A 57671-nucleotide genomic window follows, 5' to 3' on the forward strand; every position below is an offset into this window, starting at 1 on the left:
CAGGAATGCTCCTTTATAAAGTAAAAATAACCTGCCTGCCCTCGAAAACGAAGGCACCAACAGGTTATGTTTCTATCATCAAAGCTCTGCACTATTAACGAGGTTCTACAATTAATTTAATCGCCGTGCGCTCTTCTCCGTCAATAATGATATCGGTAAACGCAGGAATACAGATGAGATCCATGCCGCTTGGTGCCACGAATCCTCGTGCAATAGCTACTGCCTTAACGGCTTGGTTTAATGCACCTGCACCGATCGCCTGGATTTCCGCCGCTCCGCGCTCACGCAATACCCCGGCAAGTGCACCAGCTACAGAGTTAGGATTCGACTTTGCTGAAACTTTTAATATTTCCATTTCTAGCTCCTCCCTCGTTTCCTCCTAAAATTTATCGAGAAAAATGATTTCATTGTTACTTATATTCACTGTTTTGACAAGTATTCCTGCCTAGACGAAAAAAATTTTAAAAAATTTCTAAAAAGTCTATTATTCAAAATAAGGGTGGTCATCATTGATGATGATTCGCTCAATCTTATTCGCCCGCCCTGTTTTTATGTCCACATCGATGAGCACGGCGTTCAGCTGGCTTCTTCCCTCTTTTATTTGGAAACGGACAGGTAATGATGTCAAAAACTTTCTCAGCACTACTTCGCGATCTACACCTAAAATCCCGTCATATGGACCGGTCATTCCAACGTCGGTAATATAGGCAGTTCCTTTTGGTAAAATACGAGCATCAGCCGTTTGCACATGCGTATGGGTGCCGACAACGGCAGAAACCCGTCCATCCAAATACCAGCCCATCGCCTGCTTTTCGCTCGTTGCCTCCGCGTGAAAATCAACGAAAATAATCGGCGTGCGCTGCGCCGCCTCGGCGATCAGTTCGTCGGCTTTTTTGAACGGACAATCGATGGCCGGCAAAAATATTCTTCCTTGCAGATTAATGACCGCCACTTCCATATGCTCGATTTGTATATAGACAATCCCCTTGCCCGGAACACCTTCTGGAAAATTTGCCGGCCGCACTAATGCTTTGGCATCATCAATAAATTCAAATATATCGCGCTGGTCCCATGCGTGGTTGCCAAGCGTGACGACATGGGCTCCTTGCTCAAGAAAAGAGCGGTATATTTTTTCCGTAATTCCTTTTCCGCCCGCGGCATTTTCCCCATTGATAATAATGATGTTCGGTCTATGCTTCTCCTTTAGCTTTGGCAAATATTGCTCTACCATTTTTCGTCCTGGCGAACCGACCACATCGCCGATAAATAATAACCTCATTCATATATCCCTTTCTAAGCTGAAGTGTAACTAGTTCAAGTGTGGCACAAAATATAAAAAAAATAAAGTGGCAATATTTCGCCACTTTATTTTGCATACTCTACCGCCCTTGTTTCGCGAATCACAGTAACTTTAATATGTCCTGGATAATCGAGCTCTTCTTCAATCCGCTTGCGGATTTCCCGCGCTAACCGATGCGCTTCTAAATCATCGATCACATCTGGCTTCACCATAATGCGCACTTCGCGTCCCGCCTGGATGGCGTATGATTTTTCTACTCCTTCATACGATTCCGCAATTTCTTCTAATTTTTCGAGGCGGCGAATGTAGTTTTCAAGCGTTTCGCTACGCGCTCCCGGTCTTGCCGCAGACAACGCGTCTGCTGCGGCAACAAGCACGGCGATGACAGAAGTCGGTTCGGTATCGCCATGGTGGGAAGCAATGCTGTTAATGACGACTGGATGTTCTTTATATTTCGTCGCCAGTTCGACGCCAATTTCGACATGGCTTCCTTCCACTTCATGGTCAATCGCTTTACCAATATCGTGTAGAAGACCGGCACGTCTTGCCAGCATTTCATCTTCACCGAGCTCCGCCGCCATCAGTCCCGCTAAGAACGCCACCTCGATCGAATGCTTCAATACGTTTTGCCCGTAGCTTGTCCGGAACTTCAACCGTCCTAAAATTTTGATTAGATCCGGATGCAAGCCATGAACACCAACTTCGAATGTCGTTTGTTCACCGACCTCGCGAATGTGTTCGTCGACTTCCCGTCTCGCTTTTTCTACCATTTCTTCAATTCGCGCCGGATGGATCCGTCCATCTTGAACGAGTTTGTCCAAAGCGATGCGCGCCGTTTCGCGGCGGATCGGGTCAAACCCTGATAAAATAACAGCTTCCGGCGTGTCATCAATAATTAAATCTATGCCGGTGAGCGTTTCGAGCGTGCGAATATTGCGCCCTTCGCGTCCGATGATCCGCCCTTTCATTTCATCGTTTGGCAAATTAACGACGGATACGGTTGTTTCCGCGACATGGTCCGCAGCGCAACGCTGAATAGCGAGCGATAAAATCGCTTTTGCCTTCTTATCCGCCTCTTCTTTCGCACGCGTTTCAGCCTCTTTCACCATCACGGCAATTTCATGGGACAATTCTTTTTCAACGCGTTCCAAAATAATTTGCCGCGCTTCTTCGCGGGTCAAGCCGGAAATTCGTTCTAATTCCGTTTGTTGCTGCTGCACGAGTTCTTCCACTTTGCTTTCCATCTGTTCAATATGCTGTTGTCTTTCATTCAGTGCTTCGTCTTTCGCCTCTAAAAGCGCCTCGCGTTTATTGAGGGCTTCGTCTTTGCGGTCGAGATTTTCTTCTTTTTGCAGCAATCGATTTTCTTGTTTTTGCAGCTCACTTCTGCGGTCGCGAATTTCACGTTCCACCTCGGTGCGAAGCTTGTGGATTTCATCTTTTGCTTCAAGAAGCGCTTCTTTTTTCAACGCATCCGCTTCTCGTTTTGCTTCTTCCACAATTTGCTGTGCGGCTGCTTGTGCACCGCCAATTTTCGCCTCTGCGATCGATTTGCGAACAAAAAAGCCAACAACGGCACCGACAACTAAGGCAAGCAAAGCGGAGATGATGATTGAACCCATGGTTTCACCTCCTCTTGCTATCATTCAGATGCGTTTGATGTAACTGTTGGCATGTACATTGTTATCAACGTTTCAACATACAGCACAATTTTTGCAAACATCGGAGTTTCAAGCACCGGCAACCCGTTGATTCATGAAGCGTACATAGAGCGAACGGTTCAATGGATGGGAGCTGTGGATTTACGCGAACGCAGTCTAGCTTTCCGCAAATGCTTACCGCACTCCCTTGCATGATCGTCCATCATTTCAGAGAGTTGGTCCAGTGCAAAACGATTCCTTCACCAGTCTTTGCACGGACCGCCTCCATCAGCCGGAGTCACGGGCTTCTATCGTTTATTTTTTTTGAAAAATATACATGTTAATTTTAAAGGCGGCAAAAATGATTGTCAAGATATAGGAAGTGCACCCCTGCAATAAATGGAAAATAAAAAAAGAGAGGAATCGCTTTCCTCCCTCGTTTAGTCTTCCAAAAGCCCAAACTCGTCTTGCTGCAATTCGCCGACACTGTTAGCACTAGAAGATTCAATGCCGTAATGTTTGCGGATTTCTTGGGCAATTTCTTCGGCAATATGCGGATTTTCTTTTAAAAACTGTTTCGCATTTTCCCGCCCTTGGCCAAGGCGCTCGTCTTTATAGGAGTACCACGAACCGCTTTTTTGCACGATATCAAGCTCCGATGCCATATCGATAATTTCGCCTTCGCGGGAAATGCCTTCTCCGTACATAATATCTACGTCCGCTGTTTTAAATGGCGGAGCCACTTTATTTTTCACAACTTTAATTTTCGTTTTATTTCCCACCATATCGTTACCTTGCTTGATTTGCTCAGCACGGCGCACTTCCAGGCGGACGGAAGCATAAAATTTTAACGCGCGGCCGCCTGGCGTTGTCTCCGGATTGCCAAACATGACTCCGACTTTTTCGCGAATTTGGTTGATGAAAATGGCGATCGCCTTTGACTTATTAATCGCTCCTGATAATTTGCGCAACGCTTGCGACATCAAGCGCGCCTGCAAACCAACATGGGCGTCGCCCATTTCCCCTTCAATTTCCGCTTTTGGCACCAGCGCCGCAACGGAGTCAATGACAATAATGTCAACCGCACCGCTTCTCACTAACGCTTCCGCGATTTCGAGCGCCTGCTCGCCCGTATCTGGCTGAGACAGCAGCAACTCATCGATATTGACGCCTAATTTTTGCGCATAAACCGGATCAAGTGCATGCTCTGCGTCAATAAATGCCGCTTGTCCCCCTTGCTTCTGCACTTCGGCAATCGCATGAAGGGCAACGGTCGTTTTCCCTGAAGATTCAGGTCCATATATTTCAACAATGCGCCCGCGCGGATAGCCGCCCACTCCTAAAGCGATATCAAGCGCCAGCGATCCACTGGAGACAGTGGAAATTTTGCGATCTGTCTGCTCACCAAGCCTCATAATCGAGCCTTTGCCAAACTGCTTTTCAATCTGTTTCAACGCCTGCTCTAAGGCGGCTTGACGGTCTTGATTCACTAACAAACTCCTCCTTTTTTCTCAACTACTTATACTATACCGTTTTTTACGGCTGTTGCCAAGCAAAAAATCGAACGTCCATTCGTTTTCTTGTGGTGAAAATAGAAACAATCTCCATCAGAAGGGGGGAAAAGCAGGGAATAACGTGAGGAAAGACGGCTACGCTTCATCGGTAGCCGTCCAATGCTTTTAATAGGAAGGAGCAGCCATACTTTGCGGTGCGGACGCGAATTGCGTCGCGCTGGCCGGATAAGGTGAGCGGATAAACATCCGTCCTATTATCGGAAGTGGAAATGCCGATATATACGGTGCCAACTGGCTTCCCTTCAAGCGGGGCTGGCCCTGCTACACCGGTAAAGCTGATGCCAATATCCGCCTGGCAGAGCGTGCGGACGTTTTCCGCCAACAGGCACGCGCAACGTTCGCTTACCGCGCCGTCGGCTGTTAAAACGGCATGGGGGACGCCAAGCACTTTTTCTTTTACATCATTCGTATAGCAGACGACGCCGCCGCGAACCACTTGGGAAGCACCAGGAACAGCTGTCAGTTGCTCTAGGAAAAGCCCGCCTGTTAAGCTTTCAGCCGCTGCCACTGTTTTCTTTTGTGCTTTTAGCGTCTGAATCGCCTTTTCAAATAATGTTTCTTCATTATAGCCATAAAGATAGGCGCCGACGCGTTCAACAATTTTCTTTTCCGTCTCATCAAGCATTTTTTTTGCCTCTGCTTCCGAGCGGTGCTTCGCGGTCAAACGCAACGTCACCTCTCCGTCGCCGGCAAGCGGGGCAATCGTCGGATTGGACTGCTGATCAATCAAGTCTTGAATTCTTGTTTCCAACTCTGACTCGCCAATGCCAAAAAAACGCAATACGCGCGATTCAATGCGTTCCTGCTGTCCAAGCTTCTCTAGCAAAAAAGCGCGGCCGTATTTGAGAAACATCGGCTGCATTTCTTTTGGCGGTCCGGGCAAAAGCATATAGGTAATGGAATCGATTGTAATTGCCATCCCCGGCGCCATGCCGTGCTCATTTTTTAATATGACAGAGCCTTGCAACACCAATGCCTGCTTTTTATTATTTTCCGTCATGATCCGGTTTGTGCGGGCAAAATACGCTTCAATGGAACGCAGCGCTTCCTCATCCGTCACCAGCTTCCGCTGCAGCAGACGAGCGATCGTTTCTTTCGTTAAATCGTCTTTCGTCGGACCGAGCCCGCCGGTAAAAATAATCAGGTCGGCCCTTGTTCGCGCCACTTTTATCGCCTGCTCGAGCCTAGCGGCATTATCACCGACAACAGTATGAAAATAAACGTTAATGCCAAGCCCGGCAAGCTGCTGCGACAAAAACTGCGCATTGGTGTTGGCGATTTGTCCGAGCAACAGCTCAGAGCCAACAGCAATAATCTCTGCGTTCAATCAAGGCGCCCCCTTTATTGGTCTGCATGTATATTTCTATTTGGAATGCAAGAAAGCATGTTTATTTTTTGAAAAATAATCCCAGCCGGACCATATCGTAAAAATGACGGCCACCCACAGCGCCAAATCGGCAAACGGAAACGATAGAAGCGAAAACGGAAAGTTATGCAAAAGAAGAGCGGAAATCGCTATAATTTGCGTCCACGTTTTAATTTTGCCGAGCATATTGGCAGCCATTACCTCTCCTTCGCCGGCCAGCACGAGCCGCAGCCCTGTCACGGCAAACTCGCGGCTAATGATGACAATCACCATCCAAGACGGCGCATAATGAAGCTCAACAAGCACAATAAGCGCCGCCGAGACAAGCAATTTATCGGCAAGCGGGTCCAAAAACTTCCCTAAGTTGGTGACAAGTTGATATTTACGGGCATAATAGCCGTCAATCCAATCCGTCGTCGAAGCGATAATGAAAATCAACGCCCCGATCAGATGGGAAACCGGCAGCGTGACCGCGCCGATTTTCACGCTGCCCCACCCAAACGGAACAAGCATAACAATTAAAAATAACGGTATGAGCATAATGCGCGCTACTGTTATTTTATTAGGCAGATTCACTCCAAATACCTCCGCTAGTCAGCATGTGAAAAGACTATCCATCGATGATGCTATGATTTTTTAAAGATAAATTTCATTTTCTGGAATACTTCATCTTTTGGATCGATTGGATAGGTGAAAGGTTTCCCGTTTACTTTCATGTCCACATCAAGCGTGCGGCCGATTTTCACAAACACTTCCGTCTCGGCGGACAAATCAAATGTTTGTGTTTGTCCGTTTGTTAAACTACCTTTAAAGAAAGAATGCCCCTTTGTATTGTATACTTCTACCCACGAATTGCCTTTCGATGTCAACTCAATAACAAATTGATCCGTATTGGTCAGCTCAATCGTCGATAAGTTGCCGCGTGTTTCTACGACGTTAAGCGTTGCTTTTGGTGCAGGCGCTTCTTTTGTTTGTTGGCTGACTTTTTCCCGGTTGTTGTGGCTTGCCTGTTTTCTCGCTTTTTCTTTCGCTTTCTCAAGCGGCGAGTTTTCCGAACTTTCAACCTCTGTTGTCGTCTCTTTTTTCACTTGGCTTTCCGGTTTGTTTCCGGCATTATTTTGCAGAAGCAGCCAAATGATGACGGCAATGCCGACAACGACGACGGCAATAAGCAGCTTCGGAAGCAAATTGAGCCATTTCGTGCTTTCCGGCGAGAGCTGCTGCCGCGTTTTCACCCGCGATAGCGGTTGAGGAATCTCATCTTGGTAAGATTGTGGAATGTCTTGTTTGTACTCTTCAAATATTTGTTCCGGGTCAAGTCCAACTGCCTCCGCATATTGCCTAATAAACGCGCGGACATAGAAATTTCCCGGCATGATGGCGTAATTTCCTTCTTCAATGCCGATTAAATAGCGCTTTTGAATTTTTGTCATATCTTGCAGCTCGTCCAAACTAATGTTTTTCGCCTCTCTCGCTTCCTTTAAACGTTTACCTAATTCTGTCAACGATAAACACCTTCCACTTTTTGATTAAAAATCAAATTCTGAAAAGCCATCGTTTCCAAACAGAGACGGCTGATCAATGACATCGTACGTAATCTCTTCATTTGGATCATGACGCAGCTCAATAATGTAGTCAAAGTCATCTAGCGTATATTCGGTATGGCGGACAAAAATATCCGGGTGCTCCACTACTTTCGTCGCCTCCAAACGCATCAGTTCGCGAATCAGCTGCCAATGCCGCTCATTCGCCCGCCTAGTTGACACAATACCGTCAATAATAAAAATATTGTCTTCGCTATATTCATCCTCGATCAGCTGGCTGCGCACCGTCTGTTTAATGAGGGTCGATGAGACGAAAAGCCAGCGCTTATTGGCACAAACGCTAGCCGCGACGATCGACTCCGTTTTGCCGACGCGCGGCATGCCGCGGATGCCGATCAGCTTATGACCTTTCTCTTTAAAAATTTCCGCCATAAAATCGACAAGCAGTCCGAGCTCGTCACGGACAAAGCGGAACGTTTTTTTGTCATCGGCATCCCGCTGAATGTAACGGCCGTGGCGGACGGCAAGGCGGTCAAGCAGTTTCGGCTGGCGCAGCTTCGTTACGGTAATATTATCCATCGTTTGCAAAATGGTAGAGAGACGTTCAATTTGTTCATTATTATCGCAAAGCAGCAACATGCCGCGGCGCGAATCGCGCACGCCGTTAATCGTCACGATATTGATCGACAGCATCCCTAATAAGGAAGCAACATCTCCTAACAGCCCCGGACGGTTAATATGTATTTCGTACTCTAAATACCACTCTTGCTTTCCCATCCCGTCTCCTCCCTCATTCGCAAATGCCCGCACAAACTACCTATGATAAGTTCATACTACTATAATATCGAATGGAAAAGCAACCGAAAAGGGATAGGAATGAAAAAAAGAGAGGTGGACCCTCTCTTGCACATATTTTTTGTTATGATTCTTGCTGTACTAATTTTACCATCATGTTCGCAATGGCATGCTGCTCTTGTTCATCGGCGACTCTCCAAAGATCAGCAAGCAGCCGCTCTTCCGGGTTTTTTGGATCTACTTGTCTTGCTAGGTAGTCACCGATTTGATAAGCGACATCCGAGATCACTTGTTGGCTCAGTCCTTGCTGCTGCGCTTGTTCAAGACGCTCTGCGAGGAAGTCCTTCCATTGTTCAAAGTTATCTAATACAGACATATGTGTAACCTCCTTATTTTTCGTTTCAAGGATAGTTTGCCTGTTTTTTCATAAAATATACTTAACAGTACCATCCGCCATTGACGGAAATAATTTGCCCGGTTATGTAAGAAGCTGCATCGGAAATCAAAAAGGACACTGTTTTGGCGACCTCATCGGCCGTGCCGAGACGCCCGATCGGAATATCGTCCGCAATCGCCTGCAAATCCTCTTGCGAAAATATGCGCAACATATCCGTATCAATCGCTCCGGGAGCGACGGCGTTGACGCGAATGCCGCTTGGTGCTAATTCTTTCGCAAGTGCCTTCACAAACGCATTTTGTCCGCCTTTGACCATCGAATAGACGACTTCGCATGCAGCGCCGGTTAATCCCCAAATGGAAGAAACGATGACGATGTTTCCTTGCTTTTTGGCAATCATTGAGGGCAGCAGTTTTTTTATTAATAAAATCGGGCTTGTCACATGAAGCTGCACCATGCTTTGTGCCAGTTCGTCGCTCATATCTGTAATAAGGCCGTAATAGCTATTTCCACTGTTGTACACAATGACATCAACCGGGCGATTTATTTGCGAAAGAAGCACATCCACGCCATCTTCCGCTGCAAGATCGGCCTGAATCGGCACCACATGCGTGGCTGCCAACTCCTTTTTCAGCTTTTCGACTGGCTCCCGGCGGCGATTGTAATGCAATAAAAGCCCATAGCCATCAGCAGCGAGCTGGCGGGCGATGCTTGTCCCGATTCCGCCGCTTGCCCCGGTAATCAGTGCGTATTTCATAGCGATCCCCCTAAAAAAGCATCCTTCATGGAAGGATGCTACTTTTTCTCTTTTGGAACTACTTGACAGACAGCGATTTGCGATTCACAGAAACACTGCTTGGCAATTTCCCCAATTTGTTCCGTTGTTAATGATTGCAAGACGGAAACAACATCGAACAAACTGCCCCCATTAAACGCGTAGCGCGTAAACTGGTTGGCGATATATTCCGGAGAATTCAGCGAACGCAAAAACGCGCCGATTTTTTTCTTTTTCACCCGCTCTAGTTCCTCGCCTTTCACTGTATCAATGGAAAAGGAAAACAAAATTTGTTTCACTTCTTCGCTAAGCCGATCGGCATCGCTTGTATCGCCGCCGACCATGGCGAAGCCGAACTCGCGCTCTTCGGTATAATCATACATAAACGTTTCATCAATAAGCCCAAGCCGGTACAATCGCTCGTAATGCGGCGAACTTTTGCCAAACAAATAGTCCAGCAAAACATTGAACGCCAGCTCATGAACCAGTTTTTCTTTGCCGGCTGGAGGAACAGATGGGGCTTTAATTCCGACAAAGCATTTGTTCGTTTGCACATGCATCGGGATGACTTTCTTTTTCTCGGCAACCTCGCTTGGCTCCTTATATATAAACCTTTCGACTTTCTGTGCTTTCGGGAACGATTTTTTCGCTTGATTATCGCGAATTTGCTGCATTATTTTCTGCTCATCGACCGGTCCGACGACAAAAAGCAGCATATTGCTCGGATGGTAAAATGTTTCATAACATTCATATAAAAGATCTTTCGTAATTTGCGCAATAGACTCGACCGTACCAGCAATATCGATTTTTACCGGGTGGTTTTGATACATGCTTTCAATGACGCCAAAGTAAACGCGCCAGTCAGGATTATCATCATACATGCGAATTTCCTGGCCGATGATTCCCTTTTCTTTTTCCACCGTTTTGTCGGAAAAGTAAGGGCTTTGCACAAAGTCAAGAAGCGTTTCTAAATTTTTTTCGACGTTGGCGGTGCTAGAAAATAAATAAGCGGTGCGCGTAAAGGACGTAAATGCATTCGCCGATGCCCCCTGTTTGCTGAACTGTTGGAACACGTCGCCGTCTTCTTTTTCAAACAGCTTATGCTCCAAAAAGTGGGCAATGCCATCGGGAACCCGCTTCATCTCCGTTTTGCCGAGCGGGACGAATTGATTGTCGACCGATCCGTAGTTGGTCGTAAACGTAGCATACGTTTTGTTAAATCCTTTTTTCGGCAAAATATATACATCCAAACCGTTTTCCATTTTTTCATAAAACAGCTGTTCCTGCAGCTGTTCGTATACCATTTTTTTCATATTATTCCGCTCCTTCCATTCCGGTCAGGAAGTAAATCGTATCGAGTTCGACTTTGCCCGCGACGCGCACGATATCTTCGCGGGTAACGCGGTCGGTGCCCGAGAGCCATTCTTCCATCGGCCGCTTCCGCTTGGAAACGACATTATGATAGAGCACTTCCACTAATCCACGCGGAGTGTCGATCGTTTCAAGCAGCTGATTGCGAATGACCGCTTTTGTCTGCGTGATTTCTTCATCGGTGAAATCTCCATTTTTCATCGCTTCCATTTGCTTTTCGATAATTTGCCGCGCTTTTTCGTAATTCGACGGCTCAATGCCCGACATGACCATTAATAACCCTTTATGGCTTTCCAAACGCGAAGCGGCATAATACGCTAAACTCGCTTTCTCGCGCACGTTGATAAACAATTTGGAATGGGAGAAACCGCCGAAAATGCCGTTAAACATTTGCAGCGCGTAATAGTCATCATCATTGTAAGTGACGTTCGTGCGGTAGCCGATATTTAATTTTCCTTGTTTGACATCTTGTTTTTCCACCACTTCGTTCACTTTCTCCGGTGCTTTATGCGCCACTTGTGTTCCGCCTGATGAACGGACGTTGCGGCTTGGCATGGAAAAATGGGATGTCACCGCTTGCAGGACCGCGTCTTCCTGGACGTCGCCAATGACGTACAAATCGATTTCATCCTCGGAAAGCGTTTTTTGATAATATTGAAACAGCTGTTCCGCGGTAATGCCGTCAACATCTTCCAGCTCGCCATTGGCATGTAAAGCGTACGGCTCCCCTTTGCACATTTCTTGAATGAGCCGCAAGCTGGCGTAACGCATTTTATCATCATAAACAGCTTGAATGCGCTGCTTTAGCGCCCGCTTTTCCTGAGCGACAATCTCTTCGACAAATCGCCCGTTTTCCATGGCAGGACGAAGCACAATATCTGCCAGCAATTGAAGCGCTTTCTCTAAAAGCGGCGTTTTCTCCTGCAAAAACACTTCATTGGCTACATCGATGCGAATCGTAATAATATGATTTTCACCCTTCTTCGCTAAATCTACATTTAATGTCGCTCCATACAGTTCATCTAAATACGTCCGCAGCTGCTTGACACTTGGATATTTCGCCGTGCCGCTTTGCAATACATAAGGCAAGAGGGCGCGCAACGTAACCGTTTCCCTGGAAAGAGGCGCTTTCATTTTCCATACAAGTGTATTGGTTTTATATTTATTGGTCGGAACCGTATGGACGTTAATTTGTTGAACCGTCGTTATTTTTTCATTGACCAATCGAACTCCTCCTTTGCAATAAATCTCATGGATATTTTTATTGTTGTGTTCGCCTTATCAACAATATACCTTTCCCAAACCAAAAAATGCAAATAAAAGCAAAAAGAACCCGACGAGTTGGTTCGGGTTCTTTTTCTGTTCGGTTACCGTTTTCCCTTAATGTAAGGAGTGCCTAGAGATTTTGGCGCTTCCGCGCGTCCGATAAAGCCGGCCAGCGCTAAAATGGTCAACACGTATGGGGCAATGAGCAAATAAACGGTTGGGACATTTTTTAAAAATGGAATCGTCTGACCGACAATGCTCAAGCTTTGTGCTAACCCAAAAAACAGCGCCGCTCCCATCGCGCCGATCGGATGCCACTTTCCGAAAATCATCGCCGCAAGGGCCATAAAACCGTGCCCAGAAATGGTGGCATGGCTGAAATCACGTGAAATAATCGTCGCATACACCCCTCCGCCAATACCGCCTAACGCACCGCTAATCATCACAGCGATATAACGCATTTTCGTCACATTGATCCCCATCGTATCCGCTGCCATCGGGTGTTCGCCGACAGCGCGAAGACGAAGGCCAAATGGCGTTTTGTAAATAATATACCAGGCAACAAACGCCAAAATAATCGCCAAATATGACGGAATGTACGCATTTGAGAAAAAGAGCGGCCCGATAACCGGAATGTGGCTTAATACAGGAACGTCAATTTTATCAAATCCGACTTGAATTTGATCGGTTTGTCCTTTTCCATACATTTTTTTGACTAAAAAGAGCGTCAAGCCAAGCGCCAAAAAGTTGATTGCCACGCCGCTGACGACTTGGTCAGCGCGGAAAGAGACCGAGGCAACGGCGTGAAGCAGGGAGAAAACCGCACCGACAATCATCGCAGCCAGCAGGGCGAGCCATGGAGTAAACGCCCCAAACTGATCAGCAAACGTTAAGTTAAAAACAACGCTAACGAACGCGCCGATAATCATTAACCCTTCTAAACCGATGTTTACAACGCCGGAACGCTCGCTAAATACACCGCCAAGCGCTGTAAAAATTAGGGGAGCAGCAAAGAAAATCGCAGATGGAACGATGATTTGCAGAACTTCATAAATGCTCACTTATTCCGCCCCCTTTTGCAAACGAGATAGTAATAAGCGAATAATGTAACTAGATGCGACAAAGAAAATGATAAGTGCAATAATAATATCCACTAATTCGGTTGGCACGCCAGCACTCGACGGCATTTCCAGCGCTCCGACTTTCAGCGCACCGAATAATAATGCCGAGAGCAAAATTCCAAAAGCATTGTTGCCGCCAATCAACGCCACCGCAATTCCGTCAAATCCGATGCCGGTAAATCCTGCTTTCGTAGAAATGTTGCCGAATGTGCCAAGGCCCTCCATGGCGCCAGCAACACCGGCAAAAGCTCCGGAAATGACCATTGCTAAAACAATATTCGTTCTTACATTCATTCCCGCATATTGCGAAGCGTGCTGGTTAAATCCGACCGCCCGCAGCTCAAATCCTTTTGTTGTTTTTTCAAGAAGAAACCACATGATAACGGCACCAATAACGGCGATAATAATGCCGTAATGCATCGTAGAATGGTACGTAATGGCATCGAGAAAATCCGAACGAAGCGATGCGCTTTCGTGGATAGGTTGGGATTTAAAACCTTCATCTGATAAAACAGAACGGATAATGGCATTGGTAACATGAAGAGCAATATAGTTCATCATAATCGTAATGATTACTTCGTGCACTTTTAAATAAGCCTTTAAAATGCCTGGAATTAACGCCCATAGCGCTCCCGCCAGCGCCGCCGCCAAAATGGCGAGCGGCAAGTGAATCACCTTTGGCAAATCGAACGATACGCCGACCCATACCGCTACGAGCCAGCCGACAATAAGCTGCCCTTCGACACCAATGTTAAACAAACCCGTGCGAAAGGCAAAGGCAACGGCAAGTCCCGATAAAATATAAGGCGTCGTCTGACGAATCGTTTCGCCGATGTAATACGGATCGCCGAACGCCCCGTAAATCAACGCGGAATATCCCGCAATCGGATTATACCCGCTGACGATCATGACGATCGAGCCGACGATCATCCCTAACAGCACCGCCAGCACTGGAACGAAGAATTGATTAAGCCGATTTAAATTCATGAGGACACACCTGCTTCCTTCCGTTTACTTCCTGCCATTAGCAATCCGAGCTCCTGTTCCGTCGTTTCTTTCGGATCAACGATGGCGACAATTTTTCCTTCGTAAATCACGGCAATGCGGTCGCTTACATTCATCACTTCATCGAGCTCAAAAGAAACAAGAAGAACTGCTTTGCCTTGATCACGCTGTTCAATAAGCCGTTTGTGGATAAATTCAATGGCTCCAACATCCAACCCGCGCGTTGGCTGCACCGCAATCAGCAAGTCTGGATTCCGATCCACCTCGCGGCCGATAATCGCTTTTTGCTGGTTACCCCCAGAAAGAGCGCGCGCTTTCGTATACTCATCAGGAGTGCGCACGTCAAATTCGGCGATCAGCTGCCGCGCTTTTTCGTAAATCGCTTTAAAGTTCAAAATGCCGCGCTTCGAATATGGACGCTTATAATACGTTTGCAGCGCCATATTTTCACCGATTGGAAAATCGAGAACAAGCCCATGTTTATGACGATCCTGCGGGATATGGCCGACACCGGCTTCAATAATTTTCCGCGGCGGAAGATTGGTAATATCGCGGCCGTTGAGCAAAATCGTTCCCGATTCCGCCTTAATCAGCCCTGTCAGCGCCTCGATCAGTTCTGTCTGTCCGTTGCCGTCCACCCCGGCAATGCCGACGATTTCTCCGGCATGCACCGTTAAATCTAAATGGTTCACGGTCGTCACGCCGCGTGCATCTTTCACGACTAAATCTTTAATTTCCAACACCGGTTTGCCTGGCTGCGCCGGTTTTTTCTCCGTTTTAAACTGCACTTCGCGACCGACCATCAGTGCGGCGAGCTCATTTGGGTTCGTTTCTGAAACGTTTAAAGTAGCGATTCCTTTTCCACGGCGAATGACCGTTACGCGGTCGCACACTTCCATAATTTCTTTTAATTTATGCGTAATTAAAATAATCGATTTTCCTTCCTTGACAAGCTTTTTCATAATTTGTATCAGCTCATGGATTTCTTGTGGCGTCAGTACGGCGGTCGGTTCATCAAAAATCAAAATGTCCGCCCCGCGGTATAATGTTTTTAAAATTTCCACACGCTGCTGCATACCCACGGAAATATCGGCAATTTTCGCCGTCGGATCGACAGCAAGACCATAGCGTTCCGACAGCTCGCGCACTTCCCTTTCCGCCCGCTTTATATCGATCGTACCACCTTTTGTCGGTTCACTGCCTAAAATAATGTTTTCCGTTACCGTAAACGTATCGACAAGCATAAAATGCTGGTGCACCATGCCGATCCCAAGATCGTTGGCTACGTTCGGATCGGTAATGTTGACTTTTTGGCCTTTTACGCGAATCTCACCGCCATCCGGCTGGTAGAGACCAAACAACACGTTCATTAGCGTCGACTTTCCCGCCCCGTTTTCGCCAAGGAGTGCGTGAATCTCCCCCTTTTTTACTTGCAATGTAATGTTGTCATTTGCGACAAAATTGCCAAATACTTTGCGGATGTTCAACATCTCAATCACGTATTCCAAACTATTCACTCCTTACTTCAGCAAGGTAAAATCACAAAATGGAAGGATGCAATCAACTATTGCAGCCTTTCATTTTATGATTTTGGCGGATAAAAAGGCTAGCGGGACACACTAGCCTTTTTTATTCAGTTACTTATTTTAAGGACGCTTCAAACTGTTGAAGTTCTTTTCGGTTTGTTGGAACTTTTACTTCGCCTTTAATAATTTTTTGCTTCCATTGGTCTACTGCCTTTAACACTTCCGGCTTGATGTTATCTTGTGTTGGAGCAATGCCTACCCCATTTTCCGGAAGCCCGTATTCGAGCGTTTTGCCGCCAGGGAAATCACCGTCTTTTGCCCGTTTTGCTACGTCGTAAACAGCAACATCAACCCGTTTTACCATCGATGTCAACGTAACGTTATACGTTTTTCCTTTTACCTTCACCATGCCTTCCGGTGCTTGGTCTTTATCGACACCGATAACCCAAATTTCACGGTTCGGATCTTTCTTTTTCAAGTCTTTCGCTTCCGAGAACAAGCCGTTTCCTGTTGCCCCAGCGGCATGATAGATGACATCGATGCCGGAAGCATACATGCTTGATGCGATCGCTTTTCCTTTATCGGCTTGGTCAAAAGCGCCGGCATATTGCACTTCCACTTTTGCCTTTGGATTGACGGCTTTGACACCGGCACGGAATCCGCTTTCAAACTTCTCAATTAATGGAATTTCCATTCCGCCAATAAAGCCGATTTTGTTCGTTTTTGTCGTTAAACCAGCAACAACACCGACAAGGAACGAACCTTCATTTTCTTTAAAGGTAATGCTTGCCACGTTTGGTTCATTAACAACCGTGTCGACAATCGCAAAATGTTTTTTCGGGTTTTGTTTTGCAACCTCTTTTATTGCATCTCCCATTAAGTAGCCAATTCCATAAATCAAATCAAAATCGCTGCGCACTAGTTTATTTAAGTTCGTCGCATAATCCGCATCACTAGACGATTGCAAATAATCATAGCCGCCGCGGCCTTTTTTCAAGTTATTGTCTTTTCCAAATTTTTGCAGACCTTCCCAAGCGGATTGGTTAAACGATTTGTCGTCAATACCACCGACGTCCGTTACCATCGCAACGCTAAACGTATCTTTGTTGCCGGCATTATTGCCTCCTTGTCCACCACAGCCGCCTAGTAAAGTGCCTGCTGCTAACATAAAAGACAGTGCAATCCCAAACCTTTTCTTCATTGTCCATTACCCCCTAATTCCAAAAAAATTGTCATTCTTCGTTAGTATGGAAACATCCTCGCCCTTCTATTCTATGTATCGGTTTCACCTCCTTAAAAGCTAATGCGTCTGCGCATGACATGGAAGCTAAATTTATCGGAGCGGAAATAGTTAATCGAATAAAAGATCGGTTCATCGTTTTTATCAAAATGCATTTGCTTTAATACAAGAAGCGCTGTTTCCGGCTCACATTGCAAAATCGGCGACACTTTCTCATGATAGCCGAGCGGCTCAATGCGGGCTACCGCATAAGCGATGTCCCGGTTGGTTTGGTGATGTAAATTTTCAAATAGCGACTCTTGTTCATAAGAAATTCCTTTCGGCAAATATTTGCATAAAATTTTATCAATGCAATAGACAACAGGCTCCCCGTCCGCCGTGCGAACCCGTTCAATGTGCAAAATGGCATCGTCTGGCGAACATTGAAATCTTCGCACATCATCTTCGGTTGGCTGCTGAATGGAAGAAGATAAAAAAATCGTTCCCGGCTTGCGTCCCGCTTGGCGAATCATATCGGTCACGCTGCTCAGCTGCTCGATGCCGGAGGTAAACAGCGGTCTTGCGTTGACAAACGTTCCGACGCCGTGGCGGCGGATGATAACATTTTCTTCTTCTAGCACCCGCAACGCCTCGCGCAAGGTGGCGCGGCTGACGCCGAGCTGCTTTGCCAGTTCAAATTCCGAAGGAAGCTTTTGCTTTTCTTTATATACGCCGGTTTCGATATCATGTTTAATGCGATCAATCACCTGCAAATATAGATGGCGATTGTCCGATTTGATCGACATCAGAAAATCCTCCACTTTCTTCATTTTTTAGATATCAGACCTCTGACATTAGACATGTAACCTATTTGACATTACTATAGCATTTTTTTTTTCATAAATAAATAGTTAATAAAAATTTTGTCGAAAAAAAGAAAAAGAATTATTGGTAGCGCTTCCAATGTGACATATTTTTTAGCGGAAAACAGGCGATTGCAGACCTGTTCTCCGCTTTTCTATGACGTTTTTTTTATATCTTCTTTCGAGAGCAGCACGGCACGCGGTTTACTTCCTTCATATGGTCCGACGACTCCGCGCGCTTCCATCGCGTCGATGAGGCGGGCCGCACGGTTATAGCCGATGCGAAAACGCCGCTGCAGCATGGAAACGGAAGCGCTTTGCATCTCTACGACAAGACGTACCGCTTCCTCATATAATTCATCGTCAAATGACGTATCTTCGCTTTCCTCGCTAATCATCATCTCTTCATAGTATTGCGCTTTTTGCTGGGAAATAACAAAGTCGACCACTTCTTCGACTTCTTGATCGGAAACAAACGCTCCTTGGACGCGCACCGGTTTGGAAGCGCCCATCGGCAAAAACAGCATATCGCCGCGGCCTAGCAGCTTTTCCGCGCCGCCCATGTCCAAAATTGTGCGCGAATCCGTTTGCGAGGAAACGCTAAACGCGATCCGCGACGGAATATTGGCTTTAATAACGCCGGTAATGACATCCACCGACGGCCGCTGGGTAGCGATAATTAAATGAATGCCGGCCGCGCGCGCCATTTGCGCGAGCCGTGTAATCGAATCTTCCACATCGGAGGAAGCGACCATCATTAAATCGGCCAGCTCGTCAATAATGACGACAATGTATGGAAGAAGCGGCTGTTTTTCGTTGGCTTCTTGATTATGACGCTGTATATGTTCATTGTACCCTTCGATGTTGCGCGTGCCGGTGTGCGAGAACAATTCATAGCGCCGCTCCATTTCTTGCACTACTTTTTTCAGTGCTTGCGACGCTTTTTTCGGATCGGTCACGACCGGCGTCAGCAAATGTGGAATGCCATTATAGACGCTTAATTCTACCATTTTCGGGTCGATCATCATTAGTTTTACTTCATGCGGTTTTGTCCGCATCAGCAAGCTGATGACAATGCCGTTGATGCATACACTTTTGCCGCTGCCGGTCGCCCCGGCGATTAACAAATGCGGCATTTTGTTCAGCTCTGCGACCACGACTTCGCCGGAAATGTCCCGCCCTAACGGAATTAACAGTTTTGCTTCCTGTTTGTAGTGATCAATCGCTTCTAACACTTCCCGCAGCGAAACGGTGGCAATTTCTTCATTTGGAACTTCAATGCCGATAGCAGACTTTCCAGGAATCGGAGCTTCAATGCGGATGTCCTTCGCTGCTAAGGCAAGCGCAAGGTCATCGCTTAAACTGACGATTTTGCTTACTTTCACGCCGACATCCGGGTATACTTCATATTTCGTCACCGCCGGGCCAAGGTGAACTTGCGTTACTTTCGCTTTAACACCAAAGCTTTGAAATGTTTTTTCCAGCTTGCGCGCATTCGCATAAATATTGGCATGATCCTTCACCTGACCGGTTTGCTTTGGCAAATGCAGCAGCTCAAGCGGCGGCAGCTGGTAATCCGTATTTTCCATCTCCGAGAATGCCAGCGGCGGAGAATCTTCTTCTGCATTTTCCCTGCTCTCTTCAGGCGGTCCGTACTCGGTTTCACTCGAGCGGGCAGCAGTAAAATCAGAAATAATCGGCGGCGAGAAAACTTCCCCTTCCTGTGCGGCCGGCTCCTCGTCGATGCTGTCGCTATGTGGAGAAGACGGCGCTACACTTGGTTTCCGCCGTTTGCGCTCCTTTTTTTGGTGGTTCAACTGTTTCATATCGGCAATGAACGCCAGCCATTGCTGCTTCAGAAATGTAAGAAACAACATCACCGCTTTTCCGATGGTTTCCCGCAGCGATTTTCCCGTCAGAAAGACGATGCCGGCGAGAAAAAGAAAAAAACAGATCCACTTTGTGCCAAGTTCATCAAATAGTTGATAGCTTGCGGCAAACAGAAAAGCTCCGACCATTCCCCCTCCCAAGTCCGCACTCGCGGTTTTGCCGCTTGCTTCATTCCAAAACAATTCCCACGTCGTCCGGATCACGCTAGGATCAAATTGTCCCCGGCGCGACAACAAATCAAACAGCTTTTCATGACTTAAAAGCAAAAGAGCGGAAATGATAATATAGGAACCGAGAAAAATACGGTTGACAAACGAAGGCCAAGCGCGCTTCCAAATGAGATAAAACGACAAGCTAAACATGCCTACCAACAGCAGCATATACCATTCGCCAAAGAAAAAACGCGCCACAAGCACAAGCGCTTTTCCCACCAGCCCAAGGTGGGCCATTGCAATCACGGAAATCGCCAACATAGCAAGCCCGAGCAATTCGAAGCGAAACGCCTCTTTCCATTGCTTTTTGGACTGTTTTGTTTTTTTCTTTCGCTTCCGTTTTGCCACAATGATTCACTCCAATGAACGAATTCGAAGACTGGAAAAAAGCAGCCAACAATGGCTGCTTTTTTCCGTTTGCTTATTTATTATACCATGAATGGACATAGAATTCATTACGATGTTGCGGCAGACATCGGAAATCGCGACCCAGGTGCATATTTTGGATCTAAAAAATGAAACGGATTGGTGCTTAAGTTTTGTACAATTTCATATTCATCGGTATCTGTTTTTTGCACGAGAAACGGAATGCCGTCATAATAGACCATCTTTTGTTTTTCATATGCTGCGGTGTCCGTTGGGAAAATTAAATGCTCCGGCATGATCGTATATAAAATCATTGAATCATCTTCCTTTCACCGGATTTTTTCATTTCAATTAATTCCCGCAATTTGTTCATCGCCTGCGAAACTCCGCCGACTTCATCAATCAGCCCATATTTAACCGCATCGGGACCGACGACGTTCGTGCCGATATCGCGCGTTAAATTTCCTTTCGAAAACATCAGTTCCTTAAACTTTTCTTCACTAATATTTGAATGTTTCGTAACAAAGCGAACGACCCGTTCCTGCATTTTATCTAAATACTCAAATGTTTGCGGAACGCCGATCACGAGCCCCGTCAGGCGAACCGGGTGGATCGTCATCGTCGCTGTTTCGGTAATGAACGAATAGTCGCAGGAAACGGCAATCGGCACGCCGATCGAGTGTCCCCCTCCCAGCACGATCGAAACGGTCGGTTTAGATAAAGATGCCAGCATTTCCGCGATCGCCAATCCTGCTTCCACATCACCGCCTACCGTGTTTAAAATAACAAGCAACCCTTCAATATTTTGATTTTGCTCGATTGCTACAATTTGCGGAATGACATGTTCGTATTTTGTCGCTTTGTTTTGCGGCGGCAGCTGAATATGGCCTTCGATTTGCCCGACGATCGTCAAACAATGGATATTCGTATCCGGCGTCATTTGCGGAATGTTCGTTTGTCCTAATTGCTGAATCGCCTCTGCCGCTTGCTCCGTCTTTGTTTCCGGTTTTTCGTCTGCTTCTTGCTGTATGTAACGCTCTGTTTCCATATACATTCTCCTTTCTCTCCATCATATGTTTAGTATGCTCGAGTTGGAAAAGAAAAATGCTGATAGGGTAAAATCCCTACCAGCATTTTCCCGTGGACTTTGAGCATGATCGCACTATACTTCCATAATAATTGGCAAAATCATCGGCTTGCGTTTTGTTTTTTCAAATAAAAATTGGCCTAACGCTTCGCGAATATTGGATTTTAAAGAAGACCATTCCATCATATATGTCTGCAAACATTGGTTGATGATGGCAGCAACGATTTTGGTTGCTTCCTCTAGCAATGTTTCCGATTCTCTCACATACACAAAGCCGCGTGAAATAATTTCCGGTCCAGCGACAATATTTTTTGCATCTTTGCTTAATGTCACCACGACGATCAAAATACCATCTTGCGATAACAGACGCCGGTCTCTTAACACGATATTCCCGACATCGCCGATGCCAAGACCGTCAATTAAAATGTTTCCGTACGGAACTTTTCCGCCGGGACGCGCCACACCGTTGCGAAATTCAATCACTTCGCCTTTGTCAATCAAAAACGTCCGATCTTCGGAAATGCCGACCGCTTTGGCAAGATTGGCGTGCGCTTTTTGCATGCGGTATTCCCCATGAACAGGAATAAAGTACTTTGGCTTCATCAAATTAAGCATGAGCTTTAGCTCTTCTTGGCATCCGTGTCCTGATACGTGCACTTTTCGCTCGCGGTAAATGACATCCGCTCCGGCTCGGTATAACGCATCAATCGTTTTCGCAAATCCCAGCTCATATCCCGGCATGACGGAAGCTGCAACAATGACGGTATCTCCTTCTTTTATGTTCACCTGCTTATGCGCCTGTTTTGCCATGCGCGCCAATGCGCTCATCGGTTCGCCATGGCCGCCTGTCGTTAAAATAATTAATTCTTTATCATCGTAGCGGTCAATATCATAAATGGAAATCGTCACTTTGTCCGGAAGATGCAAATAGCCGAGGCGCACTGCAATATCCATCACTTTATGCAATGTTTTTCCTACGACCGCCACCTTTCGTCCGTATGTTTTGGCCGCATGCAGCACTTGCTGGATTCTTGTAATATTGGACGCATAGCAGGCAATAAAAACACGGCCCTTCGCATTGTAAATCACGTCGGCGATTTCCTGAGCGACAACCGTATCGGAACCGGTATATCCCGGCCGTTCTGCGTTGGTGCTATCGGACAGTAAACAAAGCACCCCTTGTTCGCCAATTTGTGCCATCTTTCCTAAATCGGCTCGATTTTTGCCGTATGGAGTCTGGTCAAATTTAAAATCGCTCGTGTACACAATCGCTCCTTGCGATGTATGAATGCTAATTCCGACAGAATCGGGGATGCTGTGAATCGTCCGGAAAAACGTTACTTTCGCTTTGTCGAACAACACTTCGGAATTGGAGCGAATTTCATGCAGTTTGGCATTCGTAATTCCCTGCTCCTTTAAAATCGCTTCCGCCAACCCTAACGTTAATTTCGTTCCATACACCGGCACGGAAATTTTTTTGAGCACATACGCAATCGCCCCGATATGCTCTTCATGTCCATGGGTCAGGAAAATCGCTTTAATACGGTCTTGACGTTCCACAAGATAGCTAATGTCAGGGATCACTTTATCAATTCCGAGCATCTCATCTTCAGGAAACATAACCCCGGCGTCAATGACAAAAATGTCGTCATCAAGCTCCACAACATACATGTTTTTGCCGATTTCCCCAACTCCCCCAAGGGCAAAAATCCTTATTTTCTCTACTGGTTTTGTTCTCAATGCTACGTCCTCCTATGATGATACTAACCCGCTCAAAGTCACTTGCTTTTATTATAACTGATGGTCGATTTTAAACACAAGATAGTTTATAAAGCGCTTGATTTCACAAAAAAACCAACCCGCATAAAGAAGCGGATTGGTTTGCATTATAACGTATTTAATAGGCGCATCAGTTCGCTGCGTTCTTGTTCGGTGAGCGGAACAAGCGGGAGGCGCACCGAGCCGACGTCTAATCCTTTTAGCTGCAATGCGGTTTTTACCGGCACAGGGCTTGGCGCGGCAAACAGGCCTTTCATAACCGGCAGCAGTTTTTGATGAAGCTTGGCCGCTTTCTTATTGTCGCCGGCTTCAAAGGCCGCGATCATTTGCTGCATTTCATTGCCGATAATATGCGATGCGACCGAAACGACGCCGGCTCCGCCGATCGCTAATACCGGAAGCGTAATGCTGTCATCGCCGCTATAAAGCTGAAAGTCTTCCCGCGTGCGGGTGATGATTTCCGTCATCGCATCCAAATTGCCGCTCGCGTCTTTTACGGCAACAATATTAGGAATTTCCGATAAGCGGACAACCGTGTCGACCGCAATGTTGACAACCGAACGGCCCGGGATGTTATACAGCATAACCGGAAGCGATGTGCTCTCGGCAATCGCTTTAAAATGCTGGTACAGCCCTTCCTGATTCGGCTTATTATAATACGGCGCAACTAACATCACGGCATCGACGCCGATTTCTTCCGCCTTTTTCGTCAGCTCGATTGAGGCGCGCGTATTATTTGTTCCTGTTCCGGCAATCACTGGAACTCTTCCGTTGACAACGGAAACGACATGGCGGAATAACGCCACTTTTTCTTCGGTCGTCAAGGTCGGCGATTCGCCGGTCGTGCCGGCAATAACGAGCGAATCGGTTCCGTTTTCCAACAAGTAGTTGATAAGACTTGTCGTTTTCGCAAAGTCAATGTTTCCTTTACGGTCAAACGGCGTAACCATCGCTGTTACGATTTTCCCGAATTGAACCAATGTTTTCACTCCTTATTCCAATTTACCTCGTACTCATCCCATGATAGTTCGGAAAGATGAAACGCATCATGCAACGCGTTGACGGCTTTTTTCATGTCTTCTTCTTTGACTAATACCCAAATGGTCGTATGGCTATCAGCCGATTGTAAAATTTGAATTCCTTGTTCGGAAAGGGCGGTGACAATTTTCGCTGTAACTCCAGGAACACCGGCAATTCCAGCGCCAACAACGGACACTTTTGCACATCCTGTCACTACGGCCGGTTCATACCCGATGCGGCGCAATGCAGCAACCGCTTTTTCCGTCATTTCCCCAGCAACCGTATACACCACTCCATGTGGCGAAATATTAATAAAGTCTACGCTGATCCCTTCATTAGCCATCGCTTTAAACACATCGGACTGCAGTTCATAATGCCCTTCTCTCGCCTGCACTTTAATTTGCGTAACATTGGAAACGTACGTAATTCCCGTTACTAACCGCTCTTTAACATCGCTTCCTTTTTTGCCGCGAATGACAGATGTCACGAGCGTTCCTAATGAATCGGAATACGTGGAGCGTACGCGCAGCGGCACTTTTGCCTGCATCGCGATTTCGACTGCGCGCGGATGGATCACTTTTGCCCCTTGGTACGCCATGTTGCAAATTTCGGTATACGTGACGACATCGAGTGGACGGGCGTTTTCGACAATGCGCGGGTCGGCAGTCATAACCCCTTCGACATCGGTAAAAATATCGACCCATTCGGCGTTTAGCGCCGCGCCAAGCGCTGCCGCGGACGTATCGCTTCCGCCGCGTCCAAGTGTCGTTATATCGCCGTTTTCCGCCACTCCTTGGAAGCCCGCGACGACAACGACGTCATATTCATTTAGCGCTGCAAGAACGCGGTCGCAGCGCATTTCTATAATTTTTGCATTCGTATGATCGTCATTGGTGCGGAAACCCGCTTGGGCACCAGTGAACGCCGTCGCTTTAATGCCGTGTTTATTTAAAAGGTTGGCGAACACGACGCTGGAAATAATTTCGCCGCACGCCATCAGCATATCTTGTTCACGTTTGCTGACGTAATTGTTCGCCCCGCCAATCAGGCTAAGAAGCGTATCGGTCGCGTATGGATCCCCTTTCCGCCCCATCGCTGAGACAACGACGACGACTTTATAGCCATCTTCCAGCGCTCTTTCAATATGTTTGCGCGCAAAATCCCGTCCGCGTTCATCGCGGACGGATGTGCCCCCAAATTTTTGCACAATGATTTTCATGTTAACACCTCGATGTGAGACTGTCTCTATTTTTTATTTTATAAGCCCTAATTTCAGCAGGCTTTCGGCAATTTGCACTGAATTTGACGCCGCGCCTTTTAATAAATTGTCCGCTACGATCCATAGATGAAAAGCGCGGTCATCGTCTAAATCTTTGCGAATGCGGCCGACGAACACATCATATTTGCCGACGCAATCGACCGGCATCGGATATACTTGTTCGCTTGGATCATCTTGTAAAACAACGCCTGGCGCCTCTTTTAATACCGCTTTAATGTCGTCTGCGCTGACGCCGTCTTTTTCAATTTCAATATATACCGACTCCGAATGGCCGCAGACAACCGGGATGCGCACACATGTCGCCGCTACTTGCAGCTCTGGCATATGCATAATTTTCTTCGTTTCATTAATCATTTTCATTTCTTCAAATGTAAAGCCGTTCTCTTGGAATTTATCAATCTGCGGAATGGCGTTAAACGCGATTTGGTAATGTTTGCGGTCCGATTTTACCGGCAAAATTTCCGGCGTCACCGGCTCGCCGCTTAACAACGCTTTTGATTGCTCTTTGAGTTCTTCAATCGCCTGCGCACCGGCGCCCGACACGGCCTGATACGTAGAGACAATCACCCGTTTTAGCCCAAACGCCTGGCGGATCGGTTCGAGCGCCACCACCATCTGAATGGTGGAACAGTTTGGATTGGCGATAATGCCGTTATGCCATGTTAAATCCTGTTCATTCACTTCTGGAACGACAAGCGGCACGTTTTCGTCCATACGGAATGCGCTCGTATTATCGATGACAATCGCCCCACGTTTTACCGCTTCCGGCGCCAGCACTTTGGAAACCGCCCCGCCCGCGCTAAAGAGGGCGATATCTACGCCGGCAAAGCTTTCCGGCGCTGCTGCTTGCACTTCAATTTCTTCGCCGCGAAAGCGCATTTTTTTGCCTGCGGAACGCTCCGATGATAATAAAGTCAGTTTTCCGACTGGAAAGTTTCTATTTTCGAGTGTTTGTACCATTTGCTGACCAACTGCACCTGTTGCACCAACCACTGCAACGTGAAAGCGTCTTTCTTCCATGAACCATTCTCCTTCCACATCATCACTCAATCATATTACTAAACTTGTGCACGATGGAAATCGACAGGTTCTGGCGTACAGAAGAGCCTTTTCTACACCTTCGTGTAGACGCTCGCTCTTGTTTCGCCAGAATTTCATGGATAAACACCTCGCTGGTGCTTCGCGTCCTGTCGGCACGGTTCAAAACCGGTTCCCACTTTATTCCAATGATTCCAGCCACGGGCTTTCGTGGTCAATCAATTGTAAATTCATAGTTTTTATTTTATCATATTCTACTTTAAAAGAGGGAAAATTTTTATACATGAGCATGAATTTTCTACCGGTTCGTTTTCGGAGCGGTTAAGATGGGTCGTTGTCGCGGAATTTCTCGATAATAACCGGCTGCAGCTGTTTCCCTTCCAACGCAGCGAGAACGGTATCGCGAAGCAGCGACATTTTTGCGACCATCGAATTTGGCTTCGTGTGCGGAGCGTCTTGGCCAAACGGAATAAAATAAATATTTTTCGCCGCCATTAAGCGCATTAAGTTAACTCCGTTCAAGCCTAATGCATCGTTCGTGGAAATGCCAAGCACGACCGGACGGTGATTGCGCATCGTCGCTTTTGCCGCCATCAATACCGGAGAATCGGTCATTGCGTTGGCCAGTTTGCTCATCGAGTTTCCCGTCAACGGTGCAATAACCATGCAATCGAGCGGAATTTTCGGACCGAGCGGCTCTGCTTTCACAATCGTATCGATCACTTCGTTTCCTGTTATTTCTTCTAGTTTTTTTACCCATTCTTCTCCTTCGCCAAAGCGGGTATTGGTCGTTTTCACCGTATACGTCACAATCGGCAGCACTTCCGCCCCTTCTTTCACCAATTTCTCTATTTCTGGCATGACCGCATCATACGTACAATGAGACCCCGTCAATCCAAACCCAATCCGCTTTCCTTTTAAACTCATTTACGCATTCCCCTTTCTTTTTTGTAAATCCGCATATAATAGTTGCGAAAGAACATTCGCGATAATTTGTCCTGCTGTTTTCGGCGCCACCACTCCCGGCAGCCCCGGTGCGAGAATCGCTTTTACGCCGCGCTTTTCGGCATAGCGGAAATCGGTGCCGCCCGGTTTGGATGCCAAATCGACAATGAGCGTATGCGCCGGCATTTTGGCGATCACACTTGCCGTTACGATTAAATGTGGAATGGTATTAATACAAATATCGATATCTTGCACTTCCTTTTCTAAATCATTGAGATGAAACGGCGTAAGACCCATTTCCGTAATGCGGGCAAGATGCTCGGAACGGCGCGCCCCTACTTTCACCTTTGCGCCAAGAGCAGCAAATGTACGGGCGACTGTCATGCCGATGCGTCCAAACCCAAGGACCGCTACGCGAGACCCATGAATCGTAAAATCAGTATGCTGAATGACAATCATGATTGTTCCCTCTGCTGTTGGGATCGAGTTATAAATCGCTACATCATCGCGTTCAAACAATTGTACATATTTGCGTCCGACCTTTTTCATCAAGTTGTCTAAATAGCTATTGCTAATCCCGGAATAGACGGTGCAATGTTTCGGCGTTTTCACCAGCATTTCTTCCGTAAAAGGAATTTGCTCATGCGAAAATACCGTATTCACTTTTCCTTCTAGCGTCGTCCCATGAACTGGTAAAATGATCGCATCTAAATCGGCAAAATCGACTTCATCGATTTGCAGTTTCGTTGCTCCTGTAAAATGGTGGGCTAATTGATCAAAACCGACTAAAGACAATTTCGCATCCAGCTCTACTAATTTACGAATTACTTCTAATTGCCGGGCATCCCCGCCGATAATGGCAACATGCATACCTGTCAGCATCATCCGTACACTCACCTTCTTTATATGTGAAAACTTAATATGCCTCTGCCTTATTTCCTTTCACATCTTATGTAAAACAAAGAACATAGGTGAATATCCCACCAAAGAAAAATGACCGCCATTGTGGCGGTCACTGCGTTTTTTCTTATTCATCGGGAAAATCAATAATCACCATATCGGCCCCGATTTTTTTAATGTATTTCCACGGAACGCGAATTTCGCTTCCCTCTTTGCGAAATCCAAACCATTTTCCGGTCGGAATCAATAGCGCCTGAATTTGCCCTGTCTGCTCATTGATTTCCAAATCTGTCTGCCCCAGTACACCGAGCCGCTCCGCCCGTCTTACATCGACAATTTCCTTTCCGCTTAATTCGCTCAGCCTCACCGCTTTTCCCCCTTCCTTTTCCTTATTTATTATTGTAAGAGGACAGAAACAAAAAAATGCCTGCATTTCGCAGGCTTTTTGACGTTACGGAAGGATTGGCTCCGGCAATTGACCGCTTGGGCTAATTAAAGCAAGCGCGTAATCTTCATTGAAAATGGTGCGGGCGAGTTCATTGACTTTTTCCACTGTTACGCTATTAATTTCTTCAATCATTTCATCAAGGGAACGATGGCGTCCGAGCAACAATTCGTTTTTGCCGTTGCGGCTCATGCGGCTGTTCGTGCTTTCTAAACCGAGCATTAAGCTTCCTTTCATCTGTTCTTTGCTATTCGTTAGCTCTTTTTCTGTAATTCCGTCTTCTTTTAATCGCTCGATCGTCTCTTGAATCGTTTCAAACAACATATCAAGCTGGTTGCTGCCCGTTCCGGCGTAAATCGCTAGTAGTCCGCTATCTTGGTAAGAGGAGTGATACGAGAAGACCGAGTACGCCAATCCGCGCTGTTCACGGACTTCTTGGAACAGCCGGCTGCTCATGCTGCCGCCTAAAATGTTGTTTAAAATAATTAATGTGTAAATATCTGGGTGGCCGACAGGAAGGCCGTTAAAACCGATGCATAAATGCGCTTGTTCCGTATCTTTTTTCCGCGCCAGCTTTTGCGGTTGAAAGGAAGGGGCTTTCGTCTCGCTTGCTTTCCGTTTCGCCGTAAAGGAGCCAAAATAGTTTTCCACCTGGTGGATAAAGCTTTCATCGACGTTGCCGGCAACGGAAATAACGATGCGATCCGGCGTATAATAATCGGCCATATATCCGCGCAGCGACTCGCCCGTAAACGTGCGCAACGTTTCTTCCGTCCCTAAAATCGGGTAGCCAAGCGGATGATTGGCGTAACAAGCCTTGCTTAGCAAGTCATGGACAATATCATCGGGCGTATCTTCGTACATTTTAATTTCCTCAAGCACGACATTCCGTTCTTTTTGCAATTCCTCCTCGACGAAGGTGGAATGGAAAAACATATCGGCAAGCATTTCGAGAGCAAATGGCGCATGCTCATCTAGCACTTTCGCATAATAGCACGTATATTCTTTTGATGTAAATGCATTCACTTGCCCGCCGATGCTGTCAAATGCTTCGGCGATCTCACGCGCTGTACGCGTTTTTGTGCCTTTAAAAAACATATGCTCTAAAAAATGAGAAATGCCGTTGTTTTGCTCCGTTTCATTACGCGAACCTGTACCGATCCAAACTCCGATCGCAACAGAACGCACAGTTGGGATTTGTTCTAGCACTATCCGTACACCATTTTTGCAAGTATATTTGTTAATCAACTCCACGTTCCTCCTATTTTTTAACAATTCTCTTTTCATCTAACAACGCAGATATGCTGCCGATTTCATATTTCTGCCGCTGAATCGAAACAATCAGCGATTCCAACGCCTCGGCGGTCGATAGCGTCGGATGCATTAAAATCATGGCACCGGGATGGACTTTAGACATTACCCGTTTCACTATAACAGATGGCGACGGTTTTTGCCAATCAATTGTATCGACGCTCCACATAATCGTTTTCATTCCTAAAGCATCGGCAATGTCGACGACATCATCGCGGTAGCTGCCGCTAGGCGGAGCGAACCATTTGCATTTCACCCTGGTTGTCGCTTCAATCACTTCATTCGTTTTCACCAGTTCCTGGCGAATTTTTGTATTGCTTAACAACTTGAAGTCAGGATGGCTATAGGAATGATTGCCTATCTCGTGGCCGGCATCTACAATCATTTTTGCCATCTCAGGATGATTTTTTACCCAGCGCCCTTCCAAAAAAAAAGTTGCTTTCACATGATGTTTTTTTAAAACTTCCAGCATTTTCGGGATATATTCCTCTCCCCATGCCACATTAATAAGAAACGCAACCATCGGCTTATCGGGATGGCCGCGGTAAATCGGCGCCGGGGGCAGGTCATCCAAATGGACGCGCGGAGGGACTTGTTGATATACAAGCTTTTGTTCGTCAAATTTTCCGTCCTTTTTCATGTTTTCATACGAAGCTTGTACATCGACTTTCAGTCCGTTATAACCAGGGATGGCCTTCCACACTCTATCGATTACCGCATCTTGCGGGGGAATGTTATACTGCTTCGCCTTTTCAACGATCGCAGTATACAGCTTATCGTTTCCTTTCATTACCATAATGCTTTGCGCTTGCAAATCAGAGATGTATTGGCTTACCGGCGGCTGATGAATCAAGGCCCAGACAAAGAAAAACATAATGGCAACCGCTAAATAGCGAACATAATCTCTATTCACATCTGTCCCCTCCTTTTTAATACTACAAATATGTGGGGAAGGGACAAGATAGAACATTCACCCCAATAACAAAAGAGCCTTAAGGAATGAAATCCTAAGGCTTCATTTTATGACGCTCTGGCCGTCTTCCCTTTTTCTCCTTTTGCTGCTCCCGCAAAACGGCCTTTCTTGATAAATTCACGCGTCCTTGTTTATCAATTTCCATCACTTTTACCAAAATTTCATCGCCGATCGAAACGACATCCTCCACTTTTCCGACTCGCTCTTCCGCCAATTCGGAAATATGAACAAGACCGTCTTTGCCATTGAACAGCTCGACAAACGCCCCGAATTTCTCGATGCGCTTCACTTTGCCTAAATAAATTTGTCCGACTTCGACTTCGCGAACGATATCTTCAATAATCTGTTTTGCTTTTTGGTTCATCGCCTCGTTGACAGACGAGATGAAAATCGTTCCATCTTGCTCGATATCGATTTTGACGCCGGTTTCGTCAATAATTTTATTAATTTGTTTGCCGCTCGGTCCAATAACTTCGCGAATTTTGTCTGGATTAATTTGCATCGTTAAAATTTTCGGCGCATATTTCGACAGCTCTTTGCGCGGCTCACGAATCGTTTGCATCATGTGGTCTAAGATTTCCATCCGGCCTTTTCTGGCTTGCATCAGCGCTTCTTCTAAAATTTCGCGGGTCAAGCCTTTAATTTTGATATCCATTTGCAAAGCGGTAACGCCTTTTCTCGTGCCGGCTACCTTAAAGTCCATGTCGCCTAGGTGGTCTTCGATGCCTTGGATGTCGGTTAAAATCGTATAATGATCGTCATTTTTCACGAGCCCCATTGCAATTCCCGCTACCGGCGCTTTAATCGGCACACCTGCGTCCATCATCGCCAGCGTGCTTGCGCAAATGCTTGCTTGTGAGGTGGAACCGTTCGATTCAAGCACTTCCGACACGAGGCGGATCGTATAAGGAAACTCTTTCTCCGACGGAACAACCGGCTCTAGCGCCCGTTCGCCAAGAGCGCCGTGTCCGATCTCGCGGCGCCCCGGACCGCGCATCGGCCCCGTTTCGCCAACGGAAAACGGCGGGAAATTGTAATGGTGCATAAACCGTTTCGTTTCTTCAATGCCGAGCCCGTCCAATATTTGCACATCGCCAAGTGCTCCTAACGTACAGACGCTGAGCACTTGTGTTTGCCCGCGCGTAAATAAGCCCGAACCATGCGTGCGCGGCAGGACGCCGACTGCCGAGGAGAGCGGACGGATTTCATCCACCTTGCGGCCATCCGGGCGGATTTTTTCTTCGGTAATAAGCCGTCTTACTTCTTCCTTGACAAGCTTATGTAAAATTTCATGCACTTGTTTTAACGTTTCTTCGTCCGCTTCCTGCTCTTCGTATTTCGCGACGACGCCCGCTTTTACTTCCTCAATCGCCGCATCGCGCGCTAATTTTTCCGGCACTTGCACCGCCCGTTTAATATCCGCTTCGGCAAGCTGACGGATTTCCGCCTCCAGCTGCGGATCGAGCTCATACAAAACAACTTCCATTTTTTCTTTGCCGACTTGGGCGGCAATTTCCTCTTGAAAAGCGATCAGCCGTTTTACTTCTTCGTGGCCGAACATGATCGCTTCTAACATGATTTCTTCCGGCACCTCATCTGCGCCGGCCTCCACCATGTTAATCGCATCTTTCGTGCCAGCGACAACGAGATGCATATCGCTTTTTTCCGCTTGTTCGACTGTCGGGTTAATGACAAACTGCCCATCGACACGGCCGACTGTCACGCCGGCAATCGGCCCTTCAAACGGAATGTCAGAAATCGTTAAAGCAAGAGATGAACCGAGTAATGCCGCCATTTCCGGCGAACAGTCCTGATCGACGCTCATAACCATCGAAACGATTTGCACCTCGTTGCGAAATCCTTCAGCAAAGAGCGGGCGAATCGGACGGTCGATCAAACGGCTCGCCAAAATCGCTTTTTCGCTTGGTCGTCCTTCCCGCTTAATAAATCCGCCTGGAATTTTTCCGACCGCGTAAAGACGTTCCTCATAGTTAACGGTTAAAGGGAAAAAATCGACGTTTTTTGCCTCTTTCGACGCTGTTGCAGTACTTAATACAACGGTGTCACCATATCGGACCAGCACCGCTCCGTTTGCTTGTTTGGCTAACTCGCCGATTTCGACAACGAGCGGACGTCCAGCCCAGTCTATGGAAAAAACGCGCTTTTCTTGCTCCATATAAATAAGTACTCCTCTCTATGTACAAATCGGAAATAAACGAATAGGTTATATTATTAGTATGGACGAATAATCGGCAATGAATCAATTCCCACTATTCATCATAGCGGAAAATCGCTTATATAACTAGCAAAAAAGCGGGAATGCTCCCGCTTTTTTTATCGACGTAATCCAAGTTTGTTAATCAGTTCACGATAGCGTGTAACGTCTTTATTGCGCAGATAAGTCAATAAATTCCGACGTTTTCCAACCATTTTCAGCAATCCGCGACGTGAATGATGGTCTTTTTTATGAACACGCAAATGTTCATTTAAATTGTTAATTTGCTCAGTAAGGATAGCAATTTGCACTTCTGGAGAACCTGTATCATTCTCGTGGATTTTGAATTGCTCGATAATTTCGCGTTTGCGCTCTTGGGATAATGCCATCCTTCATTCACCTCCTCATCATCGAAACCCCAATTACCTAGCAAGCGGCGGTGACTCGACTTGCCAAGCAATGGTTATTTTGCATACATTCATTAGAATACCTTTTTTTCCGGCAAAATGCAAGTATTTTCGTTGAGACTGTTGAAATATCTTTGCGCTTCTTCCTTGTCGCGCTGGATTTGCGCAACTAATTCATCGACGCTGGCAAACTTTTGCTCGCTTCTTAAGCGCCGATGCCATTCGACCGTCACCGTTTCCCCGTAAATATCTTTTTCGAAATGGAAAATATGCACTTCAATACTCGGCATTCCTTCTTGGCTCGAATGAAACGTCGGTTTATAGCCGACGTTGCATACTCCCGGAAATACATCGGAACCGATTTTTGCCCGTACTGCATATACGCCAAGCGCCGGCAATAAATAATCGTCATTTAGCGCGATATTCGCCGTCGGAAACCCGATCGTTCTTCCGCGGCGCTCACCGCCTATAACCGTCCCCTCGATTTCATAAAAACGGCCGAGCAAGCGCGGCAGCTGTTCTACCTCTCCGTTTTGCAGCAATTTCCGCACATATGTCGAGCTTATTTTTTCCCCGCCAATCGTCAGCTTCGGAATCACCGTTTGCGTAAAATGGCCGCGCGAATGAAGCGGCAGCGTTTCCATCGTTCCTTTTCCGAAACGGCCGTAAGTAAAATCAAAGCCGGCAACGACATGTTTCACATGAAACCCGATAAGATATTGGTCGACAAACTGCTCCGGCAACAGCTGGGCGAATGTCGGCGTAAACTCGACCACATATAAATAATCGACGCCAAGCGCGGCGACGAGCTGTTCTTTTTTCTTTAACGGCGTAATTAAGCGAATGTGCTGTTTCTGTTTTCCGAGCACGACGGAAGGATGGGGATGAAACGTCATCACTGCGCTTTTATATCCTCTTTCTGCCGCAATATCGACCGCCGTCCTAATCACTTCCTGGTGGCCTAAATGAATGCCATCAAAATAGCCAAGCGCCATCACCGTAGGGGGAAGCGCTTCTTTTTGCAAATGGTGCGGATGCGAAATAAATAACGTTTCCATTGTCCTTACTCACCTTCTATGTTTCCACTTTTTTGATCAGCGAAGTACCTTCAGCGGCTTCATCAAGTGAGGTTTCGACGGGTGCTTTATATAAAGGGCAAGCGCCTCTCTTTCCTTCGTCACCATTAATACCGGCCCTTCTAAGGAGCGCAAAAAAGCCGGCAGCGGCAATAGCGCCCCGTTTTTTACTTTCTCTGCTACTTTATCATTTATTTCATATTTCGGCAAATGAAAAAGCGCTTTTTCAATCGGCAGCAAAAGCGACTGCAACTCGCCACGCTCCGCGCACTGTTCGATTTGCATAAATGTGACGCAGTCCTGTAGCGAAAACGGCCCCGCCGCTGTGCGGACAAGATGGGACATATGCGCCGGGTAACCAAGCCGCTCGCCGATCATCACTGCCAACGTGCGGATATAGGTGCCTTTGCTGCAAGTGACGCGAAAGCGAAACGAAACCGTGTTTCCGCTAAATTCGTTCCTTTCATCGAGCAACGTCAGTTCATGGATCGTCACGATGCGGGTCGGCCGTTCGATTTCTATGCCGGCGCGCGCATATTCGTATAGTTTTTTTCCTTTCACTTTAATGGCGGAATACATTGGCGGCGTTTGCGCAATTTCTCCCGTCAACTGCTGGAATACCGCTTCAATTTCGCTGCGGGAAATCACCCGGTCTACTTTTTGTGCAGCGATAATTTCTCCGCTGCTGTCTTCGGTTGTCGTGGCAATTCCAAGCGTAACCTCGCCTTCATATGTTTTCGTCGTCCCCGTTAAAAACTCGGCGATGCGCGTCGCTTTGCCAATGCAAATCGGCAATACTCCCGATACGTTTGGATCAAGCGTCCCTGTATGTCCTGCTTTTTTGATTTTGAACAGGCGGCGAATCCGCGCAACACAATCATGTGAAGTCATTCCCACAGGTTTGTCTAATAATAATACTCCGTCCATCAGCGCACCCTTTCTCCTATGTACATAATGGAAATGGATAGACAAATTGTCTATCCATCTATTCCTCTTTGCTTGCTTCTTCTTTTTTCTCGTGTTCTTGCTCCGTAGAAATTTGCCGGATTAATTGTTCAATGCGGTTGCCATATTCGATCGATTCATCGATTTCAAAAAATATTTCCGGCGTTTTCCGCAAGCGAATCCGCTGGCCGATTTCCGAGCGGATAAACCCTTTTGCTTTCTCCAATCCTTTCAGCGTGTTCTGTCGTTGTTCTTCATCGCCTAACACGCTGATATATACTTTTGCTTGCTGCAAGTCGCCTGTGACACGCACATCGGTAACTGTGACAAAGCCAATTCGCGGGTCTTTCAATTTGCGGCCAATGATATCGCTTAATTCTTTTTTCATTTGTTCGCCAACACGAGTAGCCCGTAAATTCATCGCCTATCACCTCGATTAAAACCACTCAAATGTCGTGACCGTCCTTTCCAATTCTGGAAAGGAGTCGATCAAAGCAAGCGCCCGCTGCAGCTCGCGCTCGGTTGTCGCCCGGCTCGACGTAATCGCGACCATTCCGAGCGTCGTCCGCTGCCAGACGTTTTGGTGATCGATTTCGGCCACGGATATATTATATTTTTGTTTTAGCCGTGTTATTATTCGCTGCAGGACGGCCCGCTTTTCTTTTAATGACTGTGCGTTATAAATAACGCATTCACAGGCGACAAAGCCGATCACTGTCTTTTCACTTCCTGCATAATGTAGGCTTCAATAATGTCTCCTTCTTTAATATCGTTAAAGTTTTTAATCGTCAAACCGCATTCATATCCTTGCATGACTTCTTTCACATCGTCTTTAAAGCGTTTCAAGGAATCGATTTCTCCTTCGTAAATGACAATGCCTTGGCGGATCAGGCGGACTTTGCTGTCGCGCGTAATTTTTCCATCGGTTACATAGCATCCGGCAATCGTTCCAACTTTCGATACTTTAAACGTTTGCCGGACTTCAGCTTGGCCGATGACTTTTTCTTCATATTCCGGATCGAGCATTCCTTTCATCGCCGCTTCAATTTCTTCAATGACCTTATAGATGATGCGATGCAGACGAATGTCAACTTTTTCGGATTCAGCGACGCGTTTCGCATTGGAGTCCGGACGGACATTAAAGCCGATGACAATGGCGTTGGAAGTCGTTGCTAAAAGAATATCCGATTCGGTAATCGCGCCAACAGCGGCATGGATGATTTTGACGCGCACTCCTTCGACATCGATCTTTTGCAGCGCGGCAACAAGCGCTTCTACCGACCCTTGCACATCCGCTTTGACAATAATATTTAATTCTTTCATTTCGCCTTGCTTAATTTGTTCAAAGAGGTCATCTAGGCTAACGCGCGCTTTCATGCTGCGTTGTTCCATTAATTGTTTTTGTGCACGCGCTTCTGCGATTTGCCGTGCTTTTTTCTCATCTTCAAACACCATGAAGCGGTCTCCAGCCTGCGGCACTTCATGAAGGCCGGTGATTTCGACAGGGGTGGAAGGACCGGCTTCTTTCACACGACGTCCTGTATCGTTTACCATTGCGCGTACACGACCGTATGTGCAGCCGACGACAATCGGATCGCCGACATGCAACGTTCCTGCTTGAATAAGGAGCGTCGCCACTGGACCACGGCCTTTATCGAGTTTCGCCTCAATGACCGTTCCTGTGGCACGGCGATTTGGATTTGCTTTTAGTTCTTCCATTTCGCTGACAAGCAAAATCATTTCTAATAAATTGTCGATTCCTTCTCCTGTTTTGGCCGAAAGTTTGCAGTAGATCGTGTCGCCGCCCCATTCTTCCGGAACGAGATTATACTCCATTAATTCTTGCATCACGCGATCTGGATTGGCATCCGGCTTGTCGATTTTGTTAATGGCCACAATAATAGGGACATTAGCCGCTTTCGCATGGTTAATCGCTTCTACCGTTTGCGGCATGACGCCGTCATCAGCAGCGACGACAAGCACAACGATGTCCGTTACTTGCGCACCTCTTGCCCGCATCGTCGTAAACGCTTCGTGTCCCGGCGTATCAAGGAACGTAATTTTTTTGCCGTTGACCGTAACTTGATAAGCGCCGATATGCTGCGTAATGCCGCCTGCTTCTTGCTCTGTCACTTTCGAATGGCGAATGGAATCAAGCAACGTCGTTTTTCCATGGTCGACGTGGCCCATAATCGTAACCACCGGCGGCCGCTCCACTAAATCTTCAGGGGCGTCAACAATTTCAATCGACTCAAAGTTCGTTTCATCAATGACTACTTTTTCTTCTACTTCCACTCCGTAATCAGAACAAATGAGTTCGATCGCATCTTTATCCAAATCTTGGTTAATCGTCGCCATCACGCCGAGCATAAACAGCTTTTTAATAATTTCCGATGGCTCGCGGCCAAGCTTTTTCGCCAGCTCGGCAACGGTCAGCGATCCTTCAAACGTAATTTTTTTCGGAAGCTCTTTTTCTTTTTTCGCCGGCTGTTCTTGTTGCACTGGCTGCGGCTGATGGACTTTTGCTTTTACTTTGCCTTTATGTTTCTTCTTATGCTGATGGAAAATTTTCTTTTCTTGCTGCTGCAACTGCAAATCGTGTTTTTTTCCTTCCTTGCTTTTATTTGCTCCTTTTTTCTTCGCAACTTTTGCTTTGACTACTTCCTCTTCATCGTCAAAATCATCCACATAGGTTTTCGTTTTTGCCGGAGCCGGACGTTTTTCCTTCGGAGCAGAAGCTTGCGGCTGTTCGCTTTTTTTATTGTACGTATGGTCCAGCTTCTCCACCACTTCCGGCTCTAATGTTGACATATGATTCGTTACTTCAATATTCATTTCTTTCAATTTATGAATCACATCTTTACTCGGTACATTATTTTTTTTCGCGTACTCATATACACGCATTTTAGACATAGATTCACCCCCATAAAGATCCATCGAGCATTGTCCTTAGTTTGTTTGCAAACCCTTCATCCATAACGGCGACAACGACGCGGGCGTCTTTGCCGATCGCATGCCCGAGCGTATAACGGTCTGAAACTTTCCGGAGCGGAACGCCATAGGAAGAGCATTTATCGGTAATTTTTTTGGCCGTATTTTCCGATGCATCTTCCGCCAAAAGGACGAGTTTCGCCTTGCCGCTACGAATTTCCTTGACCGTTAGCTCCTCGCCTGAAATGACTTTTCCTGCTCGATTCGCTAATCCTAATAACGATGCCCAGCGTTCATTGCCCATTTTCGGCTTTTGTCTCCTTCTCCGCTAGCTGAAGCAGCTCATCATAGAGCGTATCGGCAATGTCCGCTTTTAAATGATGGGCTAAAATATTTTTCTTTTTCGCCAATAAAATGCACTCTTTGTCTAGCGTAATGTACGCACCGCGCCCCGCCTTTTTCCCGGTCGGATCGATCGAAACTTCCCCGTCTTTCGAGCGGACGATGCGCACCATTTCTTTTTTTGGCTTCATTTCACCAGTCACGACGCATTTTCGCAACGGAATTTTCTTTTGGCTCGCCACACGGATCCCCCCTCACTCGATTTCCTCTTGTAAATCGAATGATTGGTCGCTGTCATTTTCATTATCAACCGGCATCTCTTCCGAATCAAGCAAAGTGGATTGCGCATATGGATCAATTCCCATCTCGCGCGCTTCCGTTTCGCTTTTAATATCAATTTTCCAGTTTGTCAGCTTCGCCGCCAGCCGCGCGTTTTGCCCCCGCTTGCCGATCGCTAATGACAGCTGATAATCCGGTACGATCACCGTCGTCGCTTTTTGCGCTTCGTTGACAATGACGCGCAGCACTTTTGCCGGGCTCAATGCGTTGGCGACAAATTCGACTGGATCGGCCGACCAGCGGACGATATCAATTTTTTCTCCATGCAGCTCTTCGACAATCGCTTGCACGCGTTGTCCTTTTGGACCGACACATGCCCCGACCGGATCTACTTCCGGATTGTCGGAATGAACGGAAATTTTCGAGCGGTCCCCCGCTTCGCGGGCAATGGATTTAATTTCGACCGTGCCGTCGTAAATTTCTGGAACTTCCAGTTCAAAAAGACGTTTCAGCAATCCCGGGTGCGTGCGCGATACAAAAATTTGCGGCCCTTTTGTCGTTTTTTCTACTTTTGTAATATACACTTTGATGCGATCATGCGGTTTGTATGTTTCATTCGGCATTTGTTCGCTTGCCGGCAGCAATGCTTCCGTTTTCCCGAGGCTGACGTAAACAAAACGTGGATCGACGCGCTGGACAATCCCGGTCATAATATCTTCTTCGCGGTCAAGAAATTCGGCGTAAATCACGCTTCGTTCCGCTTCGCGCACACGCTGGGTGACTACTTGTTTCGCCGTTTGCGCCGCAATGCGTCCAAAATCTTTCGGCGTCACTTCTATCTCCACCACATCGCCGACTTGATAATTCGGATTGATCCGCTGCGCCTCCTCTAAAGAAATTTCCAGACGGGGATCATTGACTTCTTCAACTACATCTTTGCGAGCGAGGACACGGATCGTACCCGTCTCCATATTTAAATCGACCCGCACGTTTTGCGCCTGCCCGAAATTGCGCTTGTAGGCGGAAATAATCGCTGCTTCAATCGCTTCTATTACCACTTCTTTGCTAATGCCTTTTTCACGGATAATATCCGCTAAGGCATCGAGTAATTGCGTATTCATGAAACGAAAATCCCCCTTTTACCATTAAAAAAAGATAACAGCAAGTCTAGCGCTCGCCACTTTTTCATACGGAATAACGACCGTTTTTTTACGAGCTCTGTCTTTTACCGTAATCGATACGGTAGTTCCGTCAAAATCGGTTAGTTCGCCTTCGAACTCTTTTTCTCCTTCAATTGGCTCATACGTTTTTATATATACATTTTTCCCAATCGCTCTCGTAAAATCTTTTGCATTTTTTAATGGTCGTTCCGCTCCAGGCGAAGAAACTTCAAGGAAATAGTTATGCGGAATCGGATCGATTTCATCTAATTTTTCACTCAGTTTTTCGCTGACGATGCCGCATTGTTCGATGTCGACCCCGTCTTCGGAGTCAATGAAGACGCGCAAAAACCAATTTTTCCCTTCTTTTACATATTCGATATCCACTAGCTCTAAATTCATGTCGGCAAGAATTGGCGTGACTAGCTCTTCGACGATCTCTGTCACTTTTTTGCTCATTCTTTTCCTCCTAACGTAGAGAAACTGCATCGCTTCGTTATAACGAGAAAATCCCCTGCACATTTGCGGGGAATGAAAAATAATCGGCATCCAATTCAAGACGAAAGAGTGGGTTTCCCCACTCTTTGCTTACCCATTATCTTTACCAATTCCACTAAAACTATAACATATTGGAAAATATATTGCAATGGGCAAACAGCATAATACACTGCTTGCGGCCGGTTTTTCGCCCCGCCAAAGCTACGGACGACGGCGGACCAAATTTAAAATAAGGAAAGCTGATTATGATCTGGCAGCGAATCGAGGCAGCCGCGGCTCTCTAAGTATTCCATCAACGTTTTGGAAAGTTTTCCGCGCTGCTGCAAATCTTCTTTCGATAAAAACTCTCCTTCTTCGCGAGCGCGCACGATGTTGAGCGCTACGTTCGTGCCGAGGCCCGGGATCGCGTTAAACGGCGGAATAAGCGAATTGCCGTCAATGACAAATTCGGTAGCCTGCGAACGATAAAGATCAATATTTTTAAAGGAGAAGCCGCGTTCACACATTTCTAGGGCGACTTCTAATACCGTCAGCAAGCTTTTTTCTTTGGCCGTTGCATTGAGCCCTTTCGCATGGATTTCTTCAATGCGCTTGCGAATGGCGGCAGAACCTTTGATCATCGCGTCCAAATCAAAGTCTTCCGCGCGTACCGTAAAGTACGTCGCATAGTACAAAAGCGGATGGTGCACTTTAAAGTAGGCGATGCGGACCGCCATTAATACATACGCGGTAGCGTGCGCTTTCGGGAACATATACTTAATTTTTTTGCATGATTCAATATACCACTCCGGCACGTTGTGTTTGCGCATTTCTTCCTCGAATTCCGGCGTCAGCCCTTTTCCTTTCCGCACCGATTCCATAATTTTAAAGGCAAGCGAAGGCTCGAGTCCGCGGTAAATCAAATAAACCATAATGTCGTCGCGGCAGCCGATCACCTCAGAAAGCGTGCACGTGCCGTTTTGGATCAGCTCTTGCGCATTGCCAAGCCAGACATCTGTCCCGTGCGAAAGACCGGAAATTTGCACAAGCTCCGAAAATGTTTTCGGCTTCGTTTCTTCAAGCATCTGGCGGACAAAGCGCGTTCCGAACTCCGGAATGCCTATCGTGCCGACGTTGCACATAATTTGTTCCGGCGTGACACCAAGCGATTCGGTGCTGCTGAAAATTTTCATCACTTCAGGGTCATCGGTCGGAATCGTTTTTGGATCGATGCCGCTTAAATCTTGAAGCATGCGGATGACCGTCGGATCGTCGTGCCCAAGAATATCCAGCTTCAAAAGATTGTCATGAATGGAGTGGAAATCAAAATGTGTCGTGCGCCATTCGGAACTCGTATCATCGGCTGGATATTGAATCGGCGTGAAATCGTAAATTTCCATATAGTCGGGAACAACGATAATACCGCCCGGATGCTGTCCTGTCGTCCGTTTTACTCCGGTGCATCCCGCGGCAAGGCGGTCGATTTCCGCTCCGCGCAGCTGCAAGTTTAAATCGTTCGCATATCCTTTGACAAAACCGTACGCCGTTTTATCGGCGACGGTGCCGATCGTCCCTGCGCGGTATACGTTATCTTCCCCGAACAGCACTTTCGTATAGTTATGGGCGCGCGGCTGGTATTCGCCGGAAAAATTCAAGTCGATATCTGGGACTTTGTCGCCTTTAAAGCCAAGGAACGTCTCAAACGGAATATCATGCCCGTCTTTCTTATACTTTGTTCCGCATTGCGGACAGTTTTTATCCGGCAAATCAAATCCGGAGCCGACCGACCCGTCATTGAAAAATTCCGAGTGCTTGCAATTCGGGCAGACGTAGTGCGGCGGCAACGGGTTGACTTCAGTAATTTCCGTCATCGTCGCCACAAACGAAGAACCGACCGAACCGCGCGAACCGACGAGGTAGCCGTCATCGAGCGACTTTTTCACGAGTTTATGGGAAATTAAATAAATAACGGCAAACCCGTGTCCGATGATGCTTTTCAATTCTTTTTCCAGACGCTCTTCGACAATTTTCGGCAATGGATCGCCGTAAATTTCTTTGGCACGGCGATAGCTCATTTCGCGGATTTCCTCTTCCGCTCCTTCGATGCGCGGCGTATACAGCTTATCTTTAATCGGCTTTACTTCGCCGATCAGGTCAGCGATTTTTTGCGTATTGGTCACAACGATTTCTTTCGCCTTTTCTTCTCCTAAAAAGGAGAAACACTCAAGCATCTCATCGGTCGTGCGGAAATAGACGTCCGGCAGCTCATAACGGTTGAGCGGATTGGCCCCGCCTTGGGAATGAATTAAAATTTTGCGGTAAATTTTATCTTCTGGATTTAAATAATGAACGTTTCCGGTTGCAACGACAGGGATGTTTAATTTTTCGCCAAGCATGACGATTTTCCGGATAATTTCTTTAATCATGCTTTCGTCTTTGACGTAATCCATTTCAATCAACGGTTTGTACACTTCCGGCGGATGCACTTCAAGAAAATCGTAAAATTTGGCGATTTCCTCGACCTCTTCCGGCGCTTTTTGGATCATGTTGTCAAACACTTCGCCTTTATCGCAGCCCGAGCCGACTAAAATGCCTTCGCGGTGCTGCTGCAGCACCGAACGCGGAATGCGGGGAACGCGATAGAAATATTTGACATGCGATAACGAAACGAGCTTAAATAAATTTTTCAAGCCAACGTCATTTTGAGCAAGAAGCGTGACATGGAACGGCCGCGACAGCCGATACGATACTTCTTCTTTCGAACGCTCGTTTAACTCGTCATGGTATAAAATGCCGCGCTCCTCGGCGTCTTTCAACAGCCGCATCAGCAAATATCCGGTTGCTTCTGCGTCATAAATGGCGCGGTGGTGCTGGGTCAATTCAATATCGAACTTTTTACAAAGCGTGTTTAGACGGTGGTTTTTCAAGTCCGGATATAAAAAGCGCGCTAATTCGAGCGTATCGATCACTGGATTGGTCACTTTGCCAAGGCCGATTTTCGCAAAACCGACATTCAAAAAGCCGATGTCAAAACTAGCGTTATGAGCGACAAGGATGCTATCGCCAATCCAATCGTAAAATTGGCGCAGTACTTCTTCCGCATCTGGTGCATCTTTCAACATGTCATCGGTGATGCCTGTCAGTTCAATCGTTGTAATAGACAGCGGATGATGCGGATTGGCGAAAGAAGTAAACCGATCGATGATTTCACCATCTCTTACTTTCACAGCGGCAAGCTCGATGATCGTATTATAGACGGCCGACAGCCCCGTCGTTTCCACGTCAAAAACGACGTACGTGTCCTCCGAAAGCAAGCGGTGCGCCTCATTGTAAGCGATCGGCACGCCGTCATCGACAATGTTTGCCTCCACGCCGTATAACACTTTCATATCGTATTTTTTTGCGGCGCTATATGCTTCTGGAAATGATTGGACAACAGCGTGATCGGTCACGGCGATTGCCGGATGGCCCCATTTTTTGGCCTGTTCAATCAGCTTTGTCACGGACGTGACGGCATCCATTTGGCTCATCGGCGTATGCAAGTGAAGCTCTACCCGTTTTTCTCCTTCCGGCGCCGTATCTTGCCGCTCTTTTGCTTTTATTTCGTTAATATCGTTGGCGATAATTACAAGATCGCGGACAAACGTATCGTTTTGCACGCTTCCCCTTACTTTCACCCACATGCCTTTTTTGACATCGGCCATCAGTTCGGCATCTTCTTTATCACGGGAAAACATTTTTACTAATATGGAGTTTGTGTAATCGGTAATTTTTAGTGTTAATAACGTCCGCCCGCTTTTTAATTCGCTCATTTCTACGTCAAAGACATATCCTTGCACGACGACGCGCCGCTCTTCTTCGACGATGCTGTCTAGCGTGCGGACTTCCTCGTCCTCTCTAATTGGATAACCGATCACAATCGGACCTGCCGGCGTATCCGCCGCCCGCTCTTCATTCGCCTCTTTCGTCATCTCTGAGAGCGCTGCTAAAGCGCGCTCGGCATCTTCTTGCTGTTTTTGCGCTAGAAATTGCTCCATTTCTTTTTCCGGCTGCTTGACTTCCGTTTCGAGCTGCAACAGCGGAAAACCAAACGACTGATACACTTCCGCTATTTTTCTCGAAAAACGGCGTTTTACCGCGAGCGCTTCGGCTTCATTGCGGACGGTAACGAATAGTTTATTTCCCTTTACTGTTGGAATTTGATTATGAAGCCACGATAAAAGCGGGGAAATTCCTTCTTGCAATTCCTTTAAGCAGAGCTGCCAATAGCCGCGGACATCCGCTTCCGTAAAGTGCGAATCTGCCGTTTGGATCGTATATTTGACGTTTGCGATATGATGAAACGCCTGAACTAATTTCTCCGTAAACAGCTCATACACTTGGCACGGCAAAATTTTCGGAAGCTGGAAATAAAAATGCCAGCATTTTTGTTCCTTCTCCACTACTAGTTTGAGAATGCCTGCTTCACGGAAATAAGGTGCGAATTCGTCAGACGTCAACTGCAGCTGCTGCAACAATACTTGAAATCGTTCTTTTTGCTCGTTCGTTAACATGACGGCGATCCTTTCTCCTCTCAACGAAAATTCCTCTCTTTTTCTATCATAACAAAAGGGCTGTCGGAAAAGTATCTTTTCTACTTTTCATCAGCACAGCCCTTGTCCATTTCTCTCGTTTGTCATTGCAGCAGACGGCGAATCGTATCAATAAGTTCATTCACCGATACTTCCATCGTTTCGCCCGTTTGCCGCACTTTTACTTCAACGATTCCTTCACTTGCCCGTTTTCCAACCGTCACGCGAATCGGAATACCAATTAAATCGCTGTCGGCAAATTTGACGCCGGCGCGTTCCGGACGGTCATCATATAACACTTCCAAACCGGCTTGTCCGAGCTTTTCATACCATTCATCAGCAAGCTGGCGCTGCTCGTCGTTTTTCGCGTTGACGGAAATAAGGTGAACGTCAAACGGCGCTACCGCCGCTGGCCAGACAAGACCATTTTCATCGGCAAACTGTTCGGCAATCGCCGCCACAAGACGCGAGACGCCAATGCCATAGCAGCCCATAATCATCGTTTGCGAACGGCCGTTTTCGTCCAAGTAAACCGCATTCATCGCTTCACTATATTTTGTTCCTAATTTAAAGACATGGCCGACCTCAATTCCGCGGGCAAAGCGGATCGTTCCTTTTCCATCCGGAGACGGGTCCCCTTCCTGAATAAAGCGCAAATCAGCATATTGCGCTACAGTGAAATCGCGTTCAGGGTTTACCCCGATATAATGATATCCTTCCTCATTTGCCCCGCATACGCCGTTGACGATCGCTTTTACCGCATGATCGGCAACAACGGTAACCGCTTCTCCCACGCCAATTGGGCCAAGGGAACCGATTTCACAGTTCATCACTTGCTTCGTTTCTTCCGGTGTTGCCAGCTCTACGATCGAGGCGTCAAATAAATTTTTCACTTTGACGTCATTCGCCTCATGGTCGCCGCGGACAAGCACGAGTACGTAGCGGTCATCAACTTTGAAGAGCAGCGATTTGATGCATTTTTCCGGCGTCACTTGTAAATAGGAAGCGACTTGTTCAATCGTTTTTTGTCCCGGTGTGTGCACTTTTTCCAAATCACGAAGCGGCTCATCGCTTTTTTCATAAGTCGTAATGACCGGCGCCATTTCGATGTTGGCGGCATAATCGGACGCATCAGAGTAAGCGATTGTATCTTCGCCGATATCCGACAATACCATAAATTCATGCGTATCTTTTCCGCCGATCGCTCCCGAGTCAGCAATGACGGCGCGGAAATTTAAGCCGCATCTCCGGAAAATATTAGAATAAGCTTCATACATTTTTTTGTACGTTTCATCTAAGCTTTCTTGCGATGTATGGAACGAATAGGCATCTTTCATAATAAATTCGCGGCCGCGCAGCAGCCCAAAGCGCGGGCGTTTTTCATCACGGAATTTTACCTGAATTTGATAAAGCGTCAGCGGCAGGCGCTTATATGTTTTCACTTCATCGCGCACGAGCACCGTAATCATTTCCTCATGCGTCGGCCCGAGCGCAAAATCGCGTTCATGGCGATCCTTCAGGCGCATCAGCTCCGGACCGTATGAATACCAGCGTCCAGACTGCTGCCATAATTCCGCTGGCTGCAGCGCCGGCATGAGCAATTCGATCGCTCCGGCGCGGTTCATTTCTTCGCGGATAATCGCTTCTACTTTTTGCAGCACGCGCTGTCCGAGCGGCAAAAATGTATATACACCGCTGGCGCTTTGCCGGATAAATCCGGCGCGCAAAAGAAGCTGATGGCTTTTTACTTCCGCATCTGCCGGAACTTCTCGCAAAGTTGGAATAAACGACTGGCTTTGTCTCATCTTCTCGCACCTCTTTTTTCTCTATCTCTTTTGTTTTCGGGAAAGAAGGGAGAACATGCCCCTTCTTTCACACCATTTTATAGGAAAAATTTTTGAATATCGTTCCATGTAACGACAAGCATTAACAGCATGAGGAGCGCAAAACCGATAAAGTGAACCATTCCTTCTTTCTGACGGTCAATCGGCTCGCCCCGCAGCGCTTCAATGGCGAAAAAGAGCAGGCGGCCGCCATCAAGGGCAGGAAGCGGCAGCAGGTTGACAATGCCAAGGTTGATGCTTAAAATCGCTCCCCATTTCATTAAATAATAAATTCCCGACTCCGCGACCTTTCCAGTCGAAACAGCAATGCCGACCGGTCCTGACAGCATATCGAGCTTAAATTGGCCGGTGATTAGCTGTCCGAGGCCGCCAAGAATTTCTTTCGTCCAATAGTACGTTTCCAGCATGCCTTGTTTTAATGAACCGAGCACCGATTTTTCCATCGGTCCGTACACACCGATTAAGCCAATGGTTTCTCCCTGTACCGTTTTGGCTTCAGGGGTTACCGCAATATCCATTACTTTTCCATCCCTCTGTATTTTAAACAACAATTTCTCTTCCGGATGGGCGCGGATAATATTGACAATTTGCGTCCACGTTTTGACTGGCTCGCCGTCAATCGAAAGGACGACATCTCCTTGCCGGAGGCCGGCTTCCTTCGCAGCTCCTTTTTCTGTCAGTTCCCCGATGATCGGTTTGTCAACCGGATATCCTTGCAACAAACCAATGATTAAAAACACGGCGAAAGCAAGTACAAAGTTCATCAGCGGTCCTGCGAAAATCGTCATCGTCCGCTGCCCTAACGTCTTTGCCACAAATTGGCGGTGATAAGGAGCGATTTGAATTTCTTGATGATCAACGACAAAGAAAGCAGGCTCGTTCACTGTAAATCGTTCCAGCCGCTCCTCGTTTCCGTCTACATAGCCGGTAATATACATGCGGTGCTCTAAATCCGCATCCTCTACTTCAATAATTCTCGCATTTGGATAGTCGTCCTTATGATTGATAATAATTTTATCGACGTTGCCATTACGGTCGAGCTCCAAGCCAACCACTTGCCCTGGCCTTACTTCCACCGTTTCCGGGTCTTCGCCGGCCATGCGGACAAAACCGCCTAACGGAAGCAGACGAATGGTATAGACCGTTTCGTTTTTCTTAAAGGAAAATACTTTTGGGCCAAAGCCGATGGCAAACTCCCGGCATAAAATTCCGGCTCTCTTTGCGAAAAGCAAATGGCCAAGTTCATGGAAAAAGACAAGCGCACCGAAAATAACAACAAATGCAATAATTGGTTCCAATGTTTCAACCACCTTTTTTATAGTAGTGACTGAACGTATTTGCGCGTTTCCGCATCTATGCGGCGAATTTCCTCAAGCGATGGCTCTTTGATCATTTCATGCCACTCAAGGGCGCGTTCGATATATTCTTCGATGTCAAGAAATGCGATGCGGCCGGCAAGGAAAGCGGCGACTGCCTCTTCATTGGCTGCATTTAATACTGTCGGCAGCGATCCGCCCGCCTTTCCTGCTTCATACGCAAACCGCAAACAACGGTAACGCTCCAAATCCATCCGTTTGAAGTTTAAGGTGCCAATCTGCGCCAAATCAAGCGGTTTGACGCTTAGCGGCAAGCGTTCCGGATAAGACAGCGCGTATTGAATCGGCACGTGCATATCCGGTGTTCCAAGCTGGGCAATGACGCTTGTATCGCGAAATTGAACAAGCGAATGAATGACGCTTTCACGATGCAATAATACATCGATCTGCTCATAAGGCAGTTCAAAAAGCCAATGCGCTTCAATGACTTCCAGTCCCTTATTCATCATCGTTGCCGAGTCAATCGTAACTTTTGCGCCCATTGACCAGTTAGGATGACGGAGCGCTTCTTCTACCGTTACGTGCTTCAGCTCTTCTCTCGTTTTATCGCGAAAGCTGCCGCCGGACGCGGTTAAAATAATTTTTTCCACCTGTTCTCGTTTTTCCCCTTGCAAACATTGAAAAATAGCGGAATGTTCGCTGTCAACCGGCAACAGAGCAACTCCCCGTTTTTTTGCCTCTTCCGTCACAATATGTCCTGCTGTTACAAGCGTTTCTTTATTTGCGAGCGCAATTGTTTTGCCTGCTTCAATCGCCTTTAGCGTCGGCACGAGGCCAACGCTGCCGACAACAGCCGTTACAACGATATCCGTTTCCGGAAAAACGGCCGCTTCTATTAATCCTTCCTCCCCATAAATGATTTTTACTTTGCCTGCATATTCGCTCCGCAGTTTATCATACGCATCCCGATCGGCGACGGCAACGAGACGGGGGGCAAACTCTTCAATCATCGCCCGCGCCATATCGACATTTTTTCCAATCGAAACAGCCGCTAGCCGAAATTCATCGGGATGGGAACGAATGATATCGAGCGTCTGCGTACCGATCGAACCGCTCGCCCCTAATATACTAATATATTTCAATGTCTTCACTCCTAACTCCCTTATAGCGCCATGCTAATGAAAAAGTATAAAATAGGCAAAATAAATAATAAACTATCAAAGCGATCTAAAATCCCGCCGTGACCCGGCAAAATATTCCCGGAATCTTTTACGCCGTAATGCCGCTTAAATGCTGATTCGACTAAATCTCCCAATTGTCCGAAGATGGAAAGAACAATCGTCATCACCAATACAAAACCGATGCTGTGAAAAAGATTTGTTGTCCATTGATAAACTACGGCGACGGCGACAGCGCAAATGATTCCGCCAATGGAACCTTCCACAGTCTTATTTGGGCTGATTTCCGGCCATAATTTTCGCTTTCCAAAGGCACGCCCGATAAAATATGCCCCGATATCGGTTGCCCATATAATAAACAGAGCATAAACCATATACGCTAAACCAATGGAGCGAATTTCGCTAAAACAATAAAATCCGAAACCTACGTAAAGAATGGATAAAAGAATAAACCCCGCTTCATCAAAGGTAAAGGCGTTTTTCGTCACCACCGTATACGCAAGCAATAAGAAGGCGCCTAACAGCAGCAGCCCAAGTTTGGTTACGTGGAAAGACGCAAGCCCGCTTTCATATTGCTGGGGAAGAAGCAGCAGCCATAAAACGACAAAGCTGATCACCCCTTCAGGAGAAACGACGCGCAGGCGCTTCATGCGCAATAATTCAAACAGCCCGACCGTCGCTAATATATATGTTACTATTATAAACGGAAATCCGCCAAAAATAACAATCGGCAGAAATAAAGCGGCCGCAATCACTCCAGTAATGACTCGCTGTTTCATCGCGTTTATATTCCTCCAAACCGGCGATCACGCTGTTGAAAGACGGCGATCGCTTCTAATAAATGTTGCTCGGTAAAGTCCGGCCATAGGACATCGGTAAACCAAAATTCCGTATAGGCGAGCTGCCATAGCATAAAATTGCTTAACCTGATTTCGCCGCTTGTGCGAATGAGTAAATCCGGGTCAGGCAGCTCTTTTGTCATTAAGTAAGAGGATATTATTTGTTCTGTAATTGCTTCCGGTGCCAATGTCCCTTTTTGCACTTCTTTGGCAATTCTCTGCACCGCGTATGTAATTTCCGCCCGGCTTCCGTAGTTTAAAGCAAAGTTGAGAATTAACCCGGTATTTTTTTCTGTTTCGCGAATCGCTTTTTCCACCGCTCTGCGGGTATGGTCGGGAAGCTGCTCCGTATGGCCCATGACCCGCACCTTTACGTTCTCCTCTATTAATTCAGGAAGAAATGTCGTTAAAAACTGTTCCGGAAGCTTCATTAAATAATCCACTTCACTTTTCGGCCGCTTCCAATTCTCTGTTGAAAAGGCATATAGCGATAATATTTGAATGCCGAGTTCGTTGGCAAAACGAGTGATTTTACGAACAACCTGCATCCCTTCGTAGTGGCCCGCTGCCCGCGGCAGCGCCCGTTTTTTCGCCCATCTCCCGTTTCCGTCCATAATGATGGCCACATGTTTCGGGATCGGGTTTTGCAGTATTTCTTCTTTTGTGTAGCTAGTGGGAGAAAAAGATTCCTCCACTTTATTTTTCCAAATTTTATTAAACATACTAGTCCTCCGTATGAAAATATTTTACCATTCATGTACTATGCGACTAGTGCGTACCCCAACGCAATTTTTGCATTATTTTTCCCCTGTCCTATTTTTGCCTCTTCATTATAACAAAAAAACCCTCCATAAATATAGAGGGTTTTCCTTGTTCGATTATACTTCCATTACTTCTTTTTCTTTTTCTTTGGTAATCGCATCAATTTTGGCGATATGATCATCGGTAAGTTTTTGAACATCTTCCGTGTAGCCACGCAATTCATCTTCGGTAATTTCGCCATTTTTCTCAAGTTTTTTCAATTCATCGTTCGCATCACGACGAATGTTGCGCACCGCGACTTTGGCGTCTTCTGAATATTTTTTCACCAGCTTCACCAGCTCACGGCGCCGTTCTTCCGTCAATGGCGGAATGACAATGCGAATAACCGATCCGTCGTTCGATGGCGTCAGCCCTAAATCGGAAGCTAAAATCGCTTTTTCCATTTCTTTAATCACTGATTTGTCATAAGGCTGAATGACAAGCAAACGGGCTTCCGGCACGCTGATGCTTGCTAATTGATTAATTGGCGTCGCCACACCATAGTAATCGACCGTGACTTTTTCAAGCAAACTTGGATTCGCTCTTCCGGCGCGAATCGTCGCCAGTTCACGGCTGAACGCCTGCACCGCTTTATCCATTTTTTCTTTCGCGTTATTGATCACTTGTTGAGCCATCCTTACTTCCCCCTTACGATTGTTCCGATATTTTCACCTAAAACAGCACGCTTGATATTTCCTTCTTCTGTAATCGAAAAAACGATTAACGGAATATCGTTGTCCATGCATAACGACGAAGCGGTAGAATCCATGACGCCCAATCCTTGTTTAATGACATCCAAATACGATAGTTCGTCATATTTTACGGCATTGGCATCCACTTTCGGATCTGCACTATATACGCCGTCCACATTGTTTTTCGCCATTAAAATGACATCGGCTTCAATTTCCGCCGCGCGCAATGCAGCCGTCGTATCTGTTGAAAAATACGGATTTCCAGTGCCGGCCGCAAAAATAACAACGCGTTTTTTCTCGAGATGGCGGATCGCTCTTCTTCGTATGTAAGGTTCAGCTACTTGGCGCATCTCGATCGATGTTTGCACCCGCGTTTCCACTCCGAGATTTTCAAGGCTATCTTGAAGTGCCAGCGAATTCATGACCGTCGCCAGCATTCCCATATAGTCTGCAGTGGCGCGATCCATTCCCATTTCGCTTCCGGTTTTTCCGCGCCATATATTGCCGCCGCCGACAACAATAGCGACTTCCACGCCGAGTTCGGCCACTTCTTTTACTTGTTTTGCAATCGACTGAATGACCGCAGGGTTAATGCCAAATCCTTGTTCGCCAGCAAGCGCTTCACCGCTTAACTTTAAAACAATACGCTTGTATTTTGGTTTTTCCATGTCAAACCTCCATGCAGCTAATTAGGAAAAACAGTGATCACTGAAAACGATGTTCTGGCAGGATTACAACATGCCATTTTAAAAATAGGGAACACGGTGTGTGTTCCCTGTTGCTTTGCTTCATTGCTTTCTTACTTGGTTCATGACTTCTTCGGCAAAGTTATCTTGGCGTTTTTCAATGCCTTCGCCGACTTCATAGCGGACGAATTGTTTTACCGTCGCACCGTTCGATTCAACATACTGGCGCACTTTTACATCCGGATTTTTTACAAACGCTTGTTCTAGCAAGCAAACATCTTCATAAAATTTATTTAAACGGCCTTCTACCATTTTTTCGACAATATGTTCCGGTTTTCCTTCATTTAGTGCTTGCTGTTTCAACACTTCACGTTCATGTTCAACTTCTTGCTGTGGCACTTGGTCGCGGGAAACGTATTTCGGATGCAATGCCGCAATGTGCATAGCCACATCTTTCGCCACTTCTTGGTTTGTCGTACCTGCTAATAATGTTAATACGCCGATGCGGCCGCCCATGTGCAAGTACGCACCGAAAACGTCATTGTCACCTTTTTCCATAATTTCAAAGCGGCGCAGCGTGATTTTTTCACCAATTTTAGCAATCGCTTCGTTAATATGATCTTGAACGGTAGATCCGTTATCCATTGTTTGCCCAAGCGCTTCTTCCAGCGTAGCCGGCTTATGTTTTAGCAAGTGGGCGGCAAGCTCTTTTACTAATGTTTGGAACGCTTCGTTTTTCGCCACAAAATCTGTTTCCGAATTCACTTCTAAAATAACGGCGGTATTGCCAGCTGTTTCAATAAGCGTCGTTCCTTCTGCCGCAATGCGGTCCGCTTTTTTCGCCGCTTTGGCGATTCCTTTTTCGCGAAGCCAATCGATCGCTTTGTCCATATCACCATTTGTTTCCATCAATGCTTTTTTGCAGTCCATCATTCCCGCGCCTGTTTTTTCGCGCAGTTCTTTTACCATTTGTGCTGTAATCGCCATCAAATAAATCCTCCTTTAAAATCGCATGTATGTATCGTTTAAACAAAATTCGCAAAGCAAATTTTGTTTTCTGCCGTATTCGTAGTATAGCCAAGAAGAGCGATTTTCTGTCTCAAAAAAAGGTGATAAAAGGCTTTCCCCCTCTTATCACCTTTCTAAACCAAATTACTCGGCAGCAACGACTGCTTCTTCGCCTTGTTTTGCTTCTAATACCGCATCGGCAATTTTCGAAGTAAGAAGTTTTACCGCGCGAATCGCGTCGTCGTTTGCTGGAATGACATAGTCGATTTCATCCGGATCGCAGTTTGTATCCACGATACCGATGATCGGAATGTTTAATTTGCGCGCTTCCGCAACTGCGATGCGCTCTTTGCGCGGGTCGATGACAAACAGAGCGTCCGGCAATTCTTTCATTTCTTTAATGCCGCCTAAAAATTTCTCTAAACGTTCTTGCTCTTTCTTTAAGCGGATGACTTCTTTTTTCGGAAGCACGTCAAAAATGCCGTCTTCCTCCATTTTTTCAATTTCTCTTAAACGCTTAATGCGTTTTTGAATCGTCGCAAAGTTCGTTAGCGTACCGCCTAGCCAGCGTTGGTTGACATAGAACATGCCGCAGCGTTCTGCTTCTTCTTTCACCGATTCTTGCGCTTGTTTTTTCGTGCCGACAAACAAGATTTTGCCGCCGTTTGCTGCTAATTCTTTGACGAAGTTGTATGCTTCTTCTACTTTTTTGACGGTTTTTTGCAAGTCGATAATATAAATGCCGTTGCGTTCCGTGAAAATATATTTTTTCATTTTTGGATTCCAACGGCGAGTTTGATGTCCGAAATGAACACCAGCTTCAAGCAATTGTTTCATCGAAATGACCGACATGTTGGTTCCTCCTATATTTTGGTTTTTATTCCTCCGCCCATGTCATCTTTAAGCAAGACTGACGATGTTACGTCAGCACCGTTGCTTAAATCGATGGACGTGTGTATTCACACCATGTAAAAATATATCATAACTGCCTGTGACAAATCAAGCAATTATTTGCCTACTTTTGGCGGAATTTTAACAATAACTCCACTTCTGTTTTTCCTTTCTTTAGGATTTTCGCGATTTCTTCTACTGTTTTTCCTTGTTCGTAAAGCTGCCGAACGCGAGCGGCGGCGAAAGAAGCCGGCTGTTGACGTATATCTACAACATCTTTTATCTCATCGATGTTTGGAAAATAGCTAGGGAGCGCTTCCGTTTCCGTTTCTTCGCTTGGCGCCGTTGTTTCGTTGCCTTCCGCCTGCGGCTCGGCGCTGTCTTTTGGCGGTGAATGGTCCGTCTGAGTGCGGTTTGGCAATATTGCCGCCAGCTCTGCTAAGAAGCGTTCGTTTTCTTCCTTCCACTCTAATAAATAGGCAGAAAATGTTTGTTCCATCTCTTCCGTCATTTGCTGCTGCTGCTTTTCGATTTCTTTTACCTTGGCTAATCGCAAATAAAGCAAAATAATGATCCATAAGGAAAGCGCATGAAGAAGAAAACTAATCGTGAGCAAAAATGCAAGCATGGTTTTCCACTATCCTTTAATGTCAATTGTTTTTCCTTTATATGGATGAATATTGCCGCCATGTCGCTTGCGGCCGATATTCGCGCTTGTGCGCTTTTCGGTTACTTGCTTACGCGTGCGGGCATCTTGTTTTTTTGCCGCTTCTGCAAGCTGCGATTGCACGATTTGTGAATGCTGGTGCAGCACATTTTGCATATTCCCGGCGCCATATGTCTTCGGGAAAGCGATTTGCAGCTCCGCTAGCTTCATATCCAATGCCATCTACCTTCCTTTCCGTCTTAAAGCGCCGCTTCTAAAATTTTGCGCAACTTAAAAATCGCTTTAGAATGAAGTTGGGAAATTCTTGAGGTAGAAAGCCCTAAAATTTCGCCGATTTCTGTAAATGTCAATTCTTCTTTATAAAATAAACTAATCACAAGCTGCTCTTTTTCGCTTAGCTGTTCAATTACTTCCGCTAATTTTTCGTACAGCTCCTGTTTGATCACTTCTTCTTCCGGAGATGGCGTTTTTTCATCGCGAACGGCTAAAGGCGCCGTTTCTTCTTCCTCCTCTGTCACAACTTGTTGGAAAGATAACACGTTGGCGAAAAAGTTCTCGTTGGCTACCGTATACACTTCCTCTTCTGTCATCCCTAATTCAGCGGCGACTTCCTTTGCTGTCACGGAGCGCATATACCGCTGTTCCAGCCTTTCGATCGTTTCCTCAATTTTTTTCGCCTTTTCTCTTATGCTGCGCGGGAGCCAATCTTCCTTGCGCAGCCCGTCCAAAATGGCACCACGGATGCGAAAAGACGCATATGTATCAAATTTTAAGTCGCGCGAAGGATCAAATTTTTCCAGTGCATCATAAAGACCAATCAGCCCGAGGCTGACTAATTCCTGTTTGTGAATATTTTTCGGCAGCGACACCGCAATTCGCTGCACATGATAATGAACGAGCGGCATATATAGCTGTACGAGCTTATCTCCGGCTTGCGGATCGCGGTGCTCTACCCAGCTATCCCAATATTTCCGTTCTTCGTCCGCTAACACATGTGCCATATTGTTCCACCCCGTTTATTTGAAAATGCCGCTGTTTCCTTTGTTATATTTCCTTGACTCCTTGATTAACCGTGCGAATCGATAAAACGCCCGTCTGCGGGTTAAACTCAATCGTTCTGCCGCTGCTGCCACCGACGTCTTCGGCAACGATCGGGATACGAAAACGCTTTAACTGCCATTTTACCGCTTCGACATTTCTCGCCCCAATCCGCATCATGTCGCTGCTTTGCGAAGGGAAGGAAAACATTTGCGCCCCGCCGGCTATTTTTGCCTTTAACATTCCTTTTCTTCCCCCTGCCTCGAGAACAAGCTCGATGAGCGCCGCCACCGCTGTATCAGCATATTTGGCCGCATTGACCGTTTCCGATCTTGCCATCGCGGAATCGGGAAGCATCACATGGGCCATTCCAGCCACCTCTTTCATCAGATCAAAAATCACGACACCGACACACGACCCTAATCCAGTCGTACGAATGACATTTGGTGCACGCACAACATTCATATCAGCAATGCCAACTTTTATGATATGGATCGTTTCACTCATGGAAGCTCCACACCCAACGCCCGAAAGATAGAGGCAAACGAATCTGGATCAGGGAGCAAAAAGAAGTGGCCATTGACACTGTCTTCTGGACGCCGTTCATCATATACTGCAGTATCAATCAAAATGGCATAATCGCCGGCGCGGGACAATTCGAGCAGCCCATACTGCAAAATAGCGCCAATCATATCGACGGTAAGCATCGGGACGGACGGATAAAGCACTAAATGAGTAAAGTCGGCCAAAGCGGAAAGATAGGAACCGGCAAGGATGTTTCCTAGTTCTTGCAATGCGGATTGTCCTAGTTCAGTCGAATGTTCACGAAACGAAAACGTTTCATCACCGGTCATCTGCCGGATAAAACGCTCCGCCTGCTCGAGTGACAAGACGAAAAACATATTTCCCGGCGCATCACCTTCAATGCGCAAATACACACATGCTACGACTTGCTCGGCCCCGCCGATCAGCTCCATCATTTCATCAAATGCAGCAATTTGCACATGCGGAACCGCCATTTCAATTTTTTTGTTTAATAGCTTGGACAGCGCCGTCGCCGCATTTCCCGCCCCGATATTGCCGATTTCTTTTAAAATATCAATATGGGTGCCGGTAAGTTTGCGAATATGATCCATAAAGCAGCAGCTCCTCTCCAGTAATGCGAAAAATCAACGGGAAACCGACTTATTTTTCCAGTACTTTTTCTAAATTTAACAAAATTAATAGCCTTTTTCCGGATCTGGCAACCCCGTGAATATAATCGGCTGCCACCGTTCCAATCGCTTCCGGCGGCGGCTCCA

General features: G+C 46.6%; 56 protein-coding genes (1 of these 56 running past the window's edge). All 56 read right to left on the minus strand.

Annotated elements, in window-relative coordinates:
- Positions 1-94: 94 nt before the first annotated feature.
- Positions 95-355 carry a stage V sporulation protein SpoVS gene (gene spoVS / locus GCA01S_RS02490; protein WP_003251598.1) on the minus strand — a complete coding sequence of 87 codons (261 nt, stop codon included), beginning with the start codon at positions 353-355 and terminating at the stop codon, positions 95-97.
- Between the two features lie 129 nt (positions 356-484).
- Positions 485-1279 carry a TIGR00282 family metallophosphoesterase gene (locus GCA01S_RS02495; RefSeq protein ID WP_042407048.1) on the minus strand — a complete coding sequence of 265 codons (795 nt, stop codon included), beginning with the start codon at positions 1277-1279 and terminating at the stop codon, positions 485-487.
- An 86-nt stretch (positions 1280-1365) separates the two neighbouring features.
- On the minus strand, positions 1366-2922 hold the full coding sequence (gene rny, locus GCA01S_RS02500) for a ribonuclease Y (protein ID WP_017437012.1): 1557 nt from the start codon (positions 2920-2922) through the stop codon (positions 1366-1368).
- 458 nt (positions 2923-3380) lie between these two features.
- The gene (gene recA / locus GCA01S_RS02505; protein ID WP_017437013.1) at positions 3381-4430 is read right to left on the minus strand and encodes a recombinase RecA; all 1050 of its coding nucleotides are present in this window, start codon (positions 4428-4430) and stop codon (positions 3381-3383) included.
- A gap of 166 nt (positions 4431-4596) precedes the next feature.
- Positions 4597-5841 carry a competence/damage-inducible protein A gene (locus GCA01S_RS02510; protein WP_042407052.1) on the minus strand — a complete coding sequence of 415 codons (1245 nt, stop codon included), beginning with the start codon at positions 5839-5841 and terminating at the stop codon, positions 4597-4599.
- Positions 5842-5877: 36 nt separating this feature from the next.
- Positions 5878-6456, minus strand: a complete 579-nt coding sequence (pgsA, locus tag GCA01S_RS02515) for a CDP-diacylglycerol--glycerol-3-phosphate 3-phosphatidyltransferase (protein ID WP_042407054.1) — start codon at positions 6454-6456, stop codon at positions 5878-5880.
- Between the two features lie 50 nt (positions 6457-6506).
- Positions 6507-7385 carry a helix-turn-helix domain-containing protein gene (locus GCA01S_RS02520; protein WP_042407057.1) on the minus strand — a complete coding sequence of 293 codons (879 nt, stop codon included), beginning with the start codon at positions 7383-7385 and terminating at the stop codon, positions 6507-6509.
- A gap of 24 nt (positions 7386-7409) precedes the next feature.
- The gene (locus GCA01S_RS02525) at positions 7410-8201 is read right to left on the minus strand and encodes a DUF3388 domain-containing protein (RefSeq protein WP_017437017.1); all 792 of its coding nucleotides are present in this window, start codon (positions 8199-8201) and stop codon (positions 7410-7412) included.
- Between the two features lie 142 nt (positions 8202-8343).
- A complete protein-coding gene (locus GCA01S_RS02530) occupies positions 8344-8595 on the minus strand; it encodes a DUF3243 domain-containing protein (protein ID WP_017437018.1) in 252 nt (83 codons plus the stop codon).
- A 61-nt stretch (positions 8596-8656) separates the two neighbouring features.
- The gene (gene ymfI, locus GCA01S_RS02535) at positions 8657-9373 is read right to left on the minus strand and encodes an elongation factor P 5-aminopentanone reductase (RefSeq protein WP_042407061.1); all 717 of its coding nucleotides are present in this window, start codon (positions 9371-9373) and stop codon (positions 8657-8659) included.
- Positions 9374-9411: 38 nt separating this feature from the next.
- Complete coding sequence (gene yfmH, locus GCA01S_RS02540) at positions 9412-10704, minus strand: EF-P 5-aminopentanol modification-associated protein YfmH (protein WP_042407063.1); 1293 nt, start codon at positions 10702-10704, stop codon at positions 9412-9414.
- A 1-nt stretch (position 10705) separates the two neighbouring features.
- The gene (gene yfmF / locus GCA01S_RS02545) at positions 10706-11986 is read right to left on the minus strand and encodes an EF-P 5-aminopentanol modification-associated protein YfmF (protein ID WP_042407066.1); all 1281 of its coding nucleotides are present in this window, start codon (positions 11984-11986) and stop codon (positions 10706-10708) included.
- A gap of 143 nt (positions 11987-12129) precedes the next feature.
- Entirely contained in the window at positions 12130-13089 is a 960-nt protein-coding gene (locus tag GCA01S_RS02550; RefSeq protein ID WP_042407069.1) for an ABC transporter permease, read from the minus strand.
- A complete protein-coding gene (locus GCA01S_RS02555) occupies positions 13090-14136 on the minus strand; it encodes an ABC transporter permease (RefSeq protein ID WP_017437023.1) in 1047 nt (348 codons plus the stop codon).
- The gene (locus GCA01S_RS02560) at positions 14133-15662 is read right to left on the minus strand and encodes an ABC transporter ATP-binding protein (RefSeq protein ID WP_017437024.1); all 1530 of its coding nucleotides are present in this window, start codon (positions 15660-15662) and stop codon (positions 14133-14135) included. Before GCA01S_RS02560 ends, GCA01S_RS02555 begins: the two co-directional genes overlap by 4 nt.
- A gap of 133 nt (positions 15663-15795) precedes the next feature.
- Positions 15796-16881 (minus strand): BMP family lipoprotein, encoded by a 1086-nt coding sequence (locus GCA01S_RS02565; protein ID WP_042407071.1) that lies wholly within the window; start codon positions 16879-16881, stop codon positions 15796-15798.
- Between the two features lie 92 nt (positions 16882-16973).
- A complete protein-coding gene (locus GCA01S_RS02570) occupies positions 16974-17705 on the minus strand; it encodes a GntR family transcriptional regulator (RefSeq protein ID WP_017437026.1) in 732 nt (243 codons plus the stop codon).
- 212 nt (positions 17706-17917) lie between these two features.
- On the minus strand, positions 17918-20212 hold the full coding sequence (locus GCA01S_RS02575) for a DNA translocase FtsK (RefSeq protein ID WP_174407468.1): 2295 nt from the start codon (positions 20210-20212) through the stop codon (positions 17918-17920).
- Between the two features lie 107 nt (positions 20213-20319).
- The gene (locus GCA01S_RS02580; RefSeq protein WP_017437028.1) at positions 20320-20544 is read right to left on the minus strand and encodes a YlzJ-like family protein; all 225 of its coding nucleotides are present in this window, start codon (positions 20542-20544) and stop codon (positions 20320-20322) included.
- Positions 20541-21278, minus strand: a complete 738-nt coding sequence (locus tag GCA01S_RS02585; protein WP_017437029.1) for a ClpP family protease — start codon at positions 21276-21278, stop codon at positions 20541-20543. Before GCA01S_RS02585 ends, GCA01S_RS02580 begins: the two co-directional genes overlap by 4 nt.
- 114 nt (positions 21279-21392) lie before the next feature.
- Entirely contained in the window at positions 21393-23057 is a 1665-nt protein-coding gene (locus GCA01S_RS02590) for a ribonuclease J (RefSeq protein ID WP_017437030.1), read from the minus strand.
- A 146-nt stretch (positions 23058-23203) separates the two neighbouring features.
- Positions 23204-24076 carry a 4-hydroxy-tetrahydrodipicolinate synthase gene (gene dapA / locus GCA01S_RS02595; RefSeq protein ID WP_017437031.1) on the minus strand — a complete coding sequence of 291 codons (873 nt, stop codon included), beginning with the start codon at positions 24074-24076 and terminating at the stop codon, positions 23204-23206.
- Positions 24077-24081: 5 nt separating this feature from the next.
- Positions 24082-25335 carry an aspartate kinase gene (gene dapG, locus GCA01S_RS02600; RefSeq protein ID WP_042407077.1) on the minus strand — a complete coding sequence of 418 codons (1254 nt, stop codon included), beginning with the start codon at positions 25333-25335 and terminating at the stop codon, positions 24082-24084.
- Positions 25336-25368: 33 nt separating this feature from the next.
- Entirely contained in the window at positions 25369-26415 is a 1047-nt protein-coding gene (gene asd, locus GCA01S_RS02605) for an aspartate-semialdehyde dehydrogenase (RefSeq protein ID WP_017437033.1), read from the minus strand.
- 339 nt (positions 26416-26754) lie between these two features.
- Entirely contained in the window at positions 26755-27360 is a 606-nt protein-coding gene (locus GCA01S_RS02610) for a dipicolinate synthase subunit B (protein WP_017437034.1), read from the minus strand.
- On the minus strand, positions 27361-28263 hold the full coding sequence (gene dpaA / locus GCA01S_RS02615; RefSeq protein ID WP_017437035.1) for a dipicolinic acid synthetase subunit A: 903 nt from the start codon (positions 28261-28263) through the stop codon (positions 27361-27363). It abuts the gene before it with no gap.
- Between the two features lie 142 nt (positions 28264-28405).
- Entirely contained in the window at positions 28406-28645 is a 240-nt protein-coding gene (locus GCA01S_RS02620; RefSeq protein WP_017437036.1) for a YlmC/YmxH family sporulation protein, read from the minus strand.
- An 84-nt stretch (positions 28646-28729) separates the two neighbouring features.
- The gene (locus GCA01S_RS02625; protein ID WP_017437037.1) at positions 28730-29971 is read right to left on the minus strand and encodes a M16 family metallopeptidase; all 1242 of its coding nucleotides are present in this window, start codon (positions 29969-29971) and stop codon (positions 28730-28732) included.
- A gap of 13 nt (positions 29972-29984) precedes the next feature.
- Positions 29985-30947, minus strand: coding sequence for a polysaccharide deacetylase family protein (locus tag GCA01S_RS02630; protein ID WP_042407081.1), 963 nt, complete (start codon positions 30945-30947; stop codon positions 29985-29987).
- 94 nt (positions 30948-31041) lie between these two features.
- The gene (gene pnp / locus GCA01S_RS02635) at positions 31042-33183 is read right to left on the minus strand and encodes a polyribonucleotide nucleotidyltransferase (protein WP_017437039.1); all 2142 of its coding nucleotides are present in this window, start codon (positions 33181-33183) and stop codon (positions 31042-31044) included.
- 158 nt (positions 33184-33341) lie between these two features.
- Positions 33342-33611, minus strand: a complete 270-nt coding sequence (gene rpsO, locus GCA01S_RS02640; protein WP_017437040.1) for a 30S ribosomal protein S15 — start codon at positions 33609-33611, stop codon at positions 33342-33344.
- Between the two features lie 92 nt (positions 33612-33703).
- Positions 33704-34687, minus strand: a complete 984-nt coding sequence (gene ribF / locus GCA01S_RS02645; protein WP_017437041.1) for a bifunctional riboflavin kinase/FAD synthetase — start codon at positions 34685-34687, stop codon at positions 33704-33706.
- Between the two features lie 36 nt (positions 34688-34723).
- On the minus strand, positions 34724-35632 hold the full coding sequence (gene truB, locus GCA01S_RS02650; RefSeq protein WP_017437042.1) for a tRNA pseudouridine(55) synthase TruB: 909 nt from the start codon (positions 35630-35632) through the stop codon (positions 34724-34726).
- Positions 35633-35690: 58 nt separating this feature from the next.
- The gene (gene rbfA / locus GCA01S_RS02655) at positions 35691-36071 is read right to left on the minus strand and encodes a 30S ribosome-binding factor RbfA (protein WP_017437043.1); all 381 of its coding nucleotides are present in this window, start codon (positions 36069-36071) and stop codon (positions 35691-35693) included.
- Between the two features lie 15 nt (positions 36072-36086).
- Positions 36087-36365 carry a DUF503 domain-containing protein gene (locus tag GCA01S_RS02660; protein ID WP_017437044.1) on the minus strand — a complete coding sequence of 93 codons (279 nt, stop codon included), beginning with the start codon at positions 36363-36365 and terminating at the stop codon, positions 36087-36089.
- Positions 36362-38563, minus strand: coding sequence for a translation initiation factor IF-2 (gene infB, locus GCA01S_RS02665; protein ID WP_017437045.1), 2202 nt, complete (start codon positions 38561-38563; stop codon positions 36362-36364). Before infB ends, GCA01S_RS02660 begins: the two co-directional genes overlap by 4 nt.
- 4 nt (positions 38564-38567) lie before the next feature.
- The gene (locus GCA01S_RS02670; protein ID WP_017437046.1) at positions 38568-38885 is read right to left on the minus strand and encodes a YlxQ family RNA-binding protein; all 318 of its coding nucleotides are present in this window, start codon (positions 38883-38885) and stop codon (positions 38568-38570) included.
- Entirely contained in the window at positions 38875-39165 is a 291-nt protein-coding gene (gene rnpM / locus GCA01S_RS02675) for an RNase P modulator RnpM (RefSeq protein ID WP_017437047.1), read from the minus strand. Before rnpM ends, GCA01S_RS02670 begins: the two co-directional genes overlap by 11 nt.
- Before the next feature lie 12 nt (positions 39166-39177).
- A complete protein-coding gene (gene nusA, locus GCA01S_RS02680; protein WP_017437048.1) occupies positions 39178-40323 on the minus strand; it encodes a transcription termination factor NusA in 1146 nt (381 codons plus the stop codon).
- A 24-nt stretch (positions 40324-40347) separates the two neighbouring features.
- Positions 40348-40821, minus strand: coding sequence for a ribosome maturation factor RimP (rimP, locus tag GCA01S_RS02685; RefSeq protein ID WP_017437049.1), 474 nt, complete (start codon positions 40819-40821; stop codon positions 40348-40350).
- 263 nt (positions 40822-41084) lie between these two features.
- On the minus strand, positions 41085-45392 hold the full coding sequence (locus GCA01S_RS02690; RefSeq protein WP_017437050.1) for a PolC-type DNA polymerase III: 4308 nt from the start codon (positions 45390-45392) through the stop codon (positions 41085-41087).
- A 122-nt stretch (positions 45393-45514) separates the two neighbouring features.
- Positions 45515-47215, minus strand: coding sequence for a proline--tRNA ligase (locus GCA01S_RS02695; RefSeq protein ID WP_042407084.1), 1701 nt, complete (start codon positions 47213-47215; stop codon positions 45515-45517).
- Between the two features lie 77 nt (positions 47216-47292).
- Positions 47293-48552 (minus strand): RIP metalloprotease RseP, encoded by a 1260-nt coding sequence (gene rseP / locus GCA01S_RS02700; protein WP_017437052.1) that lies wholly within the window; start codon positions 48550-48552, stop codon positions 47293-47295.
- Between the two features lie 17 nt (positions 48553-48569).
- On the minus strand, positions 48570-49712 hold the full coding sequence (locus GCA01S_RS02705; RefSeq protein WP_042407086.1) for a 1-deoxy-D-xylulose-5-phosphate reductoisomerase: 1143 nt from the start codon (positions 49710-49712) through the stop codon (positions 48570-48572).
- 20 nt (positions 49713-49732) lie between these two features.
- Positions 49733-50527 carry a phosphatidate cytidylyltransferase gene (locus GCA01S_RS02710; RefSeq protein ID WP_042407087.1) on the minus strand — a complete coding sequence of 265 codons (795 nt, stop codon included), beginning with the start codon at positions 50525-50527 and terminating at the stop codon, positions 49733-49735.
- A gap of 5 nt (positions 50528-50532) precedes the next feature.
- A complete protein-coding gene (locus GCA01S_RS02715) occupies positions 50533-51309 on the minus strand; it encodes an isoprenyl transferase (protein WP_042407090.1) in 777 nt (258 codons plus the stop codon).
- Between the two features lie 156 nt (positions 51310-51465).
- Positions 51466-52023 (minus strand): ribosome recycling factor, encoded by a 558-nt coding sequence (frr, locus tag GCA01S_RS02720; protein WP_017437056.1) that lies wholly within the window; start codon positions 52021-52023, stop codon positions 51466-51468.
- Between the two features lie 2 nt (positions 52024-52025).
- On the minus strand, positions 52026-52748 hold the full coding sequence (gene pyrH / locus GCA01S_RS02725) for a UMP kinase (RefSeq protein WP_017437057.1): 723 nt from the start codon (positions 52746-52748) through the stop codon (positions 52026-52028).
- Between the two features lie 120 nt (positions 52749-52868).
- Positions 52869-53753: a translation elongation factor Ts gene (gene tsf, locus GCA01S_RS02730; RefSeq protein WP_017437058.1), complete on the minus strand. Its 885-nt coding sequence runs from the start codon at positions 53751-53753 to the stop codon at positions 52869-52871.
- 165 nt (positions 53754-53918) lie between these two features.
- Positions 53919-54626 (minus strand): 30S ribosomal protein S2, encoded by a 708-nt coding sequence (gene rpsB / locus GCA01S_RS02735; protein WP_017437059.1) that lies wholly within the window; start codon positions 54624-54626, stop codon positions 53919-53921.
- A gap of 163 nt (positions 54627-54789) precedes the next feature.
- Positions 54790-55293 (minus strand): hypothetical protein, encoded by a 504-nt coding sequence (locus GCA01S_RS02740; RefSeq protein WP_017437060.1) that lies wholly within the window; start codon positions 55291-55293, stop codon positions 54790-54792.
- A gap of 9 nt (positions 55294-55302) precedes the next feature.
- The gene (locus GCA01S_RS02745) at positions 55303-55548 is read right to left on the minus strand and encodes a hypothetical protein (RefSeq protein ID WP_026078620.1); all 246 of its coding nucleotides are present in this window, start codon (positions 55546-55548) and stop codon (positions 55303-55305) included.
- Between the two features lie 23 nt (positions 55549-55571).
- A complete protein-coding gene (locus GCA01S_RS02750; RefSeq protein WP_017437062.1) occupies positions 55572-56333 on the minus strand; it encodes a FliA/WhiG family RNA polymerase sigma factor in 762 nt (253 codons plus the stop codon).
- Positions 56334-56376: 43 nt separating this feature from the next.
- Entirely contained in the window at positions 56377-56877 is a 501-nt protein-coding gene (locus tag GCA01S_RS02755) for a chemotaxis protein CheD (RefSeq protein WP_017437063.1), read from the minus strand.
- The gene (locus GCA01S_RS02760; RefSeq protein ID WP_042407092.1) at positions 56874-57506 is read right to left on the minus strand and encodes a chemotaxis protein CheC; all 633 of its coding nucleotides are present in this window, start codon (positions 57504-57506) and stop codon (positions 56874-56876) included. Before GCA01S_RS02760 ends, GCA01S_RS02755 begins: the two co-directional genes overlap by 4 nt.
- Before the next feature lie 49 nt (positions 57507-57555).
- Positions 57556-57671: the end of a chemotaxis protein CheW gene (locus GCA01S_RS02765; RefSeq protein ID WP_017437065.1), read on the minus strand. 322 nt of this gene lie beyond the right edge of the window; 116 of the gene's 438 nt are visible here — the last part of the coding sequence; its start codon lies beyond the right edge, outside the window; its stop codon occupies positions 57556-57558.

This window comes from Parageobacillus caldoxylosilyticus NBRC 107762 (genome assembly GCF_000632715.1).
GTDB classification, from domain to species: Bacteria; Bacillota; Bacilli; order Bacillales; family Anoxybacillaceae; genus Saccharococcus; species Saccharococcus caldoxylosilyticus.

Coding starts and splice junctions, on each gene's coding strand:
- spoVS (WP_003251598.1), bottom strand. CDS start 355: ATGGAAATATTAAAAGTTTCAGCAAAGTCGAATCCTAACTCTGTAGCT.
- GCA01S_RS02495 (WP_042407048.1), bottom strand. CDS start 1,279: ATGAGGTTATTATTTATCGGCGATGTGGTCGGTTCGCCAGGACGAAAA.
- rny (WP_017437012.1), bottom strand. CDS start 2,922: ATGGGTTCAATCATCATCTCCGCTTTGCTTGCCTTAGTTGTCGGTGCC.
- GCA01S_RS02525 (WP_017437017.1), bottom strand. CDS start 8,201: ATGGGAAAGCAAGAGTGGTATTTAGAGTACGAAATACATATTAACCGT.
- GCA01S_RS02530 (WP_017437018.1), bottom strand. CDS start 8,595: ATGTCTGTATTAGATAACTTTGAACAATGGAAGGACTTCCTCGCAGAG.
- ymfI (WP_042407061.1), bottom strand. CDS start 9,373: ATGAAATACGCACTGATTACCGGGGCAAGCGGCGGAATCGGGACAAGC.
- yfmH (WP_042407063.1), bottom strand. CDS start 10,704: ATGAAAAAAATGGTATACGAACAGCTGCAGGAACAGCTGTTTTATGAA.
- GCA01S_RS02555 (WP_017437023.1), bottom strand. CDS start 14,136: ATGAATTTAAATCGGCTTAATCAATTCTTCGTTCCAGTGCTGGCGGTG.
- GCA01S_RS02565 (WP_042407071.1), bottom strand. CDS start 16,881: ATGAAGAAAAGGTTTGGGATTGCACTGTCTTTTATGTTAGCAGCAGGC.
- GCA01S_RS02570 (WP_017437026.1), bottom strand. CDS start 17,705: ATGTCGATCAAATCGGACAATCGCCATCTATATTTGCAGGTGATTGAT.
- GCA01S_RS02580 (WP_017437028.1), bottom strand. CDS start 20,544: ATGATTTTATATACGATCATGCCGGAGCATTTAATTTTCCCAACGGAC.
- GCA01S_RS02585 (WP_017437029.1), bottom strand. CDS start 21,278: ATGGAAACAGAGCGTTACATACAGCAAGAAGCAGACGAAAAACCGGAA.
- dapG (WP_042407077.1), bottom strand. CDS start 25,335: ATGAAAATCATTGTGCAAAAATTTGGGGGCACATCCGTCCGCGATGAA.
- asd (WP_017437033.1), bottom strand. CDS start 26,415: ATGGAAGAAAGACGCTTTCACGTTGCAGTGGTTGGTGCAACAGGTGCA.
- GCA01S_RS02610 (WP_017437034.1), bottom strand. CDS start 27,360: ATGAGTTTAAAAGGAAAGCGGATTGGGTTTGGATTGACGGGGTCTCAT.
- dpaA (WP_017437035.1), bottom strand. CDS start 28,263: ATGATGCTGACAGGTATGCATGTTGCCATTATCGGCGGGGATGCCCGG.
- pnp (WP_017437039.1), bottom strand. CDS start 33,183: ATGGAGCAAGAAAAGCGCGTTTTTTCCATAGACTGGGCTGGACGTCCG.
- rpsO (WP_017437040.1), bottom strand. CDS start 33,611: ATGGCATTATCCCAAGAGCGCAAACGCGAAATTATCGAGCAATTCAAA.
- ribF (WP_017437041.1), bottom strand. CDS start 34,687: ATGGAAACGTTATTTATTTCGCATCCGCACCATTTGCAAAAAGAAGCG.
- truB (WP_017437042.1), bottom strand. CDS start 35,632: ATGGACGGAGTATTATTATTAGACAAACCTGTGGGAATGACTTCACAT.
- rbfA (WP_017437043.1), bottom strand. CDS start 36,071: ATGAATTTACGGGCTACTCGTGTTGGCGAACAAATGAAAAAAGAATTA.
- infB (WP_017437045.1), bottom strand. CDS start 38,563: ATGTCTAAAATGCGTGTATATGAGTACGCGAAAAAAAATAATGTACCG.
- GCA01S_RS02670 (WP_017437046.1), bottom strand. CDS start 38,885: ATGGGCAATGAACGCTGGGCATCGTTATTAGGATTAGCGAATCGAGCA.
- nusA (WP_017437048.1), bottom strand. CDS start 40,323: ATGAATACGCAATTACTCGATGCCTTAGCGGATATTATCCGTGAAAAA.
- rimP (WP_017437049.1), bottom strand. CDS start 40,821: ATGAGCAAAAAAGTGACAGAGATCGTCGAAGAGCTAGTCACGCCAATT.
- GCA01S_RS02690 (WP_017437050.1), bottom strand. CDS start 45,392: ATGTTAACGAACGAGCAAAAAGAACGATTTCAAGTATTGTTGCAGCAG.
- GCA01S_RS02695 (WP_042407084.1), bottom strand. CDS start 47,215: ATGAGACAAAGCCAGTCGTTTATTCCAACTTTGCGAGAAGTTCCGGCA.
- GCA01S_RS02710 (WP_042407087.1), bottom strand. CDS start 50,527: ATGAAACAGCGAGTCATTACTGGAGTGATTGCGGCCGCTTTATTTCTG.
- GCA01S_RS02715 (WP_042407090.1), bottom strand. CDS start 51,309: ATGTTTAATAAAATTTGGAAAAATAAAGTGGAGGAATCTTTTTCTCCC.
- frr (WP_017437056.1), bottom strand. CDS start 52,023: ATGGCTCAACAAGTGATCAATAACGCGAAAGAAAAAATGGATAAAGCG.
- pyrH (WP_017437057.1), bottom strand. CDS start 52,748: ATGGAAAAACCAAAATACAAGCGTATTGTTTTAAAGTTAAGCGGTGAA.
- tsf (WP_017437058.1), bottom strand. CDS start 53,753: ATGGCGATTACAGCACAAATGGTAAAAGAACTGCGCGAAAAAACAGGC.
- rpsB (WP_017437059.1), bottom strand. CDS start 54,626: ATGTCGGTCATTTCGATGAAACAATTGCTTGAAGCTGGTGTTCATTTC.
- GCA01S_RS02740 (WP_017437060.1), bottom strand. CDS start 55,293: ATGCTTGCATTTTTGCTCACGATTAGTTTTCTTCTTCATGCGCTTTCC.
- GCA01S_RS02750 (WP_017437062.1), bottom strand. CDS start 56,333: ATGGCACATGTGTTAGCGGACGAAGAACGGAAATATTGGGATAGCTGG.
- GCA01S_RS02755 (WP_017437063.1), bottom strand. CDS start 56,877: ATGAGTGAAACGATCCATATCATAAAAGTTGGCATTGCTGATATGAAT.
- GCA01S_RS02760 (WP_042407092.1), bottom strand. CDS start 57,506: ATGGATCATATTCGCAAACTTACCGGCACCCATATTGATATTTTAAAA.